Raw genomic sequence first — 57,671 nt, forward strand, 5'->3', positions numbered from 1 at the left:
AACACTTATTGAACGTGAATCAACATCGGCCCCGCGTGCTTAACTTAATGAACGGATGTTTTCGTTCGTGCGAACATGCCGCGTTTGAATTGGCTGACACCCCAGGCCAAGAGAAACGCGGCTGATTTTATTTTGTCATCCAAAAAATCTGTAACAAAAAATAAATTATATTTTGTTACAATTAAACTGGACAAATCAGACTGATCGCGCTAATCTTATTGTAAGAAATTATCAGATAAGAGGAAGAAGGGACTTTGCGTTGTTAGAATTAACGATAGACGAGCCCGATCGTCTCGTAAAGGTCGCGCATGCTCTCAGTACACATACAAGAATCGGCATCATTAAGCTGCTGCTTGCCAAACCGAATTTGAACATTATCGAAATTGCCGAAGCGCTTAATATTCCGGTCTCCACAGCGGCGACCAATGTGAAAGTGCTGGAGGAAGCGGAGCTGATCTTAACCGAGCTGCAGCCGGCTTCACGCGGAGCGATGAAGGTTTGCAGCCGCAATTTCGATGATGTGCGCATGATACTTAATCCAATTGCCTTTTACCAGAATACGAGCAAAGCCGTTGAAGTCGAAATGCCGATTGGCCATTTCATCAACTTTGATATCTTTCCGACCTGCGGAATGGCCAATACGACAGGCATGCTGTTTACGGAGGACGATCCGGACAACTTCTATCATCCGGACAGCCGGACGGCAGAGATTATCTGGTTCCGCAAGGGCTGGATTGAATACCGGTTTCCGAAGAAGGTACCGGCAGGTGCAAGGGTGAAATCGATCGAATTCTCGCTCGAATTATGCTCGGAAGCACCGAACTATAATAATGACTGGCCTTCGGAGATTACGGTCTGGGTGAATGATGTAGAGGTAGGCTCCTGGATTTCGCCGGGCGATTTCGGAGATCACCGGGGCAAGCTGAACCCCCCATGGTGGAATGATTCAAGCACCCAGCATGGCCTGCTCAAGACATGGGCAGTGGACGAAAGCCGCAGTACGGTCGACAACGAAAAAAGCTCAATGACAACGCTCCGTGATCTGCATCTGGATCAGAAGCCGTATATCACTTTCCGGATAGGGCTGAAGCAGGATGCGAAACATCATGGTGGTATGAATTTGTTTGGCAAATCATTTGGCGATTATGCGCAGGGCATTATCATGCGAATGCAATACGAATAAATGGAATAGATTGTCCAATTGTTTCAGATGTTTTGTGGGAACACAGGCATCTGGAACTTTTTTGTTGAATGATACAGTTTTATTGAAAGAAAGCGTTGACATTGTGGCTTATCGATTGTATATTTTGTTTATAAACAAATAAGTTGTAATAAATTAAAAAATATGTCGGTTTAATCGAGCCTGATTTAAGGAACGCTAGCGGGGGCCGGTCAGACTGTACATACGGATCAGAACTTATCTGTTTAGGGGTTACGAGGAATCGTTCATCGTTCATTCATTATGAAGGGGGAAATAACAAATGGCGACATGGAAAAGCGGTAAGGTATGGATGGCCGCAATGCTTTGCCTCATTATCGTGCTGGCAGGCTGCAGTTCCAATAACGGTGGCAGCAAGGAAAACACGAACAACAGTAAAAACAACAGCAATGCCGGAGCAGAGCAGGAATCTTCGAACACGGGTGCAACAAACGCAGCTACAGATACCGGTGCTGATGCGAAGTCCAGTATCGAATTTATGGGCTGGGGCGGCGATACGGAGAAAGCTGTATTCCAAAAGCTGATCGATGCTTATATGAAGAAATACCCGAACAAAAAGGTGAAGTACACGGTCGTACCACCAGGCGAGTACTACCAAAAACTTGATACGTTGATCGCAGCGAAGAAAACACCGGATGTATTCTACGCAGGCGGCGCTAACTTCAACAAGTTGGTAAGCAGCGGTGTTCTGAAGAACCTGCAGACGATGCTTGATTCGAGCAGCTTGGTTGATCAAACGAATGTATGGCCGGCGGCGCTGGATCGTTACCGCTATGACGGCACTGCATCGGGTCAAGGCGACATTTACGGCTTGCCGAAGGACGTTGGTCCGTGGGCATTTGCTTACAACAAAGATTTGTTCGACAAAGCTGGTCTTCCTTATCCAAGTGCCAAAGCAGGCGAGTACACTTGGGATGATATGATTGCCGATGCGAAGAAACTGACAGTTGCTAATGAACGCGGTAAAATCGATACCTTTGGTGTTGCTGGTTACTCCACTGAATCTGCCGTATGGGCAAATGGCGGCGACTGGACAGACGGTAAAGGAACGATCACCATCGACACTCCTGAATTTGCACAAGCAATGCAATTTGTTGCTGACCTTAGCCTTGTTAATAAAGTAAGTCCTTCCCCGGATGACGAGAAGGCGCAAAATGGCTATGCACGTTTCGTAGCTGGCAAAATCGCGATGTTCCCAATGGGACCATGGGATCAGCCAGGCTTCTGGGATCTGCCATTCAACTGGGATATCGCAGCATGGCCAGCTAGCCCGAACACAGGTAAAACAGCAACATGGCTTGGATCACTTGGTTTTGTTGTATCGGACAAAACAGAGTTCCCAGATGATGCCTTCCGCCTTGCTGCATACCTCAGCCTTGATCAAGACTCGCAAAAACAAAACTATGAGCTTGGCCAAGCAGTACCAAACCTGATGGATATGGCAAAAGGCGAGTTCCTTCAAATGGACAAAAAACCAGAGAGCCGCCAAGTATTCCTTGATATTATCTCCGATTACGGCCGTCCTCCAATTGAGAACAGCTCGAAAAATACGAAATGGCTCGATACGTTCTGGCAGGATGCAAGCGTTGTCTGGAACGGCAAGCAGAGCGCAGCTGACTTTGTGAAAGCTGAGCAGCCAAAGCTTCAAAAGCTGTACGACGAAAGCAATAAGTAAAGCAGGTTGAACTTGCTGAGGCAGGGGGGCAAAGATGATCATTCATCGTCTTTGCCCCTCTCACCTTCGGCCAGGGAGGATTAATAATGAAGAATACAAAAGTCGGATACCGGCGCAAAGAAATCATCTGGTCTCTTATATTCGTTATGCCGCCCGTGCTCGGGTTTCTGATCTTTGGGCTGGCGCCGCTGCTCACCTCGTTTGGTCTCAGCTTTATGTCCTGGGATATGCTGACGCCTTCGAAGTTTGTTGGAGCGGATAATTTCAACTATATGTTTAATGACGAGAAGTTTTATAAGTCACTGTACAATACGTTCTTCCTGCTTCTTGGTATTCCGATTGGCATGGTCATTTCGATGATTCTTGCTATCATGATGAACCGCAAGCTTTCAGGGATCTCGATTTTCAGGACGATCTATTATATCCCTGTCATCTCACCTATTATTGCCGTTTCACTCTTGTGGCAGTGGATGCTGAACTATGATTACGGCTTGGTTAACGAGTTTATTTGGAAAATCTTTGGAACACAGGGGCCGAACTGGCTAGGCGATCCAAATTGGGTAAAACCATCCTTCATTATTATGGGATTATGGGGCGGTGTAGGCGGTACGATGGTGCTGTATCTGGCCGGTCTCCAGGGCATTTCTTCTACCTATTACGAGGCAGCAGAAGTTGACGGGGCTACCCGTTGGCATCAATTCAAGCATATTACGCTTCCACTTTTGTCGCCGATTCATTTCTACGTTGTTGTTATGGGTATTATCGGCACCTTCCAATCGTTTAGTCAGATGTACATACTGGCTGCTGATGGAGGTCCGGAATACAGCGGTGCGACAATTGTGTATTACATTTTCCAAGAAGCGTTCAAATATTTCAACATGGGTTATGCAAGCTCGGTAGCCTGGGTGCTTGGCATCCTTATATTTATCATTACTTTGGTACAATTCCGCTTGTCCAAGCGGTGGGTGTATCAGGATTAGGAGGCCCTTACGCAATGGCCAATCAACGCCGTCTTATAGATACAATTATTTTCGTGCTGCTGCTTGCGGGATCCGTTATTATGCTGGGCCCTCTTGCATGGACAGTATCGACTTCGCTTAAAACACAGAAGCATGTGTTTGATGTTCCGCCGCAATGGATTCCTAATCCGTCGACTTGGCTCAACTATAAGGATGTTTGGTCGAAGGCACCTCTCTTATATGGGTTTATGAACAGTGCCATCGTCGTTGTGTGCGTACTGACTGTCGGCTTGTTTGTAGCAGCAATGGCGGCATATGCGTTCTCCAAGTTTGAATTTCCATTCAAGGAATGGATCTTTATGGCTCTGCTTGGAACAATGATGATCCCGTACTCAGTCGTTATGATACCGCAGTATATCGGCTTTTCCGAGCTGGGCTGGGTCGATACGCTTGCCCCTCTGATCGTACCGGGCTTATTCGGTAATATCGTAACGATCTTCTTCTTCCGGCAGTTTATGCAGGGGGCTATCCCGAACGATCTGATTGATGCAGCAAAAATCGACGGATGCGGATATTTCCGTACCTTTACAACGGTTGCCCTGCCAATCGCCAAGCCCGCAATTGCCGCACAGGCAGCGCTTGGTTTTATGGGTATCTGGAATGACTTTATGGGTCCGCTTATTTACTTGCATACGCCAGAGCGTCAAACGATTCAGGTGCTTATCGCAAGCATGCAGTCCAACTACATCTCCACCTCAAACTACCCATCTCTGATGGCGGCATCCGTTGTTGCTCTTGTGCCGGTTGTTATCGTGTTCTTTATGGCACAGCGCTACTTTATTGAATCGATGGCAATCAGCGGCATTAAGGGGTAATCACATGAGCGCATCGCAAATGAAACGATCCTTGATCGGCATTGGCATCGCGGTTGTACTGGCGGCAGGAGGAGGGGGGATATGGATGATGACGCAGAAGCAGGATCAAGATCAAGTGAAGGCAAGAGAGATCGTAACAGTGGACCACTCCTATCAGAATCCAATGACACTCGACCAGGAATGGGAGGATTACGGTATTGGTGATCCTTATGTGCTCCGGTACAATGGCAAATATTATCTATACTGCAGCACCAAAGATTGGCGGGTTGGCATAAAAGCCTGGAGCTCCGATGACTTGGTTAATTGGAGCTACGAAGGGCTTGTAACGGAAGATCCGCTCACAGAAGGTGCGTATGCACCAGAGGTAGTCTATTGGAACGGTGCCTTCTATATGTACACCTCACCTGCGGGGAAAGGGCATTATGTACTGCGCAGCGACAGTCCGACAGGACCGTTCACTGTGGAGACCGAGAATCTCGGCCTGACCATCGACGGCTCCGTCTTCATCGATGATGATGCCAAATGGTATTTTACACATGCGGAATCCGGCGGGATTATGGCCAGCAGTATGAGTGACCCCTACACGATTGATGCGGGTGAAAAGCTGAATACTTCGCTTGGGCATTGGACGGAAGGCTCGATGATTATTAAGCGAAACGGTACTTATTTTATGACTTATACCGGCAATCATGTATTCTCCAAGGGTTACCGTGTGAACTACGCGGTGGGGCATGAGTCGCCGAACGGCCTTTATACGATACCTGACAATAATCCTATCATTATCTCAACAGACAAAGATTTTAACGGCCTCGGCCACAGCGCGACTGTACTTGGCCCTGATATGGATTCTTATTACATCGTTTATCACAATTTGGTAGGCAAGTCGGCCGAAGGGCCGCCAGTCAGAAAACTCAATATGGATCGGCTGACGTTCAACGGCGATAAAATGTCGGTGCTTGGTCCAACGCATGGCATGCCTACTCCGGCTCCAGCTCTTCCGGCATTTAGGGATCCACTTGGCGATATCCCGGATACAGAGCAGTGGGAATCGGTGACCGTTTCCGGAACAGATGCAGCTTGGTTGACTAAGATGACGACGGAAGACCGATTTACTGCGGAGTACAACGTAGTCTTGGACAACGGGCAGACTTCAAAGGCAGCTGGTGAATTAGAAACGATCTTCTCCTATACCGATGAAGACAATTACCGCAGTGTACGTATTGAACCGGCCAATCGTACGATTGCCTTGCAGGATTCGGCAGCAGATGAGGCGTTGCAGCAGACAACATTGCCTGAAGGCATGGACTTTGCCAAGCTGCATACGGTTCGGGTAGAAGCGGATCAGAACGGTACGAGAGTGTATTGGGATGGAATATTGCTCATCGACAATAAGCAATTGACCGCGAAGGCCGGACGGATCGGTTATGCCTGGAAAGACGGACTTACGCCGGTGCTTCATTACACAGCGTTCGCAAATGAAGCAGGCGGCAGCAGCGACAATAAAGCCATTAAGCAAGTGCCAGGTACGATGGAGGCTGTTCATGCCGCATCGATTGGTGAGGAAGGCATTACGATTCATCAAGAAGGAACACCAGACGGCAGCTATTCGGCTGAGCTCACTAGCACGGAGGCTGAGCTTTCTTTCCCGGTATATGTACGCGCGGATGGTGACTATACAATCGCTGCGATGGTATCGGATACTTCAGTCGGCTCGACGCTTGAAGTCGAGGCTGGTGGTGTGAAACGATCCTTCAAGCTGAAGGCAGAGGCATTCGTAACGGAGGATGATTCTTCGGAATGGATGAAGGTTCCGCTTGGTAAATTCTCATTAAAGCAAGGACTGCAGTGGCTGACCGTGACGAAGGGGAAAGGCAGCCCGAACATCCGGTTCATTGAAACGAGTGAAGCAGCTGTATCCGAAGGAAAGCAGAAGGTCAGCTTTGACCCGGATTCGACCTTTGGAGATTGGCAGGAAGACAACGGGACGACTGGACTAATGCTGGACGGTAATAATGCCATGATCTTCGGCGGAGATACCCACTGGACGGACATGGAGGTTGGCATCGACGTTACGCAGACCGACACAGCGGAAGGTGAAGCTTCGATCCTGCTGCGGACAACGATGGAATCTTCATTCCGTGATCAGGTAGCTGATTCTTTCATCGGTTATGAGCTGGCTCTGCGCAACGGCAGAATCATCCTGCGGAAAATCAGCTATGAAGTGAATCAGGAGCTGACTTCAGGTGTGCTTGAGCTGGAGAACGGCAAAGCCAGAGCACTTAGAATCAAGCTGGACGGCGCCAAGATCAGCGTGTATGACGGTAAGCAGAAGGAACCACTGCTGGAATGGACGGACCGGAATGCGTTTCTGCATGGCAGGGTAGGTCTAAGAACAAGCTCGTCAGGCTGGCTGTTCAGCAATATGACAGTAACAACTGATAACTGAATTTTTTTCATAAATAATTTCATAAATACAACGCAGCAATATAAAAGCGTGACAGGGAGCAGGGAAGCTGTATGACAACAAAAATGTATATCAAAAATTACCCCCGGCCGCAATTCGTTCGCGAGCAATGGGTTGATCTAAACGGGGAATGGAGTTTTGCCTTTGATGACGCGAATACAGGCGAGACTCATTTGCCCGCTGCATTCACTGGTGATTTGAAAATCAATGTACCTTTTACTTACGAAACGCAGGCTAGCGGGATTGGTGACGAAAGTCATCACCCTTATGTGTGGTACAACCGTACCTTAGAAATTCCGGCAGATGTGGAAGGCTCAAGCGTGCTGCTGCATTTCCAGGCCGTTGACTACATCGCGAAAATATGGATTAACGATTCCTACGTTGGCTCCCATCAAGGCGGCTATGCGGCATTTTCCTTTGATATTACGCCGTATATCACAGTTGGAGAAGCGAACCAGCTCACGGTAAAAGTAGAAGACAGCATGGATGCTACACAGCCACGAGGCAAGCAGCGCTGGGTGAAGGATAACTTTGAATGCTTCTATGTACAGACAACGGGAATCTGGCAGTCGGTATGGATGGAATTTGTAGCGCCTGTCCGTGTGGATTCTGTTAAGATGACACCGGATATTGATGCTCGTACGGTTCGTTTTGAATATCAGGTAGAAGGTGATCTTTCGCAATCTGATATTCGACTTGAGACGATCATCAGCCTGAAGGGCAAGCCAGTAAAGCGGATGAGCCTAAGCATCGACCGCCCTTGGCTGCAGTTGGATGCCGATCTTGTTCATGAAATGAACGGACCTTGGATGCATAGCCACTGGTCGCCGCAGCATCCGAATTTGTACGATGTTGAATTTATATTGTACAAGGATGACACCAAGCTGGACCATGTCTATTCGTACTTTGGCATGAGAAAGATTTCGATCGATAAAGGACGTATTTTGCTTAATAATGCGCCTTTGTATCAGCGTCTTATTCTGGACCAGGGTTATTGGCCGGAAAGCCATCTGACGCCTCCATCGGAGGAAGCGCTGATTGAGGATATTGATCTAATTATGGCGATGGGCTACAACGGTGTCCGTAAGCATATGAAGGTAGAAGATGCACGGTTCCTGTATTGGTGCGACGTTAAAGGCCTGCTTGTCTGGTCGGAGATGGCTGCGACCTTTGAATTTAATGACAACGCCGTTCATAAGTTCACCAATGAGTGGATGGAGGTTGTGCGTCAGCAGTACAATCATCCCTCCATCATCACTTGGGTACCGTTTAATGAATCCTGGGGTGTCATGAATATTAAGAAGGATAAGAGGCAGCAAAAGTTTACCGAAGCTATTTATCATCTGACCAAAAGCTTTGATCCATACCGTCCGGTTATTACGAATGACGGCTGGGAGCATACCGTTTCGGATATTCTAACGCTCCATGATTATGTGGAGACCGGGGAAGAATTCGAGAAGCGGTACAGCAACAAGGATGAAATCTTGAACAATGAACGCTCGTTCAACCATTGGAAGTATGCTTTTGCAGAAGGTTATGAGTATAAGGGACAGCCGGTTATCGTCAGCGAGTTCGGCGGTATCGCCTTCCAGACAGAAGCAGGCTGGGGATATGGCAATCAAGTCGCCTCAGATGATGCATTCCTGAACCGGTTCCGTAATATCCATCAGGCGATTAAGGACCAGGATTACATCGTAGGCTATTGCTATACCCAAGTAACCGATGTTCAGCAGGAGGTTAACGGTCTCTTGACTGCAGATCGCAAACCAAAAATCCCGCTCGAGAAAATCCGGGAAGTTAATATGATGTAGTTTGATACAAAAACCAAAAGGCCTTGCAGGTACAATACCCGCAAGGCCTTTTTTTGTTTAACTATTATTTGCTTGATGCAACCTGCTTACCTTCGTCCTGCGATTTAACTACTTTCTTATCCCATTCCGGAAGTGAAGCGACATATTCGTCAGACATACTGATCAGTCTGTGTGCTCTCGTATAAGTGTCCTCTGTATCCTGCGGAGTTGTTACAGGGCCGCCTGCTAGTGGATAAGTGATTCCATCCGCATAGCCGGAGCCTGGTACAAATGCGCCTAGATCCGAGATAAACGAACCGGAAGGCAGATAATAACGTTGAGGCAAGATGTTGCTTGTATGGTTCAGCAGATCCTGTCCGAAGTGGACTTGATCCTTAATGGAAACGCCCATCAGGTTAGATACGGTCGGGAAGATATCCGATTGTCCGCCGACTTGATTTAACACTTGATGCTGCTCATTAGGTATAGACATAATAAGCGGAATGTTCATCATATCGGGCAGTGTATAATCACGGCCGTAGATTTCTTTCATCAGCTTTTTCTCATCGTTGTTGAGCGAGTAGATTGGCAAGCCTTGATGATCGCCGTACAAGACGATAACGCTGTTATCCCATACTCCGTTTTTCTTCAGCTCGTCAATAAATTGGCCAAGCGCGTAGTCAGCGTAGTTTTGGGATTCGATATAATCGCCAACAAGTGTATCTTTATAACGTTCCGGCAGCTCCATTTTATATTTGCTTTCAGGAATACGGAATGGATGATGGCCGGACATCGAGATGAGCTGCACATAGAACGGCTGACCGGTTTGCTGCATACGAGCGAGCTCATCGGCTGATTTGGCATAAAGCACTTCATCAGAAGGGCCAAAAGCAACAGGATCTTCTTTGCCAAAGAAGGTGTCATCATAATATTTGTCCCAGCCGATCGCCTTATACAGCTGATCGCGATTCCAGAACATAATATTATTTGTATGGAAGGATGCAGTCTGATAGCCGTTAGCGGAGAAAGCCTTCGGCATGCTTGGCAGTTCTTTATCCGCATAGACCTCAGAGGCAGCTCCATTCGGCGGAACATAAAGCGATGTATTCACGACGAACTCGGCATCTGCCGTATTGCCTTGGCCAACCTGCTGGAAGAAATGCGGGAAGTAGAAATGGTCAGCAGCCAGCTTATTCATATTCGGCGTAATTTCCTTGCCGTCGATTTTCAGGTTGATCAAGAAATTTTGAAAGGCCTCAAGCTGAATGATAATCACATTTTTCCCTTTGGCAGCTTCCCAATAGGCAGGTTGTGCGGGCTGGGCGCTTCCTTTTTCCTGCTCGACCATCGCTGGTGTTACTTCTTCCACATTGATCGGCAAGTCTTTAGAAGGAGCGAAGGTCGCATAAATCTCGTAGTTCAGGATCCCCATGTTTTTCGCTTGCTGGAACTCATTCATATCTTGGCGGTAAGGAATAATAGCTGTTGCGCAGGCTGCAACCGCCAGCACTTGTCCAGCGACGAACCAGGTTCGTCTTCCTTTGACTGACAAGGTGCGGCTCCATGCACGGAAACGTTTTTTGCTGGCAAACAGGATGAACAAAGCGACAATATCGGCGAAGATAAACAGGAAATACGGATCCATCAGTGAGAATACGCTGCTGTTTACTTCCCCTACCTGATTGACTTGACGCAGTTCATGATAAGTTACAATAACGCCAAAATACTTGTAGTACATAATAACGGCAAAATAAATAGCAGTTAGAATGAGGTCACTTATTAAATAGGTCATGAATTTCTTCCGATAAGCGAAGGACTCGATTAAACAGAAAATAAATCCAATAGATGAAATGCCGGTGAGCAGCATTTTGATAATATCTCCGGTCCCGCCATCAAATACGATGATCCAGACGATAAGCATTTTTAAAATCATGATGATGGAAAAGACCATAAACGGCTTATTAAGAAGCGCCTTCCATCCTGTCTCGTTACTCAAAACCAATCGTCTCCCTTTTCCTTAATATAATAACTAAGGGTAAGCTTTATAACATAAACGGCTGCATCCGTTATGTATCGTAAGCAGCACGCAACTTGCTTCTTAATATAGATAGCTTTGTTCATTTTCTAACTTACATACATCGCAACAGACGAAAAAGTGCTGCGGGGTGTTTGATGGTAAAGCATCAACCTCCGAGCACGGTGTAGAAAATCTTTAATATGACAAATGAATTCAGCTAGTATTTATTCCTTTACTACTATAATTCATTGCTATAATGAAAAGCAAGATGACGAAAAGCCACTCCAGCAATTACATTGGAAGGCTATATTATTCTATCAATTATTTAACAACGAAATCTTATCTTGCCATCGTTCAAATTAGCGTTATGATGAAGGTAGATATAACATTTATATAAATTTTAGGTACTGCTGTGTTTAACACAAACGGGAATCGCATAAAATGGAGTAATACACTAATATTCCCGCAAACGGGAGGTACCTATGCGAAAAACAGGTTGGAAAATTACGGCAGTAGCAGCGCTTCTAGCTGCTTCCATTGGTTTGAACATGAAATCCGATCTGTTCTCTGTATTTGCGTCAGCCTCAGGAAGAGGCGGCACGATTGATCAGCTGGAAGAGGAGCTGGCATCGCAATTTCAAAGCAGATCCGAACATTTTACACTTCAATATAAAGGAGACAAGCACAAGCTTTCTGACGGCTTGCAAAATACGATAAATTTGGCGCTGGCACAGGATGATTACACAGCGTACATTCTTGACTCCTATTTGTATACAATCCGCAGCTGGGGGAATCTGTCGACGATTAAGCTCGAAGCCAGATATCGCGAGACAACGGAGCAAACGGCCATTGTTGACGAGATGGTGAAGAAAGCACTCGCGCAGATCATTACCCCGCAAATGAATGAGCATCAGAAAGTTAAAGCCATTCATGACTGGATCATCGAAAAACTGCAGTATGATGAAACGCTGAAGCATTACACCGCCTATGATGCTTTAACGACGGGAACAGCTGTATGTCAAGGTTATTCACTACTGGCTTACAAAATGCTAAAAGCTGTCGGAATTCCGGTCCTGATTGCAGAAGGCAAAGTGAAAACAGGTGACCACGCTTGGAATATGGTGCAGTTGAATGGTAATTGGTATCATCTGGATCTAACATGGGATGATCCTATTGTGAAACAGGCTGGTACAGAGACGCAGGTCGAATCCCATATCAGCTACAATTATTATTTGAAGACAGATGATGAAATGCATGTTGATCATCAATGGGTGAAAACTTATCCAACGGCGAATCATTCGTATAGTGAAGAGCTGAATAAGCTTAAGAGCACAGACAGCGCTAAAGCCGCGGTGTATGAGAAGCTCAAAACCGGAATTGGTCTTCAATGGACGGAGCCTGAGCATACGGTAGCAAGCCTTGTTGAGCTCGAACAAGACATCCGTGAGGCGGTAATGGAGCAGCAGACAGGTATGCATTTCCGCTATCTCCATGGCTCACAGCTGGCCGCTGATCTGACGGCTGCCTTCAAGGCAGCGCATGTATCGGTACGATACTCGGCTCGTTATGAGCCATACAGCAATGACGGCTCGATGCTTGTGCAGGTTCAGTTGGATTATCAATAGTTAGAAAAGAGCCTTATCCCCAGCATGTTTGCTTTGGGATAAGGCTCTTTTTCGTTAAGCTTATTGCTGCTCGCGGTTCCGGGCTGCGGTCATTTGCTGCCAGACCGATCCAGCAGCTTCCTCGCCGCGTTCAATGCGCTCCAGCGCAATCTGCGCTTGAAGCTGAATCTCGAATTCGGCGTCCTTCGCCGCCTTGCGCAGAGCCTCCACGGCGCTTTCATCGCCGGCTTCGTACAAGAAGCGTGCGGCGCGCCAACGGACAAGCTTGTTTGGATCACGAAGTGCTTCAATCATCGGGCCGGTAGCAGCCGGGTCGCCCCAGTCGGACAGCGTGTCTCCTGCTGTACGGCGCACAGATACGGATTTGTCACGCAGCGCTTCGAACAAATATGGCATCGCCTCTGGTGTGCGAAGATCGCCAAGGTAGACGACAGCTAGTCGGCGGATCGACATATTCTCGTCATGCAGTGCTCTTGCAATCAGCGGCAGCAGCTCTGGCTCCGGCGACATCCGCTCAAGCGCGGCGTAGCGGATTTGCCATTCCGGCGACTCCAGCCTCGCTGAGATTTCCTCTGCGGACAGTGGCGCCGGTCTTGCTGGAGCAGCTGCTTCTTCGCCAGGACCTTGCGCCTGAGCCGCTGCTATCAATTCCTGCAGCCGCTCAGGCGTGTAAGCTGCTTCGAGCTCTTTGACGATCTCGGCAGCGATCTCTTCCAGCTCGCCATAACGGACACCAAACTCCTCGAGCTTCCGTTCTCGGATCATGGATGCGCCAGCCGCTTCTGTTACAGCGTCGGTGAACTTCTGCGGCAGCGCGGAGCGTGCTTCACGCTCGCCTGTCTTCACGCGCACCTGCATCGGGATTCCCCGATACATTTGCACGAGCACATGCGCCTCGCCGTAGCTCTCGGCGGCAAGAGCGGCTCCTCCTGCGGTGTCGCCGTCAGCCCCGCCGAGCAGAAGGGCTCTTGCATCGGCGAGAATACGCGCCCAGTCCGCATTCGATACGCGGTCGAGGGCAATGAAATCAGCTGTGCGGAAGATGCTGCGCACGCCATCTATGGCAAGAAGTGAGCGGAGCGGCTCAGGGGCGGACTCCGCTTCTTTTTTCGTAAAGGACTGTCTAACACCACGCGGCAGCGACTCGTCCATATTCAGCTTCATGGAATTTGGACTTGGTGTTGGCTCTATAGAAATAAGTTTCATCTTAATTATGCCCTCCTGTTCACTAACTCGATATTATAATCATAGTGTACATGAAAAAAACCGCTTGTGCGAATAGGCCTAATCAGAAAGTAGTCAGCCTTGAGGCAGTTGCCTCGGCATCCTCAACTTGGTATCTTTAAGGTACAGGACATGACAAACGGGAGGGATGAACGGTTGAGGCAGCAGAAATTTACGAATAGCGAGCCAGTTCGGCAGCATAATTCCATGAAGCAATTGCAACGTTGGCGGCTAGAGCGGCAAGAACGTCTTCGTAAAGTGAAAACGAAAGATTATTCCTATTCCGTTCCTAACGTAAAGCCGGATTTGGAATTCCTGCATCATAATAAAAAAGAGCCTGCCTTAACGTGGGTGGGGCATTCTTCTTTCCTTATTCAGTTAGCTGGCAAAAACATCATGACCGACCCGGTCTGGGCGGGACAGATGGCTTTTCAGCGAAGATTAACACCGCCGGGCATACCGATTGATGATGTGCCTCCTGTTGATCTCATTCTTATTTCTCATTCCCATTATGATCATCTTCATATCCAATCGCTGCGCCGGCTTCAAGGCCGCAAGCAGCTGCTTGTTCCTGCCGGGCTTCGTTCGAAGCTTAGGCTGAAAGGTTTTACAAACGTAAGAGAACTTCATTGGTGGGAATCCGTAGAGGTAAATGGGATTCGTATTACTTTTGTACCTTCCCAGCACTGGACCCGTCGTAATCTCTGGGACACGAACAGCTCTCATTGGGGAGGCTGGATACTTGAACCGGTGGAGAAGGGATCTTCTGATCCAACGATCTATTTTGCCGGGGACAGCGGTTATTTTCCAGGCTTCAAGGAGATTGGCCGACGATTCCAGATAGACATCGCACTGATGCCGATTGGTGCTTATGATCCGGAGTGGTTCATGGGGGATCAGCACGTAACGCCGGAGGAAGCGCTGCAAGCATTCGAAGATACCGGAGCCGAGTGGTTCGTGCCGATGCATTACGGTGCCTTCAAGCTTGCCGATGATACACCTCGCGAGGCGCTTGACCGACTGGAGCGGGACCGGGTAAGACGAGAAATCGATGAGAAGCGGGTTAAGGTGCTGCCGCATGGGGAAACATGGCGCTGCCCAAATCGGACTGAAAAATAACAAACGAGAACAAGAGTAAGCCAAATAAGCGCAATGACGGACAAAGTCCCTCAAGCTATAATTAATTTATACATGGATATGATTGATGGCCTCATAGGTAATCATTCATTTTAGGAGGAACTAGAGAACATGAGTCAACCAATCCGTCTTGGCATTATTGGTGCAGGAGCTATAGGTAAAGTTCATCTGGAAACATTCGCAAAGGTAGGAGCAGAGTCGGTATATGTAGCTGCGATTACAGACGCGTATTTGCCGCTTGCGGTACAAAGAGCAGAGGAGTTTGGGATTAAGACCGTTCATGTGAATCCGCAGGCACTGCTTGAGGATCCGGCTATCGATGCAGTTGTTATCGGCGTTCCGAACCAATTCCATGCCCCGCTCGCAATCGAAGCACTGAAGCAGGGCAAGCATGTCTTGCTCGAGAAACCGATGGCCATTGATGCAGAAGCTGCTCGTACGATCTACGAAGCTCAGAAGGCTTCGGGCAAAGTACTGATGATGGCACAACAAATGCGCTGGACCGGTATTAACCGTGCGATTAAAGAGCGGGTTGCGAATGGCGATCTCGGTCATGTCTATAATGTTAAAACCGGCTGGATTCGTAAAAAAGGCATTCCAGGCTGGGGCTCCTGGTTCACCCGCAAAGATATGGCTGGCGGCGGTCCGCTTATTGATATTGGTGTTCATATGCTAGACCTTTCGTTGTACCTGATGGGCAATCCAAAGCCAGTATCCGTATACGGCTCCACTTATGCTGAGTTTGGTCCGGAGCGCCGTGGGATTGGCACTTGGGGTACGCCTAACTGGGATGGCTACTACGATGTAGAAGACCTTGCAACAGCACTTATTAAGCTGGACAATGGCGCGACGCTGTCGCTTGATGTGAGCTGGGCTGCTCATGCGGCAGGTATGAGCCAAGACCCTTACATCCATTTGATGGGCAAAGAGGGCGGCGCTGCACTAGTTGGCAATGACGGCAAATTTGTAACCCATGAAGGCGACGAGGTTGTTGAGAGCACTATCGAGCCGCTGGAAGGTGAAGAGGATCGCGTATTATTGAGCAAGCACTTCATCGAATGTATCAACGAAGGCAAGGAGCCAATCTCTTCTGCGCTTTCGGGCTATACAAACAGTCGTATTCTGGATGCGATCTATGAATCATCCCGTACAGGCAATGAAGTAAAGCTGAACTGGGATTAATAAGGAGACAGGCTGTCATGTCATCATGGCAGCCTGTTTTTTTGCCTTCAACCTGATCTATCTTAGAGAGTTGACGCCAAACTTTCAAAAATGTTCCAATAGAGTCAAGAAGGATAGATCGTAGAGGCTAAACACGCATCTTTTTCCCCTGCTGGGTGCAATTGAACGTTCGTTTCCGATGGAGACTGTGGTATAATGGTTCGAGATAATTGAGTATGGTAAAGAAGGACGGGATTAAATAAATGATTAGTACTAGCGGCATAACACTTCGCTTCGGGAAGAAGCCTCTGTTCGAAGATGTAAATATTAAATTCACGCCTGGCAACTGCTATGGCCTCATTGGTGCAAATGGCGCCGGTAAATCGACGTTTCTGAAAATTTTGTCCGGCGAGGTTGAACAATCCAGCGGGGAAGTTCATATCACACCAGGCGAACGACTTGCAGTATTGAAGCAGAACCATTTCGAATACGATGAGTTCGCTGTACTCGAAACGGTTATTATGGGTCACAAAAAGCTGTATGACGTTATGAAAGAGAAAGATGCTCTCTACGCGAAAGCGGACTTCACTGACGAAGACGGCATGCGCGCAGGCGAGCTTGAAGCTGAATTTGCTGACATGAATGGCTGGGAAGCTGAGTCGCAAGCAGCTGAGATGCTGAACGGTCTGGGTATCACTCCTGATCTGCATGACAAGAAAATGGCTGAGCTTGGCGGCAACGAGAAAGTCCGCGTCTTACTGGCACAAGCATTGTTCGGCGAACCGAACATCCTGCTGCTCGATGAGCCTACCAACCATTTGGACATCGAGTCCATTCGTTGGCTGGAAGATTTCCTGTCCGGCTACGAAGGCACTGTTGTCGTAGTCAGCCATGATCGTCACTTCCTGAATACGGTATGTACGCACATCGCGGACATCGACTTTGCTAAAATCCAAATGTATGTGGGTAACTACGACTTCTGGTATGAGTCGAGCCAGCTGGCTCTCGCACTTCAACGCGGCGAGAACAAGAAGAAAGAAGATAAAATCAAAGAGCTGCAAGCGTTCATTCAACGTTTCAGTGCGAATAAATCGAAGTCCAAGCAAGCGACTTCACGTAAGAAATTGCTGGATAAAATTTCGCTCGACGATATTCGTCCATCGAACCGTAAATATCCGTTCATCAACTTCAAAGGCGATCGTGAAGCGGGCAAATCGCTTCTGCTTGTTGAAGGTCTGACGAAGACGATCGACGGGGAGAAAATCATTGATAACTTAACGATTGCTGTAAACAAAGGCGACAAAATCGCATTTGTTGGTCCTAATGGCCTTCCGAAAACGGTTCTCTTCCAACTGCTCATGGGCGAGCTGGAAGCCGATTCGGGTACGTACCAATGGGGCGTTACAACAACTCAGGGCTACTTCCCGAAAGATAATGCGAGTTACTTCGATGGGGTTGAGCTGAACCTCGTGGAATGGCTGCGTCAATATTCGAAGGATCCAGATGAAACGTTCATTCGCGGCTTCCTGGGACGTATGTTGTTCTCTGGCGACGATGCGATGAAGAAAGCAACAGTCTTGTCTGGTGGCGAGAAAGTACGCTGTATGTTGTCGAAGATCATGCTGAGCGGTGCGAACGTGCTTGTTTTGGATGAGCCAACGAACCACTTGGACCTTGAGTCCATTACAGCGCTCAATAATGGTCTGACGGATACGGACTGTACAGTTCTGTTCACCTCACATGACCATCAGTTCGTTCAAACCATCGCTAACCGTATCATGGAGATCACTCCAAACGGCTTGATCGACAGAATGATGACGTATGATGAGTACCTGGAGAGCGATGAAGTTAAGGCGCTTCGCGAGCGTATGTACGCAGTATAAATAAATGAGAAATTGGCCGTACGAGTTCATAACTCGGTACGGCCTTTTTTGTTTGTATATCTTATTGTGGAGGAATTGCAACCGAATTTGTGCGGAGTAAAAGGTTTGAGCCGGAGAAGCAGGCATATGCTTACGAAGCAGCTTTCTTTCAGAAAGCTTTTAGTGCGCATTTGTTCCCGGATTTCAACCGCTTAAGCGAATTGATTAAAGAAATCTGGGAACAACAGCGATCGGAGGTCCAAACCTTTTGCGCAGCACGCAGTTGCCTCCGTGCATAAAAGTACGTATATGGTAAACACTGTTTCTCTAGACCCACTTGTATTCGTTCGGGTATGATACTCCATATTGCATTCATGGATTAACAGTGAAATGAGGTTAGGGGACATAGTGAATCAGTATGAAGAGATCAGGCAGGGCGAGAAGGGAGCTTTGGTCAGCATTGGCGCGTATATCGGGCTGTCTGCGATCAAGCTTGGCGCCGGCTATTGGTTCGCCTCAGGCGCACTCGTTGCGGACGGATTTAACAACTTAACGGATATCGTTGCATCAGTAGCTGTCTTAATCGGTTTGCGAATTTCACAGAAGCCGCCTGACAGGGATCATCCGTATGGGCATTTCCGGGCGGAGACCATTGCAGCCCTGATCGCCTCGTTTATTATGGCGACTGTAGGCCTGCAGGTTATTATCAACACAGTACGCTCCTTATTCTCCGGTGTGCAGACGATACCTTCTCTGAATTCGGCATGGGTAGCTTTATTTGCGGCAGTCTGCATGGGAGCCGTTTATATTTATAACCGTAGACTTGCTAATCGAATTAATAATCAGGCACTACACGCAGCGGCGAAGGATAACTTATCTGATGCGCTGGTCAGTATCGGAGCTGCTATCGGCATCATAGGCGCTCAATTTGGCCTGCCGTGGCTTGATCCAGTTGCTGCGCTAGTAGTAGGCGGGATTATCTGCAAGACAGCTTGGGAGATTTTTTATAGCTCCACGCATGCTCTTACAGATGGCTTTGATGCGAATGAGCTGATGACGCTTCGCTCGACGATCGAGCGTACGACGGGTGTGAGGTCGATTAAAGACATTAAAGCACGTGTACATGGCAGTAATGTTCTTATTGACGTTATTGTACAAGTTGATCCCGGTTTGTCGCTTATCGAGAGCCATCGGATCAGTGATGAGATTGAGCAGCGGATGGAGAAGAAGCATAATATTATGAGTATTCATGTGCATGTAGAGCCTCATGAAGCGTCCGCATTAGATACTCAATAAAAAAAACCTTAGCCACTTGGCTAAGGTTTTTTCGAATCACTATCTTCCATATTTCTTCATCATATCGAGGAATTTGTTGGCTGAAAGTACCGGTGTTCCTGCATTCAGGCGGAATACTTCATCCGATCCTGATCGGTTAATACCTGGGCGGGTGGTGAAAAATAAGTTAACGCCTGCGTTTTTCTCAAGCTGCTTAACGCTGGAGGTGTAGGAGCCAAATGGGAAAGCAATCATTTGATAGGAGTTGTTCAATTCTTCCTTCAAACGTTTTTCCATCAACTGTGCATCTGCTTCCACACGAGCCATGTATTCTTTCTTCGTTTCTACTCGGCCCTTGTCAGGCAGATAGATCGGATTGCTTAGCACAGGCCCTTTTTTATTTCCTTTTTTATCGAGTGCAGCATATTCATGCAGATTATAAGTATGGCTGTAGAAGCTGTTGCCTTCACCTTTAAGCTTACGCATCGTATCCCAAGTCAGATGCTTGGTATGTACATTTTGTTTGTCACTGCTTGCCCCAATTATGAAGTGAGTGCCAACAAAATTGTACTTTTTCATAATAGGAACCGCATACTGATCAAAGCTCTCGTAGCCGTCGTCGAACGTAATGACAACTGCATTGTCAGGAACGGTGCCTTTCTTCTTCATGAAATCTGCAAACTGCTCAACGCTGATCACGTTATAGCCGTTCTCCTTCAGAAGCTTCATATGCGTGCCGAACCGGCTTGGAGAGATCGTTGCTCCGCTTTCCTTCTCATCGATATGATGATACATGAGAACGATAACTTTGTTCTTATAATGTGCAGGCTTATTAGTAGCAGCGTTCAGCTGATACTGGGACACCGGCCAAGTGATCGCGATGGCGATGACGAGGAGTGCAGCAATCACTTTCATTCTCACGACTTATTCCTCCTACGGATGAATTACGCGTCCAGCTGTCTTTCTGGAACGACTGGCCCGGAAGGGCGTTTCTTTGGCTTCGGCAGATTGCCGAAGGCGATCCAGTTAAATGGAACGTAACGGGCAAAGAAAGAAACAACGATCCAGGATCCGACCAGGGCAAGCGCAAAGCCGCCGAGATACCAGAGATGTAGCTTCCAGGCTGTACCTGTATGGAGCGGATATTGCCGGTAGACGAGCAGGAAGAATGGATGGATCAAGTAGACGCCAAAGGACAGAGCACCTAATCTTCCAATAAGCTGGGTTAGGACCTTTGGCAGCTTACGAGATAAAATAAAGGCAATTTGCATTAAAACAAGTGCCGTTAGTACCCCATGAATATTCCACACGAGATCGAACAATGTAGTATTGAATGAATCAAGGTGAAGTCTAGTCTCGTAATACAAATACACATGCGCTAACCCAGCCGCAAGCCAAAGGGCCCACAAGGCGATCCAGGTGACCACGCGAAGGGTAGTTGCATGGTTTCTGGCGATTATAATCCATTCTTTTATTTTCGGATAATAGATTCCTAGAGCCGCGCCCATCAAATAATACGAGAAATAAGAGAATGACCAGCTTCCGCGGTTGGGAACAGGTGTCTCCAGGCCGTATTTATTAAGCATGAAGAAGCCCCACTGGAGTGCAAAGCCGACAGGAATAGCCCATTTGACCGTACGCGGATACTTTTTCATCAGCCACAGGAATAGTGGGAACATCAGATAAAACTGAATATTGATGTAGACGAAATAAAGATGCGTGTAAGCCTTGCCGGTTAGCACTTTATCAATAAAATTATGAAACTCGGTTGATAGAGTCCGGTCCGGATAATAATAGAAATGCAAAATGGCGAAATAGAATAAGGAAAAGACCAGGTAAGGAATTATAATGTACAACAGTCTTTTCTTATAAAAGCTGCCTAGCAACTTCTTGTCCAAAGGCCGGTTGTAATAGTTGTAGAAGAGGACAAAGCTGCTTAGGAAGATAAAGGTCGTCGTACCGATTTTCATAAAAATATTGAAGAAGTTATACATGAAAAAGTAATTCGAGTTCACCATATCAACGGTGGCGAACGAAGTCGAGTGGACGGACAAGACACCGATGATAGCCATTGCCCGAACGAGTAGCAGTTCAGGAATATTATCCCGTTTCTGCAGTGATGGAGAAGCCGTAGCCATTCGTTATTCATCCTTCCAACTGTCTATACTATTAACCTAGTTATTATAGTATAAACGGATAGGCATACACAACAATTTGTCTTTATCTCCCAAGAGGGAGACGAAGACAAATTGTTGGTTTTCTTTATTCTCTAGGCTTTCTTCGCGCTGTTCCACTGTCCTGCGCCGCTTGAACGACACGCTTGCGAACTTCCTCTACAACTCTTGTATTAAACACACTTGGAATAATATACAATCTGCTCAATTCATCTTCACTGATGACAGATGCAATCGCTTCGGCTGCTGCGAGCTTCATCTCTTCTGTAATGTTGCTTGCCCGGCTGTCGAGTGCTCCGCGGAATATGCCGGGGAAGCAGAGGACATTGTTAATCTGATTCGGATAATCGCTTCTTCCTGTGGCCATGACGGCAACAATATCTTCGGCTAGTTCTGGTCGGATTTCTGGTTCGGGATTAGCCATTGCGAACACAATGGGATCAGGTGCCATAGACAAGATATGTTCTCTGGTAAGAATGCCGCCTGCTGATACCCCTATAAATACATCGGCATCTTCGAGCGATTCTTTTAGTCCTCCGCTGATTCTAGCCTCATTTGTATGTTCTGCATACCACTGCCACATCGGATTGTTATAAGTACGATCAGCTGTTAGGATCCCTTCACGATCTACGCCAATGATATGCTTTGCACCGCCGGCGAGCAGCATTTTGGTGCAAGCTGTACCGGCAGCGCCGATTCCGCATACAACAAAACGTGTATCCTCTATTTTGCGTTTCGTTAATTTTAGTGCATTTAGCAGCCCGGCATATAGTACGACGGCTGTTCCATGCTGGTCGTCATGGAAGACGGGGATATCGAGATCCTCGCGTAGTCTGCGTTCGATCTCGAAGCAGCGCGGCGCCGATATATCCTCTAGATTGATCCCCCCAAAAGCAGGAGCTATATGTTTAATAGAGGCGATAATCTCTTCAGTGTCCTGCGTATCCAAACAGATGGGGAAAGCATCCACATCTGCAAATTGCTTAAACAGCATGGCTTTACCTTCCATAACGGGCATTGCTGCGTAAGGGCCGATGTTGCCAAGGCCAAGAACGGCGCTTCCGTCGGAGACAACAGCCACTGTATTACGTTTGATAGTAAGAGTGTAAGCTTTCTTTGGGTCCGCCTCTATCGCTTGGCATACTCTGGCTACATCCGGTGTATAAACACGGGATAGATCGTCGCGGTTTTGAATTGGAGTTTTAGGCTGAATCGTAATTTTACCGCCTAGATGAAGGAGGAAGGTGCGATCGGATACATGCCGCAGACGAATGCCAGGTACACTTTGCAAGACAGATTGCAGCCGTTCAGCTGCCCCTGCTTCGGTAATTTTTACAGTTAAATCACGTATGCTAATCAATTTGTCGGTCTGGATAACGTCAATCGCGACTATATCTCCGCCTGCCGCTTCAATGGCTGTAACGGCTTTGCCAAATTGCGCCTGCTGGGTATCAATTTCGAGTCGTAATATGATTGTTTTTCCGTCCATGCTCCGTTCTTTCATCCTTATCCGCTCCCTTTGCTTTACAACTGCGACAAGTACATCCTCTCTATAACAATAACCGGAAACGGCTTGTACTATTCTCCTAAAATAAAAGGATGTACATAGTAAAAAGCCGTCATTGCAACAGCTGCAAGACGGCTTTTGGGCACGTAGTCGGATTATATTGTTCATTTCTTTTGTCGAGTAAGGTTTGGCGATAACGACTGGATTCATCTATCTGTTGGATGGCTGCCATCCATTTATCTACCGTTTCTGTTTTCTCCAGCATCTCGCCAAAGCCATTACGAATGAAATATTCGCAATTTTCTTCTTCCTGTCCCGGAATCGGCTCATAGAACAGCATTGGGATTCCTTTGCTCATGCCTTCGGTGCAGGTCATCCCTCCCGGCTTTGTTACAAGAACATCGGCTACATCCATCAGCTTGCTGACTTCCTTGGTGAATCCTAGGATCCGAATATTCTCATGCTGAAAATTAGAGTTGGAAAGCATCTTTTCTTTAACCTTATCATTGTTTCCTACGCAAAAAATAAATTGAATGTGCTCGCGCCATTTCGTCATATATTCCAGCAAACTGTCCTCGTACATAAGTCCCCATCCGCCGCCCATAATAAGAACGGTAGGCAATGATTTCAAACCAAAATGCTGACGAACCTCAGCCTTGTCATGAGCTTTCCAGAAATGTGGATGGACAGGAATACCGGTTACGTCAATGCGGCTTTCAGGAACGCCGTGATTGATCAGCTTGTCCTTCACAAGGGCGGATGAGACCAGGAATTTATTTACTTCCTGATTGACCCACGAGCCGTGTGCGTCATAATCGGTAATGAGGGTACAAAGCTTGATATGAAGGCCTAGCCGCTTGAGCCGGCTGACTACAGCATTTGGAACAGGATGGGTACAAATAACGAGATCCGGCTTAAGCTGTGCGATAACTTGCGAGGTATGTGTGTAAAATACGCGATGGAGCGCAAGCTGAGCGAATCGATTTAACGATTTTTTATAATTGCTGCGGTACATGAGACCAACCATCTTCGGCTGACTGCTGACCGTTTTGCGATAGGCGGAAATAATCAAAGGTCCTAGTACGGGATTAAGAAAATTACCCAGCTCCATAACGCGGGTCTGTATATCCGGACTGAGCTGACGCATGCCTGCCGCCAAAGCGTGCGCGGCTTGCGTGTGCCCTGATCCGAATCCTTCGGAGAGCAGGAGCACTCTTTTCTTACGCATAATGTCACCTACTTTTCTAGTTCCATATTACGACTCTGTTCGATTTAAAACAAGTCATCCTGCTATTGAAGTTGCAGGTGCGGTAGTCCTAGTGCGGACATGCCCGCTGCAGCCGAGAAAATCATGGGTTGATTTGCGTGAAAAAAATTTTATATGATAGGGGAATCATTCAAAATAGGAATGGACGCTAAGCGGTATTATAGCACATTGGAAAATAAGTAGCGCGCGTAAGAAATTCTTAACTTAAAGAATTGCTTTCACAATTCTTTTAAGCTAATGCTTACGAAGCAAGAATTGCTTCACAATTCTTTTGAGCTAATGCTTACTAAGCAAGAATTGCTTCACAATTCTTTTGAGGAGGACTACATAATGAAAGAGATAACTCCAGGCACGATTGCCCGGGCGGATGTAAGATCGGGGCAGTACATTGGTGAGATTATAGAGGTTAATGGACCACGGGCTGTATTCAAAGTGCTGGCGGTGCTGAAGCATCCTGAGCAAGGGGATCTGCATCATCCTTATGATCCGGATGTTGCGATGTTCCATGAACGTAGGGCATTGAGCTATACGGAGAAAACGAATGTTCTGCTTCGTGACTTGAAGCCCTATGATGGAGAAGTGCCGGATTACAATACTTCATTGCATGAGGCTGTGGCTTCGCAGATCGCCGCGCTGGACCGGCTAATGCGTTGGTCCGAGCGCGGGCTGGGGCTGCTGAAGGAATTGCGGAAGGATTATAAGTAAATAGAATGATTGCTACAATAGTATGCTGCCTTGCTGTCTGCTTAAATTACTTGTTGATGAAGGCGGTTTGCAGGGTGCTGCGATAAATGACCTGCAGGCCAAGGGCTTCCGAAAGGGAAGTCAGTGGCAGGTAGGTTTTTGTTTCATTACCGGATTTAAGAAGGAAAGCTGGCGGCGTGGACAGCTTAACCTTTTTATTGTCGATCGTTACATAAGCTGAACCAATGGTAAAGGCTACTATATGGCCATTATAGGTGACGGAAGCGCTTTGTGATGCGTTGCTCCAGCTAAGCTTTGCACCAAGAGCGTCCACTATGTCCCTCATCGCAACAAAGCTGCGATTACTTCGCAGAACAGGCGGGGCAGCTCCGGCTGAAAGCTCCTTGCCAGCGACTACGACAGACATTTGAACATTGGCCGGACGTGCCCGAACGGTGCGGTAGTCACCCCATATCGTATCGGAGAATGCGCGGCCCATGACTGCGTAACCGAGATGATTCGGATGGATGTCCTTATCGGCGATAGAGGTATACTCCAACTCATGCCCGACGAATAAGTCACTCACACTGGTGATTTGAAGCTTGATGTCGTCTTTCGCGAGTCTGCTGCTGATCAGATCAAGCTTGCTTCGGATTTTCTTAACACCGTCCAATAGGAGCAGGCGGTCTTCTTCTGGATAAAGAGGAATCGTAACGTTGCCAATCTTAATCGGCGCAGGAATCGGCAAGTACTGATCCGCAATAACGATTTGCGCTGCCCCATTAAGACCGGCGATTGTACGGATAGAGGCCTCGAGATCTTTTTCATACTGATCCAGCAGATCTTGGATATATTTAGTAACTTCCTCGTCTGAAGCACCGGATTCCAATTTGTTCATAACCGGGAGAAGGTCATTTCCTCCGATCGTTAAGACGATAAGGTCGGCAGAACGTATGGATTTGGCCATTTGAGCGGTTTGCCCAATGATTGCATCCTTGCGCGGATCCTGCAGCTGCTGCTGAATCTCATCGGGTTTAACCGATCGCCCTTCCGACGCAGCCTGCAGCAGCAGCTTAAGCCCCTCAGCTTTAAGGCCAATAATCCCGTAGTTGACATATTCTGCGCGAAGTCCATGGAACAAAGCTTGCTCGTACACCTGCTCTACATAACCGTAAGGAACGGATTTTTCCGTAAAACCATGCTCATAACCGGCAGTAAGGGAGTCGCCTAATGCGACGATTTGATAAGGCTTAGATTCTTGCTGGGCGGCTGATGCGTATGTACCTCCCCAAGCCGAGACGGCTAATATGATGACTGCAAGCATGACAAATGTGAATCGAATACTGTGTTTCCTTGATTTGCTATACAATTGTTCATCCTCCTTTTGATAAAATGTTAGGCATAGTATAAGAACACGAACAATGTGCTGTAAAGTAAAGTTTTATCACATTCATAAAAATATTAAATTGATTCCCTTTTGGGGTGATGTTAAAATAATATAATAACCGCAATGGCGGAACACGGCCCGGAACATGGTCAATCTTAAACGAAAGCTTCATTCAGCTAATAATTTTCTGCTAGATACGAACATTTTCCTCTCTAAGCTAAGGGAAAGTTTGTGTCCGCGGAAAATTGGCCATAAAGCCATCACGTTTAAGCTCGCAAGAACAGCAAGCAACTGGCCGATGTGTCACGTTTGCTGCCGTTCGATATACCGTTATTGAGCTGAGCTATGCTTGCCCAAAAATCTTCTGATAGAAAGGTTGCACACAATGAAAGAGAAAATTTTTGGATTACCGCCGAAACAAGGTCTATATGATCCGCGCTATGAAAAAGACGCATGCGGCATGGGATTTGTGGCAAACATCAAGGGAAGAAAATCGCATACTGTCATTCGTCAAGCGTTGACGCTGCTCGAGAACATGGAGCATCGCGGCGGTCAAGGCAGCGAGCCTAACACGGGGGACGGCGCAGGCATCCTGCTCCAAATCCCGCATGATTTCTTCTCGCGTGAATTAAGAAAGCTTGAGATTGACCTGCCGCAAGAAGGAGAATATGCAGTTGGCATGATGTTTATGCCGCAAGACGAAGCGATCCGCAGTTCGTTCGAGCGTGAGCTTGAGATCATTATCCGTGAAGAAGGCCAATCGCTGATCGGCTTCCGTACTGTTCCTACGGATGATTCGAAACTTGGTCAATCCGCTTTGTCGGTGAAGCCATTTGTTCGCCAAGTGTTTATTGCTAAGAACCCTGAGCTTAAGGACGAATTGTCCTTTGAGCGCAAGCTGTATGTGATTCGCAAACGCGCTGAGATTGCGATTCGTTTCGGAGGCAAAGAAGGCGGAGAAATGTTCTATTTCACAAGCCTTTCGAGCAAGAAGATCGTATACAAAGGGATGTTGACAACGGAGCAAGTACGCTCGTTCTACCTTGAGCTGAACGACGAGTCTGTCGTGTCGGCTATGGCACTTGTTCACTCCCGTTTCAGTACGAACACCTTCCCGAGCTGGGAGCGTGCGCATCCGTTCCATTACCTGATCCACAACGGCGAGATCAATACGCTGCGCGGCAACATCAACTGGATGCATGCCCGTCAGACGTTGTTCGAAACCGAGCTGTTCGGCAGCGATATGGAGAAAGTAAAACCGGTAATCAGCCCGGATGGTTCGGATACAGCGATGTTCGATAATGCACTTGAATTCCTGCATTTGTCCGGCCGATCCTTGCCGCATGTTGCTATGATGATGGTACCGGAACCTTGGTCGAACCATGAAAGCATGGACGACGAGAAAAAAGCATTCTACGAATACCACAGCACTTTGATGGAGCCGTGGGACGGACCTGCAGCAATGGCAATTACGAACGGTACGCAAATTTGCGCTTACCTTGACCGTAATGGCCTGCGTCCAGCCCGTTATTATGTAACGAAAGATGATCATATCATTCTCGGTTCTGAAGCCGGTACTGTTGAAATCGCTCCTGAAGAGATTTTGTACAAAGACCGTCTCCGTCCGGGCCGTATGCTCGTTGTAGATACGAAAGAAGGCCGCATCATTTCCGACGAGGAAGTGAAAGCACAAATCGCGGCTGAACAGCCTTATCGTGACTGGCTTGATGAGCATCTTGTAGACCTCGAAGCATTGCCTGACGCACCTGAGCTTCCTGAACTGGATCACGCTACGGTGCAACAGCGTCAGCAAGCATTCGGCTATACTTTCGAAGATGTACGTAAAGTGCTAGAGCCAATGGCAAGCAGCGGCCAAGAGCCAATCGCTTCCATGGGTTACGATGCGCCGCTTGCTGTATTGTCGGAGCGTCCGCAGCGCCTGTTCAACTACTTCAAGCAGCTATTCGCGCAAGTAACGAATCCGCCGATTGACGCGATTCGTGAAGAAATTGTTACAGCCGTTAGCACAACGATTGGGCCTGAGCGCAACCTGCTGAAGCCTGAACCGGAAAGCGCGCGCCATATCAAGCTGGATACGCCAATCCTGTCGAATGAGGAATTCGCGAAGCTTCGCCATGTACGCCGCCCAGGCTTCAAGTCGATTACACTTCCGATCTTCTTCCCGGCTGCTGAGGGCGAAGAAGGCCTCCGTTCCGCACTTAAGCTCATGCGCGAAGCGGCAGACCGTGTTATTGAAAAAGGCCATAATATTCTTATTTTGTCTGACCGCGGTCTGGATAAAGACAACGCTGCGATTCCTTCGCTGCTTGCTGTATCCGCCTTGCACCATCACCTGATCCGTCAAGGTACAAGAACGAAGGTTGCCATTCTGCTTGAATCCGGCGATCCGCGCGAAGTGCATCATTATGCTTTGCTGCTTGGTTACGGCGTCAATGCGGTTAACCCGTATCTGGCGTTCGAGACGCTTGACGATATGATCCGCCAAGGCATGCTGAGCAACATTAAGCATGAGAAGGCTGTTAAGAATTATATTAAAGCCGCAACGAAGGGCGTAACAAAAGTATTGTCCAAAATGGGTATCTCGACGATTCAGTCGTACCGCGGTGCACAAATCTTCGAAGCACTTGGTTTGCAGGAAGAGCTGATCAATGAGTACTTCACATGGACACCTTCGCGTATCGGCGGTATCGGTCTTGATATCATCGCTCAAGAAGCGCTGAAATGTCATAACAAAGCATACGCTGACCAAGAGGGTGGAGAGAAAGAACTCGACTCCGGCGGCGATTATCAATGGCGTAAAGACGGCGAAGACCATTTGTTCAGCCCGCAAACGATTCATACGCTGCAAATGGCATCCCGTAAGAACGACTATAAACTGTACAAGAAATTCTCGAGCATGGTGCAAGGCGAAGACAAGAAGCATCTGATGCTTCGTTCGCTGCTCCAGTTCAAGGATGGACGGCAATCGGTGCCAATCGACGAAGTCGAGCCGGTTGAATCCATCTTCAAACGTTTCAAAACAGGCGCAATGTCATTTGGTTCGATCAGTAAAGAAGCGCATGAAAGTCTTGCGATCGCAATGAACCGTATTGGCGGCAAATCCAATACAGGTGAGGGCGGCGAAGATCCTGCACGTTTCATTCCTGATGCAAATGGTGATTCCCGCCGCAGTGCAATCAAGCAGGTTGCATCGGGCCGCTTTGGCGTAACGAGCAACTATTTGGTTAATGCGGATGAGATTCAAATCAAGATGGCGCAAGGCGCGAAGCCAGGTGAAGGCGGTCAGCTTCCAGGACGTAAAGTTTACCCTTGGGTTGCTGAGGTTCGTGGCTCCACTCCTGGTGTAGGCCTGATTTCGCCGCCTCCGCATCATGATATTTATTCGATCGAGGACCTTGCTGAGCTGATTCATGATCTGAAAAATGCGAACCCTCGTGCTCGCATCAACGTGAAGCTTGTATCTGAGGTTGGCGTAGGCACAATTGCTGCCGGTGTTGCTAAAGCACGTGCAGACGTAATCATGGTCAGCGGCTATGACGGCGGTACTGGCGCATCTCCAATGAACTCGATTCGCCATGCGGGTCTGCCATGGGAGCTTGGGCTTGCTGAAACGCATCAAACACTGATGCTGAATAATCTTCGTGACCGTGTTGTTATCGAAACCGATGGTAAAATGATGAACGGCCGCGACGTTGCGATTGCAATCTTGCTGGGTGCTGAAGAATACGGCTTCTCAACTGCACCACTCGTCGTACTGGGCTGCGTTATGATGCGTGTATGTCAACTCGATACTTGTCCAGTTGGCGTTGCAACACAAAATCCAGAGCTTCGTGCTAAATTTATGGGCGATCCAAGCCATGTCGTGAACTACCTTCACTTCATTGCACAAGAGCTTCGTGAGATTATGGCTGAGCTTGGCTTCCGTACCATTCAAGAAATGGTTGGCCGTGTTGATATTCTTGAATCGAAGAATCTGGTTGACCATTATAAAGCAAAAGGTATTGATCTTAGCCTTCTGCTGCATTCCCCGGATGTACCGCAAGACGCAGCGCGTCATAACGTACAAGAGCAAAATCATGGTCTCGAGCTTTCGCTCGACATGCAAGAGCTTGTTCCAGGAGCAGCGGCAGCATTGGAAAGCGGCGAACGTGTTCGCGGCTCATTCCCGATCTGCAATACGAACCGTGTAGTTGGTACCATTCTCGGCAGCGAAGTAACTCGTCGTTACGGCGCGAAAGGCTTGCCTGAAGATACAATCTCCTACCACTTCGTTGGTACTGCTGGTCAAAGCTTTGGCGCATTCGTTCCGAAGGGCATTACCCTCTCGCTCGAAGGCGACTCCAATGACTATGTAGGTAAAGGTTTATCAGGTGGTAAAATTATCGTTGCTCCATCTCCGAAAGCTACATTCGTAGCAGAAGAGAACGTTATTATCGGCAACACAGCACTGTACGGTGCAACGGATGGTGAAGTTTATATCCGCGGTACCGCAGGCGAACGCTTCGCGGTTCGGAACTCCGGCGTGAAGGTAGTTGTTGAGGGTGTAGGCGACCACGGATGTGAATATATGACTGGCGGCCGAGTTGTTGTACTCGGAAGCACAGGCCGTAACTTTGCGGCAGGTATGTCCGGTGGTGTTGCTTACATTTACGATGAGCATGGTGACTTCTACAAAAACTGTAACATTGAGATGGTTCTGCTTGAGCGTCTCGAGACAGAAGAAGAGGTTGCTGAGCTTCGCGGCTTGGTTGAGCGCCATGTGGAATACACAGAAAGCGCGGTTGGTTCGCGTGTTCTGAATGATTGGGAAGCATCGCTTAACAAATTCGTGAAGGTTATTCCGAAGGACTACAAGAAAATGCTGGAGCATATCCGCAAAGCGGAAGATGCCGGCTTGACTGACGACAAAGCGCTTCTTGCAGCTTTTGAAGCAAGCATGAAAGAGCTGGCTCGTACCGGAGGATAAAGGGAAACAGGCTGGGCAGTTGCTCAGCCTGTTTTTATGTTTTTGCTGGTGGCGGAGGATTGCGCGGGAATGACGGGAATGTATCTCCTTCCGGTCGCTGTTGTCTACACTTTGCCTGAACAATATTACAAGGTTGCAAAGTGTAGACAAGGGCGAACGCTCCGCTCCTCCAGGAGTTACATACCCTCTATTCCCACGCACCTCCGCCGCAGCAGAACAGAAAAAAAGCAAGCTGCGCAAAGTGCCGCTCGCCTGGAGGAAGGGAAACAGGGGAGATAAGTAGGGCGATGCGATATCTCACCTTACCCTATTTTGATCACAAAACAATTAATATATATTGTAAAACGATAAATGACGGTTTATAATAGCACTGAATCTATACAGATGAGGTGTTATTTGTGAGTCGATTTACAATATTGTTTTTGAAGATGACAGTCATATTAATGGGGTTGCCAGCGATTGCTGTGTGCGTATTTGCGGTGTTTGCATTAATTCGAGATAACCCAGATCAGTTTCCAGGCAAAATGCAGGTATCGGATATCGGATTTTTTACAGCCGTCATTCCTTATTTCATTGCTTTGTATAAGGCATTTCAATTAATCAGTTATATTGATAAAAGGACCGCATTTTCCGAGCTGTCTGTTCGGGCATTAAAGAAAATCAAATACTGCGGTTTCAGTATCAGCCTTATTTTTGTGGCGATGGAGCCCGTTTTGTACGTCATGGCAAAACAAGAAGATGCGCCGGGGATTATTGTGCTTGGCTTAGTTGTCATCTTCGCTTCGTGTGTGATCGCCATATTCGGAGCCTTGCTTGAACGGTTATTGCAAAACGTTATTCATCTGAGGTCGGAAAATGAGTTAACAGTTTAAGCAGGAAGGAGGGAATTAATGATCTACATCGAGACGCCTAGATTACAATTACGTGACTGGGAAGAAACAGACTTGGAGCCTTTTAGCCGGATGAACGCAGATGAGAAGGTGATGGAGTATTTTCCTAAAACGTTATCGGCCGAAGAGACAAATGGTTTTTATAGAAATATTGCTGCAGAGTTTGAGGAGTGCGGGTTTGGATTATATGCCGTAGAGCTCCAGGAGAACAAAGAGTTTATCGGGTTTATTGGATTTCATCGGGCAACGTTTGAAGCCGATTTTACACCGTGCATAGAGATTGGGTGGCGGCTGAAACAAGAGGCATGGGGAAGGGGTTATGCAACGGAGGGAGCGAAGGCTTGTTTGCAATATGGGGTTAGCAAGCTTGGTTTCGCTGATATATATAGTTTCACAGCTGAGATTAACACCCCATCGAAAAACGTAATGAGCAAGATTGGTATGAACTACTTAAAATCGTTTGATCACCCAAAGGTTGAGAAAACGAGTCCCCTCAGCAAACATGTTCTTTTTCACATAAAATAACCGCCCATCTGGGCGGTTATTTTATGTTTTGGACTTGCATAGGATGTAAGCAGTAAGGAATGAAAGTTGAAGAGAGATATCTGTTGATAATATGGCTAGGTGGCTCGATTCTTATGTTCGTCCACTTTACAATACAATGGAAGATAAGTCGACTTCAGAAATGAAGAAAAGGTTAGGAGCAGAACCAATCTGCTTCTAACCTTTTGCTAACCAATGAATGGATTGCCAGTCTGAGAGGCATTATCTCAAAAAATAAATGGGCTGTTTTTCCTATTTTCGACAAAAAAAGAACTAAAGTTACCACAACTTCCGACATATTCCAGTTCAATTGTTAGGTATAATAACATTATTGTTTTGCTACATATTTATAGAGAGTAGGAATCGGATATGATGAGAGATGTAGAAACTCAGGTAACGAATGTAGAAGACACACGAACAGAATTAAATATTAGAGAAATACTTATGCAATTGGATATTCCGCCGGAAAAATGGCCTTCAGATCTCATCCAGCCCTAACAAATGTTACCGGACTAGTTCATCATACGTTCAGCACGAACGAAGGCAATAAACCGTTTGGTTTCATCAGCCGTAAGCTTACGGCCATCCACGCTTAAATTATACTTCTCCAGCAGCTCTTCGTCAGATAACTCCAGATGATCGACAAAGTTTCGAACATCATCGCTTAGCGCCGATTGTGAATTCATCGTTCTACCTACCAAATAATCTATAGATACTTGATACAGGTCAGCGAACTTTGCCAATGTCTCCGTATCAGGTTCTCTGCGGTTTTTCTCATAATGAGATAAAGCAGCCCTGGATATGCCGAGCTTCGCAGCGGTTTGCTCCTGTGTCCATTTTCTTTCTTCCCTCATGCCAGCAATTCGGTTCCCAATGTTCATTACATATCCTCCTAAATTTAACCGATTTCCGCTACACCTATATTAATACGGAAACGTTAAAAATGCATTTATTGCAACAAAACGTCGCAAAATTTTAACCGTATTTGTAATTTTTCTTGACATGCTACAAATCGTATCGTAAAGTGAGAAGAACAAGGGATACGAAACGTATCATTATGATTTCCAGTATTCACGCTAATCGTTGCCGTTATTCCTCCCTATGAAAATTAGGCAAGGAGTTGCATCATCATGGGTTCAGACCCTTATGTTCCACGGACCAACATTCGTATTCATCTGCATGAAGGAGTAACTGCTCAGGCAGGGCTGCTGGATGAGCAAGGCTTATTGCTGACCGCCTCAACATGCTCGGTTCTAATCATGAACATCAGTCGTGATGGGCTTAGTTTTATGTCTGGCTTACGTTTTCCTGTGAATAAAAGCTATATGCTGGATTTTCAGATGAACCTGGCTGGCGTTGCTATGAATCTTCGAGGTCATGTGGTTTGGAGGAATATCCGGGATAACCAATATGAATATGGCATTGTCTTTCATCCGCCAAACAGGCTTCGAGCTGTACTGATCCGTATGTTAAATCAAGAGCTTCTACGTCAAAGCCCGCAGCAGTACAAAATCCACGCTTTATATCGCGCTCTAAATCATAAGGTTTACCAATAATAGCTGGCAGGTGGTTAACTCATGCAACAATCCGCAATGGAAAAAAGCAATCTGATCACGACGCTTAATCCGGAGTCTCCCATTTCCGAAGCTTACCGTTCACTGCGCACGAACATTTTATTCTCTTCAATTGATGCCCCTGTAAAAACCTTAATGGTGACGTCCTGCCAATCAGGCGATGGGAAAACGACCACGATAGCCAATCTGGCTGTTGCTTTCTCACAGGAAGGTAAACGTGTGCTTCTAATTGATGCGGATTTGCGCAGACCAACGCTTCATACGTTATTTATACAATCTAATCAAAGCGGTCTAACGAATATTCTTGCTAACCAAATGGAATGGCAGGATGCTGTTCGTTCTACGTCAATAGATAATTTGTATTTCATAGGTTCTGGTCCTACTCCTCCTAATCCATCCGAAATGCTTGGCTCCAAAAAAATGAATCAGCTCATAGATGAACTGTCTGATCATTACGATATGATCCTGTTTGATGCGCCGCCTTCACTTATTGTGACTGATGGTTTAGTTCTTGCTTCCAAATGTGATGGAGTGGTTGCGGTCATTAGTGTAGGAATGACAAAGCGCCAACAAGCGAAAAAAATGTACGCCAGTCTAGAACATGTAAAGGCTAGGATACTTGGAGTTGTGCTTAACAACAAAAAGAAGAAAAGCAAAGACCAGCTGTACTACACCTATTACGGTACCAAAGGGAGGCAGTAATGGGAGAGCAGCAGGTCAGACTTGTATTGCTCGCAGGCGGCCAAGGCAAGCAGATGTGGCCGCTTTCTCATGCCAAGCGAGCGAAACAGCTTCTTCCTTTATTAACTGGTGAGGAAGGAGCGAGGCAATCTTTGTTGCAGCGGTTATGGAGCCAGTTAGGCAAAATTGGCATGCAACAAGATACGTTTATTGCGATTAGCCGTCATCAGGTGGAGACTGTTCGTAATCAAATGGAAGGCAGCCTGAATGTGATCCGTGAGCCTGAGGCTAGAGGGATGTATCCTGCCGTCGCACTTGCTGCTGCCTATTTATATTCTGTTGCATCCATCCCGCTTTATCAGACAGTGGCAGTGATGCCATCTGATTTGTACCTCGAAGACGAGGAATGGCTTGAAGCATTAAGGGAGCTGCCGGAGCAGTTTCGTAAGCATGGGCTATCCCTAGTACAGACTAGCGATGGAAGTGGGATTGTGGCATTTCAGCTTGGGACCGTTATTTCTTGCTTGCAGCAAGAAGGGCTGCCGCTTCAATATGAGCAGCTTTATCGGTGTTATGAAGAGCTGCATACTAGCCTAGCTGGGGTCATTGCCCAATTGGTTGAAGGCTGCCCTACCTTTAAAATGCCGGAGCTACCTTTTTATCACATCAACAGCTGGGGTGCGCTTCATACTGCATTGCCGGATAACAACCCTATTTATAATGATTCGGCAGTTCCCATCGTTTTGAAGGGGCTGAACGACATTACAGTTGCCATGTCTTCAGCAGGTATTCTCGTAGCAGCCAGAGGAGCAATCCAATCCGAGATGGAGCTTCAAGGATTTCGATCGGAAGAGCCTTTGTTTTTGTCTGGTTATGAGGAAGGCAGCTGGGGCTATGCGACCGTCATGAACAGTACAACAACAAGTGCTGAAGGGCAGCAAACCGTCACCCGAAAGCTTACTGTTACGGCGGGAAAAGAGCTGGCTTATGAGCTTTATTTGAAACGGAAAAAAATTTGGACCGTGCTGACTGGTGAGGGAGAAGCTGTTCTCAATGAGGAACGGCGAGTCATCCGGGCAGGCGATGTTATCGAGATCGCGCCAAGAGTGAAGCATACGATTCGGGCTTTTTCACATCTTTCAATAATTGAGGTCCAAATCGGTTCAGAACTAATGGAAAATGATCGAATTATTCTGGCAGACAATTGGGAGGACCTGCTTTTAGACTATGCTGCCATATAGAGAATAGGTCGCCGTAAGGAAGAAAGGGGAAGTTGCATGTGAAACGGGGCTGGAGAAGAGCACTTATCGGCATTGGAGCAGGAGTCGCTATCATTGGATTGGGTATAGCCGGTTATGCCTGGCATCTATACGGATCGGTGAAAGAAACAGCCGCGAAAATCTATGAGCCGATTGAGCCAACTGTATATGTGAGCAAAGATCCGGAAGTGACGGTAAAGCCACAGGCAGTTGCAGAAGCTTTAATAGAGAAGCGTCATCCTTTCTCGGTTGTCGTTATGGGCGTTGATGAGCGGGAAAATGATAAAGGCCGCTCTGATACGCTAATTGTGCTAGCCGTTAATCCAGCCAAGAAATCCATTCTTATGTTTAACATCCCACGCGATACAAGAACCGAAATTATCGGACATGGGACAACGGATAAAATTAATCATGCTTACGCGTTTGGCGGAGTAACGATGGCGAAAAATACGGTTGAGCATTTTCTTGATTATCCGATCGACTATTATGTCCGAATTAACATGGAAGGCTTCGCTCATTTGATTGATATACTCGGCGGAGTTGAAGTGAATAACCCGTTCTCGTTTTATTATGGTGAACATCAATTTGATGAAGGGCCTCTTAAGCTGAATGGTGATCTGGCACTCCTCTATTCCAGAATGCGTTATGAAGATCCGAGAGGTGATCTCGGCCGTAATGCAAGGCAGCGGGATATTTTAATGGAAGTGATGAAGAGCTCACTAAAGTTCAACAACATTACGCAAATTCAGAAAATATTAAAAGAGCTTGGAACCAGTGTGAAGACGAACATAACGTTCGACGAGATGAAAACCTTTATGACCGATTATCGGGAAGATGTCGGTAATATCAATATGGTTGAGATAAGCGGTTCTGGCAGTACAATTAACTCGATATGGTACTTAATTGTGAACAAAGAGGAACGGGAACGTATTCATGAGCTTATGAAAGAGCAGATGGAAGATAATGTGACTGTGGCGGCGCCTTAATGGGCGCTGTTTTTATCAACTAAACTGTAAACGCTTACAACGAGAAAAGACGACAAAACCTATACAAGTATTGACAACTTTCGCTAAATCCAATAAAGTAAAGATACGAATTGTAACAAATTTTATCAATTGATACAAAAAGTATAATTACATGAAAGTAGGGAAGTAATGATGGTACAACTCGAAGAACATTTCTATTGTGTGGGCTGTGGTAAAATGGTACGGCTGTATGAAGCAAAGTCGTTGTTTCGGACAGGCTTTTTCCGTGTAGTTCTACCGCTTGGCTGCTGCTCAGGCTGCTCGCAAGTCTAAATAATGACTCACATAACTTTCCCTCACACTTTTAATTCGCTATAATAGACGAACAATACATATAACTAGATTTTGGCAAAAGTGTATGCTTACGAAGCGATGAATCATCACAATGGCCTGGATTAGGCCATCTTGGTGATCATTCATTTAAGCTCATGCTTACGAAGCGATGAATCATCACAATGGCCTGGATTAGGCCATCTTGGTGATCATTCATTTAAGGAGGGTGTTATGGAACAACCGATTGTACAGTTACAGCAGGTTACAAAGCGAATCGGGAAGAAGACGATCATCAACAACCTGTCGCTTGATTTGCCGCTTGGTGAGGTATTTGGTTTCCTCGGACCAAACGGATCAGGCAAGACGACTACCATCCGTATGATGGTAGGGCTCATGGCGATGACTTCAGGTGAAATCAAAATTGGCGGATATAGTATTCGAAGTCAGTACCAACAGGCGATCCGCCATGTTGGGGCGATTGTAGAGAACCCGGAGATGTACAAGTATTTGACAGGATATCAGAATCTTGTTCACTTCGCCAGAATGATCGACGGCGTTACACCGCAGCGAATTCAGGAGGTTATCGATCTTGTTGGTCTGGAGTCTCGAATTCACGATAAGGTAAAAACGTATTCGTTAGGGATGCGTCAGCGGCTAGGTGTTGCACAAGCGATTCTGCACCGGCCGAAGCTGCTCATTCTGGATGAGCCTACAAACGGTTTAGATCCAGCAGGCATTCGTGAGCTGCGCGACTACCTTCGCCAGTTATCCAAGGAAGAAGGCATCGCCGTATTCGTCTCCAGCCATCTTCTCTCGGAGATGGAGCTAATGTGCGATCGTGTAGCCATTATTCAGAACGGCAAGTTGATCGACGTACGTACGATTCAACAAGGCGGCATTAATGCTGAAAGTAATGTGAATATTTTGTTTGAAGTAGACAAGCCGGCCGAAGCGCTTGCAGCGGCGGCGGAGCTTGGTAAAGAGGCGTTCAGGGAAGGCGATAGCATTGTATTGGAAGCGAATCGTGATTTCGTTGCGTCCTTTAATGCAAGACTTGTTGCAGAAGGAATCAAAGTATACGGAATACGAGTCCAAACCAAATCGCTTGAAGATCAATTCCTGGAAGTAACAGGAGGTGAACGCATTGTTTAATTTTATGAAGCTGGTTACTAATGAGAATATGAAAATTTACCGCCGTCCTCGTACCTATGTGATGCTGGGTCTAATGCTTGCGTTGATAGCGGCTATCTCGATTATTACTTATTTTGTAGACGATTCGCATAACACTCTAGCTTGGAGCATGATTTTTACCGAATCGATGATCTCCTATATGCTCATTACGGTATTCACGATCATTATCGCTTCCGGGAGTGTGGCGGATGAGTTCACAAGCGGTACGATTAAGCTGCTGCTGATTCGTCCATGGTCAAGATCGAAAGTGTTATTGTCCAAATATATAGCGGTGCTGCTGTATGCGCTTGGAATGGCTGTAGTCATGCTGCTGTTTAGTTTTATCCTGAATACCGTATTGTTCGGCTATCAGGACGTGACAGCTTCGGAGGTCGTTTCTCCTCTCGTATCGGGGTCCGTTGCAGCTTATTTGCTGAAATACAGTCTATTGAAATATGTATCCCTTGTAGTGACGACTACTCTTGCGTTTATGCTTGCTACGGTGTCCCGTAGTGGAGCCTTATCCATTGGACTGTCCTTGTTCCTCATTCTTGGCGTCAACTCCTTTGCACCATTGTTAGCAACGCTCAAATACAAGTGGGCTGATTATTTATTGTTCATCCACCTTGACCTTACGCAGTATTTGGACGCTGCTCCAATGCGAGATGGCATGACGTTAGGCTTCGCTTTCTTTGTATTAGCGATCTATTATGCGATCTTTGTAGGACTTGCTTGGTATGTTTTCAAGAAGAGAGATGTTGCGGCGTAATCACCAAAAAACTCCGATTCGAGCCCTGCTAACAGGAACTCGATCGGAGTTTTTTCATGTTGTTAAACGGCTTGGCGTGCTTTTTCTTTCTCGCGAGTCTGTTCCTTCGTGTTTGTAGTGGAGGTGCTCCCGCTGCCTGTTTCCGACAGTGGGCGTGTCCGTATATCATTTGCCATCTCCATATGACAGGTCCCGTTTAACATACCACCGTCTTGAACAATAATGGCTTGAGCCGAAATGCTGCCGGTCAATTGGCCTGCAGCTGTAATGGTCAGTCTGCCTTTTGCCGTCACCTCGCCGTATACTTTCCCGGCAATTGTAATATCTCTTGCAGTGATCGTAGACCGGGCCATGCCGGTTTCTCCGATGATGACATCACCAGCGCATTCAATATCTCCGCTATGCTCTCCTTCGATGCGGAGGTTTGCTTCGCAGATCAATTTGCCTTCAAAATGCGTACCTTGCCCGATTAACGTATCGGTCGCTGATGCGCGCTTATTGTCTTTGAACATAGATGTTGTGATCCTCCTTGCCTTCCGGCCGGTATTGGAACGTTCTATTGACTTTTATTCTCGCAAAGCTCGAAACATGCCAGAATTATATGACTCTGAAGGGAGAAAAATGGCGTATGCCTACGAGTCAGTACGAGCTTGTCGAATATATATAATATAGTGAAGTTTTGATATAACAGGATGGTGAAGCATGAAGGTGATGGAAACGAGGCTGCCAGGTGTCAAATTGCTGGAGCCTCCTGTATATGGCGATCACAGAGGTTTCTTCTCGGAGAGCTATAATGAGACAACTTTGCGGGAACAGGGGCTCCTCCATACTTTTGTACAGGATAATCATTCTCTTTCGGTTGAAGCGGGAGTGCTTAGGGGCATGCATTATCAGCTGCTTCCCAAAGCACAGACGAAGCTGGTAAGGGTAACGGCAGGGGCTATTTATGATGTTGTTGTTGATATGCGCAAAGGCTCACCAGCTTATGGGCAGTGGCAGGGATTTATTCTAAGTGCAGCGAATAAGAGACAGCTGCTTGTACCGCAAGGTTTTGCCCATGGCTTCTGCACCTTGGTGCCGAACTGTGAAGTACAGTATAAGGTCGATGCCCTATATTCGGCTGAGCATGATCGGGGTATCGCTTGGGACGATCCAGCGCTTGGCATTGATTGGCCGGTAACGAAGCCGATATTGTCGGATAAAGATGCAAAGCATCCTATGCTTGCTCAAGCGGAAAATAATTTTGTGTATGAGGGGTGAGCATGCCTAATGAAACTGTTAATTACAGGAGGGGCAGGATTTATCGGGAGCAACTTCGTTCACTATATGTTAAGCCGTTATCCCGATTATCAATTGATTAATGTAGATGCGTTGACGTACGCAGGCAATCTGGAAAATCTTAAATCTATTGAGGATCATCCCAATTATACGTTTGTCAAAGCGGATATTGCAGATCAAGCCGCTCTTACTCCATTGTTTGAGGGTGGAATAGATGCGGTACTCAACTTTGCGGCAGAGTCTCATGTAGATCGAAGTATCCTGCAGCCGGGGGTGTTTGTTCGCACGAATGTGCTGGGAACGCAGGTCCTGCTTGAGTTGTCCAAGATTTATAAAGTGTCAAAATATGTACAGGTATCAACGGATGAAGTATACGGTACGTTAGGATCAGAAGGGCTGTTTACCGAAACAACCCCCCTTGCACCAAATAGTCCGTATTCAGCCAGTAAAGCTGGTGCAGATCTGCTTGTTCGTGCTTATCACGAGACCTTTGGTCTGCCGGCACTGATTACACGCTGTTCGAATAATTACGGCCCTTATCAATTCCCAGAGAAGCTTATACCGCTGATGATTCATAATGCTCTGCAGGATAAGCCGCTGCCGGTATATGGCGATGGTCTCCAAGTGAGAGACTGGCTCTATGTGGAGGATCATTGCCATGCAATAGATCTGGTGCTCCATCAAGGAACAATCGGCGAAGTGTATAATGTTGGCGGAAGTAATGAACGGACGAATCTTCATGTGGTACAGACCATATTGAAAGAGCTGGGTAAACCGGAATCGCTCATTCATCATGTAGAGGACCGTCTAGGTCATGATCGCAGGTATGCGATTGATGCCAGCCAAATCCGTAATGAGCTTGGCTGGGAACCGAAGCGCTCCTATGAAGATGGGATCAAGACAACGATTGAATGGTATCTCCAGAATGAAGATTGGCTGAAAAAGCTGGAGGCGAGATGACCGGAGTAGATCAGAGGACGCTTAAGGTAGTCGTTACCGGAGCTAACGGACAGCTGGGGCGTGAGCTCGTCATGCTGGACTCGAAAGGCAGGTTTGCTATCAATGGCCTTGATCGTTCAGCCTTAGATATAACTAGTCTGGAACAATGCCGTGAGGTATTGTCCCAGCTTCGTCCGGATGTGGTAATCCATTGTGCAGCCTATACGGCAGTGGACAAAGCAGAAGCCGAGCCTGATGAGGCTTTTCGAATCAATGCGGCAGGGACACGCAATATTGCTCTAGCTGCAAGAGAGGTTGGTGCCAAGCTGTGTGCGATTAGTACCGACTATGTGTTTGACGGTGCAGGATCAGTCCCGTATAAGGAATATGATCGTACGAATCCGTTAACCGTATACGGACAATCCAAGCTGGCAGGCGAGCACCTCGTGCAGAGCCTTCATGACCGCTACTTTATTGTAAGAACATCTTGGGTTTATGGCGCGTACGGTAATAATTTCGTGAAGACGATGTTGAAGCTTGCGTCTGAGCGGGAACAGCTTAAGGTCGTGTCCGATCAATTTGGCTCACCGACTTATACCTATGACCTAGCGTTATTTCTGCTCGAGCTGGCATCAACCGATTATTACGGTATCTATCATGCTTCTAACAGCGGGGTCTGTTCCTGGTATGAATTTGCGGAGGCTATTATGGAGGAGAGTGGGAGTGGTACACAGATTGAACCGTGTACAACGGCGGAATTTCCCCGTCCAGCGCCACGTCCGCATTATTCCGTGATGGATCATAGCGCTATTCGCAGCAATGGCTTGGAGCCACTTCGGCCATGGCGGGAAGCGCTGCGGCATTATCTATTGAATACGAAAAAGATTTAAGCAGTCTATTCCGCCGCCATATCGTGGCTGGAACAGGCTGTTTTTTATTTCAAACCGTATACGTTGGAAGCTGCCCGACCAAACTAGTTGAATGGATTGGATTAATGGGGTGCAGGCATGATCGGTTTTCTTACTGCAATTATTTTACTACTACTGATATATAGTGCTCAGCCTGCTATCATCTTATTGCTTGAGAGGCGGGTACCTGCAAAAGCTATTGCATGGATCGCCTTATCATTGGCTGTTCCATTTCTAGGCTTCATCGGATATTGGATGATTGGGCGCTCGAAGCGGGTGAAAGCAGGCCAAGACATTTCAAGAGAATATGAACAAGCTGCTGAACGTCTGTCCAGCTCTGTTAACAGCATAGGCGAGCTCGATAATATCGGGATGCTGGTACAAGAGCAGTTACTCCAACTGTTGAACGAATGCTCCGGGAGACCAATTACGTTAGGCAATCAGGTGAAGGTACTGACAAACGGGAAGGAAACGTTTGCAGCCATTCTTCATGCGATCGAACAAGCCAGACATCATATCCATCTGGATTATTACACGATTCGGGATGATGGAATTGGTAAGCAATTTTTAACCCTTCTGATTGAAAAAGCAAATGCGGGTATCGAGGTTCGTGTCCTTTATGATGGTATTGGCAGTGTTCATTTGAGCAAGCGATACATTAAGGAACTAAAGCAGGCAGGAGTTCAAGTTAGCTGCTTTCTGCCCGCGAGAGTTGCTTTGTTCAAGAGACTGTTAAACAGCCGCAATCATAGTAAAATCGCCGTAATCGACGGGAGAGTCGGATTCGTAGGCGGTATCAATATCGGCGATGAGTATTTGGGCAAGGATGAAAGACTAGGCTTTTGGCGGGATACGCAGCTTCAGCTTAAAGGGGATTCGGTGTATTTCCTGCAGGAGCTGTTTATGAAGGATTGGGAGCTTGCGGCGAAGGAGCGTCTTCCTGTGCATGCCGGGTATATGCCGGAGCATGATCTGGAAGATACGGTGCAGGAGCCGGTCCTTATTGTATCCAGCGGACCTGACCGGAGTGGTGAGCCGATACTGGAGACAGCGTTCGCGGCTGTGAAAGCAGCAAAGTCGAGCGTTTATATATCTACGCCTTATTTTATTCCGGATGAAAGCTTGCTGTCCGCTCTTGGCAATGCAGCGAAGAGTGGGGTTGATGTCCGTCTCATTATACCGGGCATTGCGGATACACAGGTGGTACTATGGGCGACCCTTTCGTTTATTGAGCGGATGCTTGAAGCTGGTATTCGAGTCTATCGATACCAGAAAGGATTTATTCACGCGAAGGTGATGATTGTGGATAACCTTCTGGCCGTAGTTGGGACAGCGAATATGGATATGAGGAGCTTCCACAGTAACTTTGAGCAAAATGCCGTCCTGTTCAATCAGCAGACGATTGATCAGCTTCGACAAGATTATGAGCAGGATCTGTTGGATAGTCTTGAGCTGGATCTGCCTAGCTTCAGTATGAGGTCGAGACGGCAAAAGGCAGCGGAAGCCGCTGCCCATTTATTCTCACCGTTATTGTAAGTTGGTTCATTTCGAGCCGTCGATAAAGCTGAGCACATGCTCTAAATCCTGCGGCTGCGCAAGATTGATCAAGTCGCCATAACGCTGCAGCCGATCTGCGATATTTAGGAGATGGAAGTCAGCGGGTTTAATCCCTCCGGCGTACACCTCCTCCCACTTGAGTGGAGTAGATACTGGTGCGCCAAAGCGGGCTCTTGGCGTATAAGCTGCTGATATCGTTTTTCCCCGGTAATGCTGCAGATAGTCGACATAAATAAGGTCGCCGCGATTTTTGGTCAGCCTCTCTACAGTGAATAGCTGCGGATAGGCACGGGATAGATAATCTCCGACAAATTGGCCAAGCTTTCTTAGTTCATCAAACGTATAACGTGGCTGCAGGGGTACAATAATCTGCACGCCGGTTGCCCCGGAAGTTTTCGGAATAGACTGGATTTTCAGAGATTCCAGCAGCCTCCCCACCAGTGCAGCAGCTTCAATAATTCTTGGCTCATCTTCTCGTGAAGGATCCAGATCTAGAATCCATTCCGTCGGGTAATCCGGCTCATTAATCCTGTCAAAAGACGCATGGAATTCAAGACAAGCCAGATTACCAAGCCACAGTAAAGTTGGCAGGCTGTCGAGATGAACATAAGAGATACCTTCGATGTCAGCAGTATGAACGAAATCCGGTTTTGGGACGGGACAGTTTTTCTGATAAAACGATTTGCCGGCATACCCATGTGGATAACGAATGGTCGTCAAATAACGATCCTTGCAGTACTTCAGCAAAAAAGGCGACAGCACGGTAAGTTTTTCCAAATACATAAGCTTGGTAATTCCATGCTCCGGCCATAGTGGCTTCTCCGGATTTGTGACCGTAATTTCATGTCCTTCGACCGTGACAACTGCGGAGCGTTTCGATGAAGCTCGCGTCATATTCATGGGCGGCCTCCTGTGCCAAAGGATACAAGCTTCGGATGCCTCAGTAATCCGGCCGATGTCAGTTCCAGCCCTGTTACCCGGCATGGCATTGGCGAGGGCAGCCAAATGATGCTTTCGCCTTTCAGTTCTGAAGGTAAGGTATCGAAGGGCATCGGCCATGATGGCGCATCACTTCTCCTGAGCTGAAGCATTTCACCAAGCAGCTCGCGCATGGCATCATCAAGGCCAAGTGATACGCTCCCAATGAAGCTGCCCTGATCTGCCATGATTAGGCTGGCCGCACGGCCATCACGGCGTTTGACGCCTACGATGCCAACATCGAGCAGCAGCGCTCGCTTTTTTTTCAGCCAATCACGATGTGCCTTGCCTTCCTTATAAGGGCTGTCGAGTCTCTTGCTAACGATTCCTTCCCACTGGTGCTCATCTACCCATTTCCACAGTGAATCTGCATCCGTATAGAGATCAGCTGTAAGAAGCCGGTCAGAACGAACGGGCTTCAACTTCGCAATCATTCTTTCATGCCGCTCAGCGTAAGGGAGTAGACGAAGATCCTGCTCTCCATCATGCAGCAGATCAAACAAGACATACAGAACCCTCCCCTTGCCTGTAGAAGGGGAAGGTTCACTGCCGAAGCTTCGTTCACGGGTGAGCACCATTTGGAAATTTGGCCGTTCGCCATCCCAATAGACGATTTCACCGTCCAGCATGCATGGACCAAGAAGCGAAGCTTGCTCTTGAAGTGTCCTGTGGATTTCAGGATAGACGTTGTTTTTGTTTAGCAGCCTGCGCGAGTACAGGTCTACGTGACCATCCTCACTTATAGTGGACACAATGCGGACGCCATCCCATTTGATCTGATAGATCCAGCCAGGTTCCTCAGGAATACGATCATCCGCAATCGGAATCATCGGCTCGGAAGGGAGCACGAATGCGGCCATTAAGAGACGGTCTCCGTTGCCTTAGGTTTCTTCGTTCTTGGCTTACGAGGCTTCACTACTGGTTGATCGGTGCTTGCGGCAGCGCCGCCGTCGGTTTGAGCACCACTTTTAGCTGCCGTTTGTCCTGCGCCGGTATCAAGGCCAACTCCGCCAGGCGGCATTTTTGCTGCCTCAAGACTTGCCTGAAGAGCTGCCATCAGATCAAGCACATTGGTTTGCTCTTGCTGAGGCGCAACGCGGATTTCTTGGCCGGCAACTTTATTGTTAATAGCCTCGAGCATATTGATTCGGTAATCATCCGTATATTTGGACGGTTCGAATGGCGTTGATAGCTGCTCAATTAACAGCTTCGCCATCGTCAGCTCTTTTTCGTTTACATTAACGGATTCTGGAATCCCGGGTACATGTGAGATTGAGCGAATCTCATCCGGGAAAAAGATCGTCTCCATTGCCAGGCAATTATCAATGACACGGATAGCGGCTAGGCTGCTTTTGGAACGGATGGACACTTTGGCTACACCAATTTTGCCCGTATCGGACATGGCCTGCAGTAACAAACCATAAGCATTGCCTCCTGCCTGATCAGGGGACAGATAGTAAGTCTTCTGGAAGTAGATGGGATCAATCTCTTCGAGCGCCACAAAATCCAAAATCTGAATCGTATGTGATTTCTCTCCCGCCAGCTGCTCAAGTTCTTCTTTATCAAATAGCACATAGTGGCCTTTCTCATATTCATAGCCTTTAATAATGTCATTCCACTCTGCCTCTACATCGCAGCTTGGACAACGTCTTGTATAAGCGATCGGGCTGCCACAAGGCTCGTGAATCATACGGAGCGATATATCCTTATCTTCTGTTGCCGAGAACATTTTGACAGGTACATGAACAAGCCCAAAGCTGATTGCACCTTTCCACACAGTATGCATCTGGTATCTCCTCCTAAAATGAATGATCACCCTAATGGCCACATATAGGCCATTGTGATGATTCATTGCTTCGAAAGCATAAGCTTAAATGAATGATCACCCTAATGGCCACATATAGGCCATTGTGATGATTCATTGCTTCGAAAGCATAAGCTTAAATGAATGATCACCCAAATGGTCAGATTCGGGCCATTGTGATGATTCATTGCTTCAAAGCAGCTATATATAAGCTTTATTGTTCCCGCAATGCATGAGAATCAATCAATTCGGGTATATTTTGCTTGAACCAACAATGCTTGCAGCAGGGAGGAGTGAACCGACTATGATGGATCTTGATGATAACAATGAGAAGGCGCCGGCTGACAAATGGGATGAAGGCCGCGACAATTACTTTATGGATATTGACCGTATGGTAAATGAAGGCTTAGGCGGAGGCACTGTGTCCCCTCAAAACGGGTTAATCGACGAGTCAACAACCGATTATATCGTTCCGGAGACAAAAGACTGACCTGCAAAGGCAAGTTGAAGGAGGCAGCAATTTAATGGACGTGAACCGCGCCAAGCAAATTTACAGCTCGGATGCCACGATTGAAGTGCATCTGGATGACGGCGATTCCGTATGGATCGAGAATGTAGATGAGATCAGTGGGATGGCTACCGTACAAGTTGGAGGCAATCCGGTTAACACGAAGAAGGTATCTGTTGACCGTTTGCAGGAACGATAAATAAGAGTTGAGGAAAGCCGTTTGGGTCTAACCCGAACGGCTTTTTGATTTTTCAGATCGAGCAACTTTTTAATCGTCACTGCGTTTTATAGTTATTGCATTAATTTAGAAAAAATTCAAAATCATGATCAGGCTTTTGCAATTTTGGAACAGCGCTGATGTTTCCTTTATGCACGAATAATAAATAGAACATCATCAATTATTTGGGAAAAAAATGAAACTTTATAACCATAGTTTTCGTTAATAGATAGTTGTATGATTTTGGAAGTTGTTCAAATTTTAGAGAGAGGATTGTGAAAAACGAATGAAAAGATCTATGAAAGGCAAGATGCTTGCAACCGTTCTATCCCTTAGCTTGCTCCAGGTGCCTGTATTTGGTGGTCTTGCCCATGCAGCTTCGGATGCAAGTGCTACCGTATCGGCTATTGCAATTGCGTCAGGCGAAGGAACTGCAGCATCTTCAGGCGTTCTGGACGAGAGTCTTGCCAAGATTTCGAAGGATGAAGCTGTCGACAAGTTTAAAAAGCTGTTCCCGGAATTAAAGGATGCTGAAGCCGTTAGTGTTCAACTCGGGAACCCAAATCAGTATCCGCCAAGCAATGAGATGGTTTGGACAATTGAATGGAGTGTTGCTGTAGAGAACGGCACACATGGATTCAGTACCAGCATTGATGCGATAACGGGAGATATTCTTACATATTTTTATCCAATTGATCAGGAATCCTCTTATTATCCGGCAAAAGTAACGAAGGACGAGGCGGAGAAGATCGCTAAGCAATTCATCTCAGTCGTTGCACCGTCCATCAAGGCTGACAAGCTGCAGCTCTCGCCAACGGAAAGCAATTATCCACAAGCCTTGTTTGGCCCGGTACAATATACCTTCATTTATCAGATGCAAGTGAATGGCATTCCAACGTCGAACAGTCAAATTCAAATAACTGTTGACGGTAACGGTAAAATCACCAATTACTACGGCTCCAGCACGAATAAGAACTATCCTTCTCCAGACACGACAATGACGGTGGCACAGGCAGAAGAAAAAATGAAAGAGGGGATTAAGCTTCAATTAGCGTATATCCCGAATGCCGATTATTACAACTCTCCTCTCAAGGCTTCAGACTACCGCCTTGGCTATATTGCAATTAACGGAACTCGCTTAATTGATGCGAAATCAGGAAAGTACCTTGACGATAATGGTCAGTCTGTAGATTCTCTTCCAGGAGTCAGCTATTCCGCCATTTCTTCGACAGCAGCACCGTTCCAGCCGCATAAAGGGGGGGAGCTGACTAAGGAGGAGGCAGTAGCCGTTGTGGCGGCGGCTTTGGGCCGAGAGTTATCCGAAGAACAAGGTTCGATTAGCAGCGATCGGAATGGTCATAAAATTTGGAATATCTCATCTGGTAATCCATTTGGCGGCGAACAAATTCAAGCGGGAGTAGATGCTGCTACGGGGCAGCTTATTCAGTTCTTTACTTATGACTATTCCTCTGCTGGATCCTCTGAAGATGAAGCTCAAACAGCAGCACAGTCTTCTCTTACAGAAGCGCAAGCCAAAGCTAAAGCACAAGATCTGGTTACGAAGCTTTATCCGAACGCATCAGGCGATTTGAAGCTAATTGAGCGTCCGGGCAATTTTTCATACGGTCCTGATATTGCTTATACGTATTTGTTCCAACAGTTCTATAAAGATAAGCCAATTGAGCCATCAACCGTTCAGATCAACTTTGATGCAGAAGGCAATCTGAAGCAGTATTATGCTACGACAACTCCAAAGGAAACGCTGAGTAAGCTCGATTCCTTAACGGCGAAGATTACAGAGGAAGAAGCCCTCAAGCTGTATCGTAGTGCACTTAGTGCCGAGCTGCAGTACGCGACAGTTGGCGGTAATTATGTTGCTGGCAAGCTTCAGGAGCAGCAAGCGAAACTTGTTTATTCACCTGTATTAAAAGATTTTCAGAACAACCTAGGCATCTTCGTAAACGCGATTAGCGGCAAGCTGGAGCAGCAGTATAATTTCTTTGGCATGCCAGTGGAGAAGGGCGAGCTGCCAGCAGATGCGAATAAACACTGGGCTTCCAAATCGCTCGAGACTATGTTCAATTATGGCATTATCAAACCGGAATCCGATGGACTCATCCATCCGGACCAAACGGTTAATACGGGGGATTGGGTTAATATTCTGCTCGCCAGCTTTGTAGCAGGACAGTATTATAACACCCCAGCAATACAGCGCTTTGCCGATATTCCGCTCGACAGTGAATATGCGAATGCCGTAGATTATTTGGTGCAACGAGGTTTCCTGCAAGCTTCGCCAACTCAAAAGCTGCATCCTGAGCAGGCTTTGACCCGCGGTAATCTGGCAGTATGGCTCACAAAGCTGCTTAAATATGACAAGTTGTCAGAATTTATGGCAAGTGATACAGATGTGAATAAGCTGAAGGATGCCGCTCAAATTAAAAATAAAGGAGCAGCAACGATCGCTATAAAGCTTGGCTTGCTGACACCGGATAACGGTAAGTTTAATCCTGATGTACCAGTGACCAAAGCACAGATCAGCACGGTTCTTTTAAGACTTGCTACCTTGCAGAATAAAGTCGATTCACCAATCATGAACAACTATTATTAATCTATATCTTCAGAAGACAATTTGATCAAACAAAAAGCTGCCGACCGCTCGGCAGCTTTTTGTTCTGTTATTATCCGCCAAACGCATCTCTGAACGCTCTACGAAGCTGGGCGGGATCGACCTCCCACAGCTTGGCGATTTCTTCGCTGACGTTTTCGTCCCACCAATCGGACAGTACTTTGCGGTTTTTCTCATTCTCCGCAATATACAGCAGGTTTAGAATAACCTTTTTGTAGTACAAGGTCTCGGCCTGATCCATCTTCTCCTTAGGCACATATACCTTTAACCTTTTGACGGTTCGATATAATTCATTGCTGCAGGCGCGGCGGATTTTTCTTGCGGACGGCAGGCCGGTCGTATGTTTCTGGGCGGATGACTTCATGGTGAACCGACTCCTCTCTAACCCATAAATATGCGTCTGAGAATGAGACGGTCACAGAAGAAATACGTAATACCGTTTGTTAATGGACTTCGATATAGCCGACCATCGGTCCGCCATTATTCATATCGGTATGGACGAGGCATATAATGGGATAGGTGCCAGCCCGCTCGGGTGTAAACCGGACAACCGTAGTTTGTCCTTTTTTTACTTCTCCTTTAATGCCGAGGCCCTCGATGATGAAAGGATGACTGCTGCCATTCACGCCGCTGATCTGGAGCTCAACCGGTTCGCCTTTGCGCAGGCTGATCGTGCCTGGATCCCAGCGGTAGACTTCCAGCTTCTTGCCGTCAGCTGTCGTCGAGCTGAACTCGCCGGTTACAAGCTTAATAGTCTGCACCTCTGTTGGTAGACTGCTTGCAGTACGTGTTCGTTCCCAGCTTAGATAGACGGCAGCCATGAGAATAATAAGCGTAACGAAGACAAACAGCTGAACGTGCTTTTTATGAATGATGAACACACGAGACATAAGGATTCCTCCTCTTGTATATTTAGTGGGAGTAGATTCGAAGATGATGCTAGTGTATGCTCGGGCTTGTCCGTACATGACTGCTGGTCCTAATGCGCTTTCATGGATATGCCCGACTCCAGTCGGGTGGATGCTTATCCACTTCGTATGGTAGAATACAGTCAATTGCTATTATTTAGGATGGAAGGCGTGATGTTGTTGGGTTGGGTTTCGGATATGTTACACGAAATTCTGTTATGGATTGAAAGCCTTGGTTATTTCGGCATATTAATTGGATTAATGATAGAGGTTATTCCGAGTGAAATTGTATTGGGCTTTGGGGGGTATTTAGTATCGAAAGGCGAGATATCGTACTTCGGCGCTATAATATTCGGTGTGATCGGCGCAGTCGCACAAAACTGGATTTTGTATGGCATTGGACGCTTCGGCGGCCGTCCGCTTGTGGAGAAATACGGGAAGTATATTAAGATCAAGATGAAGCATGTGGATATTGCGGAAAACTGGTTTAAGAAATATGGAGCGGGTATCGTATTTACGGCTCGGTTTATACCGGTGATGCGTCAAGTTATTTCCGTTCCAGCGGGTATGGCGAAGATGTCGTTCTCCCTTTTTACACTGCTGACGGCGCTTGCGTCGATACCATGGACGATTTTATTTGTTCATTTGGGTAAAACATTAGGAGAGAATTGGGAAGATATCGATGATAAAGCAGCCCAATATGTACAGCCGGCTATCCTGATCGCTATTGCCCTGTTGATTGTGTACGTCGTTTACAAGCTTATTCGCTCCAAAGGTAAATCTGTATAACATAGAGAAAGAGGGATGAATATGAGCAGAAGCGTTGCTGATAAAGTAAACAAAGGCATTAGTCCGGAGAAATTTATTGAAGGTATGACGAAGAATAAGGAAGCCTTCCAAGGCTGGTATGATAAGTTTGAATGGGCTGATAACGGCGACCGTGAATTTTTCGAATCATTGAAAGACCGTAATGATTTGCGTGTCCTTATTCTGATGGCTGACTGGTGTGGCGACGTTGTGCGCAATATTCCGGTTGTATTCCGTGCACTTGAAGCGGGCGATATTCCAACAGAGGTTCTCATTATGGAAGAAAATCTCGACACGATGGATCAATTCCTTACGATGGGCGGTCGCTCCGTGCCGGTTGTCATTGTAGCAGATGCCGAAGGAAATGTGCATGGCACATGGGGGCCAAGACCTACATACATCCAAGAGCCGATGGTTAACTTCAAAAAGGCAAATCCTGATCGTGAAGCAGCGGATTATCAGGAGAATCTTACTGCAACAAGACAGGAAATTATGCGCCGTTACGGCGAAGGCACAGGTTATCAAGCTCTAGTTGTTCAAGAGCTGCGTGCCTTGATTGAATCGGTATAAATCATCAGATTGGGGTTTTACAAGAATGCGTATAGAGATGTTTACACTTGGTCCGATACAGACGAATGCTTATTTATTAACGGAGAAGAATGAACAGACAGGCGAGGAACGCGGAATTGTTATTGATCCGGGCATGAATCCGAAACGACTCCTCGATCGGATCGCCAATGTGAAGATTGAAGCGATTTTACTGACCCATGCTCATTTTGACCATATGGGCGGTGTGGAAGAAGTACGGACAGCAGCAGGATGTCCGGTGTACATTCATGATCTTGAAGCGGACTGGCTGACGGATGCGAAGAAGAACGGATCGCTCCGCTGGTCGGATGTAACACCGCCATTAACAACAAGTCCTGCTGAATATGCGCTGGATGAGGGCCAGACACTGAGCTTCATTGGTCAAACGTTTAAAGTGATGCATACACCAGGCCACTCGCCGGGCAGCGTAAGCTTCCTTTGCGGCACTGACTTGTTCTCTGGAGATGTCTTGTTTAAGCAATCCATCGGGCGGACCGATCTTCCCGGCGGACGTGAACGGGATTTGTTTGACTCGATCAAGACGAAGCTGTATAAGCTTCCGCCTGAGGTTACGGTATACTCGGGACATGGACCAAAGACAACAATCGGATTCGAAATGGCGAATAATCCATATGTAAGATAAGCGCTTCAAATCAGGACCGTTGGTGGTTATACCGACGGTTCTTTTTATTTCATCTCCACAAATATGGAAAAGCGGTTTCAAATCTGAGACAATATAGTTATGGTCTTTTTGCATATAAGAACTTGAAAGGACGTGCAGTTGTTTGGCGGATATCAAAGTGAAGCAAGTAGAAGAGGAAGCTGCAAGCACAGGCAAACGGACACCCGAGCAGATCGCTGCTGAGAACGAACAGATTATTAAAGGTATGGCATCGCAGCTGTCCATTCCTATTACGAAAGTGAAAGCAGCAGTTGCTTTACTTGATGAAGGGAACACCATTCCGTTTATTGCTCGGTATCGTAAAGAGATGACTGGTGAGCTTGATGAGAATGATCTCCGGGCTATCGAAGAGCGGCTGCAATATATGCGTAATTTGGAAGATCGTAAACGGGAAGTTATTCGTCTGATTGATGAACAGGGCAAATTGACGGACGAACTTCGCGCTTCAATCCAAACGGCAGGCAAGCTGCAGGAAATTGAAGATTTGTACCGCCCTTACCGGCAAAAACGGAAAACACGCGCTAGCGTGGCGAAGGAACGCGGGCTAGAACCGCTTGCTCTGTGGCTGTGGGCACAACCACGTCAAGGAGAGCCGCTTACAGAGGCCGCTAAATATATAGATGCAGATAAAGGAGTTGCTTCAGCAGAAGAAGCCCTTCAAGGTGCAATGGATATTCTAGCTGAAAATATTGCCGATGATGCAGCCATCCGTGCCTGGGTACGGAAGCATACCTTTGATCAAGCATTGCTTCGTACCGAAGTGAAGAATGCTGAGACGGAATCCGTATACGAAATGTATTACAACTACCAGGAGCCTGTACGTAAGCTGCCGCCTCATCGCGTATTGGCGATTAACCGCGGGGAGCGGGAGGATGTGCTTCGCGTCACATTTGATCTGACGTCAGATCGGATTCATGAGTTTATTCAGCGCAAGGTGCTTCGTCAGCAAACAGCTCCTGGTGTTCGTGATGTATTGGTTAATGTGATTGAGGATGCCTATAAAAGGCTGATCGCTCCATCAATTGAACGAGAAGTGCGTGGTGAGCTGACCGAGAAAGCGGAGGAGCACGCGATCTCGATTTTCTCTGAGAATCTGCGTAATCTGCTGCTTCAACCGCCTGTTCGCGGCAATGTTGTTCTTGGCGTCGATCCGGCTTATCGGACAGGCTGCAAGCTTGCAGTTATTGATGATACCGGCAAACTGATGGAAGTAGCGGTAACGTATCCGACACCTCCTAACAATAAAGTGGCGGAAGCTGAACGGACGATTAACGGCATGATTGACCGCTATAGCGTGACCCTGATCGTAATCGGTAACGGAACGGCCTCCCGTGAAACGGAGCAGTTTATCGCTGAATTAATCCGTAAACGTGCCGGAGCAGCCGAATTAAAATATATTATTGTAAGCGAAGCAGGAGCAAGTGTCTATTCTGCATCCAAGCTGGCTGCCGAGGAATTCCCGGATTTGGACGTGGCAGAGCGCAGCGCCGTCTCCATTGCACGCCGTCTGCAGGATCCGCTGGCTGAGCTGGTGAAGATTGAGCCTAAAGCTATCGGCGTTGGGCAGTATCAGCATGATGTCAGTCAGAAGCGTCTCGACGAAAGTCTTGGCGGTGTTGTCGAGTCGGCGGTTAACCATGTTGGTGTCGATGTGAATACGGCTTCTGCTTCTCTGCTGTCTTATGTAGCGGGGATCAATGCAACGATTGCGAAAAACATCGTCAAATATCGTGAAGAAAACGGTCGGTTCGCAAAGCGTGGCCAGCTGCAGAAGGTACCGCGGCTTGGTGCCAAATCTTATGAGCAATGCATAGGCTTCCTGCGAATTCCTGAAGCGGCGAATCAGTTGGATCGTACGCCAATTCACCCTGAATCGTATGATGTGGTAGATAAACTATTTGGTCAGCTGGGTCTCAAGCTGAACCAGATTGGGACCGATGAGCTGAAAGAAAAGCTGTCTGGTATTGATCCAGCCGAAATTGCAGCTGTGCTTGGCGTTGGCGTACCAACACTAAAGGATATTATCGACAGCCTGCTTCGCCCGGGTCGTGATCCACGCGAAGAGCTGCCGCCTCCGATTTTCCATACAGATGTATTGAATATTGAAGATCTTACGCCAGGAATGGAATTGCAAGGTACAGTTCGGAACGTTATCGACTTTGGCGCCTTCATCGATATTGGCATTAAGAATGACGGTCTTGTCCATATCTCGCAATTGAGCGACAAATTCGTGAAGCATCCGATGGATGTCGTTTCTGTAGGCGACAATGTCACCGTATGGGTGCTTGGCGTTGATCTGAAAAAGGGTAGAGTCTCCCTTACGATGCGCAAACAGGCATAATTTCGTGCTTGCTGGCCTTAAGGAGCAACACTATAATACAGATGAGCCTCTAAGATCCTACTTGGGAAGGAGAGGATGAACATCATCATTCAGCCTGATAATCAATCAGATAAACAGCCCGAGCGATGCAGCAGTGCGCCTAATCACAAATGGTTTGGTTTATCTCTGCAAGCACTTGTTGTGTTGTCACGCAAACCAAATGCCTGCACAAGTGCTGAGCTCGCCGGGCATTTGAAATCAGAAGCTACGATGCTTCGCCGTGTGCTTGCCAAGCTGGCACGTGAGCAATTGCTTGAGACAAGAGAAGGCCGAGATGGAGGCTATCGCTTAAAGCGTACTCCTGAGACGATTACGCTTGCTGACGTTTATTTGGCTTTGCGAGTAGGGGAGCCTTTATGCAACGGAATGCTGGATACAACCGGTATTCATGACTTCGGTCAGGAAATGCGGGTTGCTTTTATGGAGATAACCGATGAGGTGGAACGGAGAACGATCGAAGTGCTGGGGCAAGTTACCATTGCACAGCTTTCTGAACAGATCTGTACATTGAAACGAATGGATTTGAATAATTAACATTGACGGCGGAAAAATAGTCACACTGGCCCAGTTGACTTTCCGCCGTCTTGATTTTATACTGTTATCAAAACTGTTACAGATTCGAGCGTACTTGCAGAGGCGAATTTGGCATTTAAGTTTGTTTGTAACTGTGAATAATTATCCGCAGTTATTGTCTTATATGCCTTCTTTATGATTTTAACTGAGCAATCTGTAACACAGATAACCAAATTTGGAGGGAACCGACAATGGCTATTGAAACAAAAGTTGGAACGGAATTTACTGAAGTATTGACATCCCGTCGTTCTGTTCGTCATTATGATCCTTCGTTCAAAATCTCAGATGAAGAAATTAATGAAATTTTGGAACTGGCAACAAAAGCACCATCTTCTGCTAATACGCAATCCTGGCGTTTCCTCGTTGTAACCGATCAAAACTTGAAGGAGCAATTGCTGCCGATCTCCAATAACCAGCAGCAAGTTGTTGATGCTTCTGCAGTTGTAGTTATTCTTGGCGATCTGGAATTCTATACTAAACTTGGCGAGATTAACGAAGCAGCTGTTAAAGCTGGTTATATGACGGAAGAGATTGCTCAGCGTTTCACAGATCACTACACGAAGCTGTTCCCTACCATTCCGAAGGAACGTGTAACTGAAATCGTTGCGTTTGACGCTGGTCTTGTATCGATGCAAATCATGCTTGCTGCTAAATCTAAAGGTTATGACACTGTGCCAATGGGTGGATACGACCGTGATAAGCTGAGAGCTTTCTTCGAAATTCCAGAGCGTTACCTGCCGCTTCTCGTGCTGCCAATCGGTAAAGCAAAAGAAGAAGGCCGTCCAACCGTACGTCTTCCATTGGAAGAGATCACGTTTTGGAACGGCGTGAAATAATAAATGAATGCAAAAAACTCCCGCGGAGCTATTAGCTGCGGGAGTTTTTCGTTACTTAGTGAAGCGTTATTTCGGGACGGTCGCCGTCCTCTGTTTTCGTCGTTTGTTTGCTGCGATAAAAATACCAGCATTCATTCAGCAGCTTAATCTGCCTAAGGTCTTTCTTTTGAAACGCACGCATCATTTGATTGCAGAGCCATTGTGGCATTCGTATCTTCTCCTTCCGGCCATACCTGATGTACTAATACGATATGGGGAAGGGCAAATGTCCGTGCAGGTCCTATTTAGACTTCTTCTTCCTCGTACCACTGCTCAAGCTGAGCTTGCAGCGCACGGATCTCAGTAAGCAGGGCAATCAGTGGGTAAGCCGATTCCTTCACAGCTGCAAAATCACGTTCCAGTTCATTAATGTAGTCAAGTCCGGATGCGATCCGGATCGAGCTGTCGTGCAGCTCAACATTATCGCATTCTGCGACAGTGTACGGCAGTTGAGGTACATGATCAGCAGTCAGCTTGTCGATCTCTTTATGAAGGCGCAGGTTAAGCGCGCTGAGCTGATAAGCATGAGATTCCGGCATCTCAACAAAGAAGATGCTGCTGCCGCTGTTC

The 57,671-nt window shown here is 47.0% G+C and carries 52 protein-coding genes (2 of these 52 cut by a window edge); 36 read left to right on the forward strand and 16 right to left on the reverse strand.

Going from position 1 to position 57,671, the window contains the following annotated elements:
- The 7 genes from AB4Y93_RS07780 to AB4Y93_RS07810 all read left to right on the forward strand — a co-directional run.
- Nucleotides 1–43, forward strand: the 3' portion of a protein-coding gene (locus tag AB4Y93_RS07780; protein ID WP_441890627.1) for a substrate-binding domain-containing protein. Its footprint begins 206 nt before the window's first position; the window shows 43 of its 249 coding nt (coding positions 207–249); its start codon lies beyond the left edge, outside the window; its stop codon occupies nt 41–43.
- A gap of 216 nt (nt 44–259) precedes the next feature.
- Nucleotides 260–1,183, forward strand: a complete 924-nt coding sequence (locus tag AB4Y93_RS07785; protein WP_441890629.1) for an ArsR/SmtB family transcription factor — start codon at nt 260–262, stop codon at nt 1,181–1,183.
- A 298-nt stretch (nt 1,184–1,481) separates the two neighbouring features.
- Nucleotides 1,482–2,894 carry an ABC transporter substrate-binding protein gene (locus AB4Y93_RS07790; protein WP_441890632.1) on the forward strand — a complete coding sequence of 471 codons (1,413 nt, stop codon included), beginning with the start codon at nt 1,482–1,484 and terminating at the stop codon, nt 2,892–2,894.
- Nucleotides 2,895–2,980: 86 nt separating this feature from the next.
- Complete coding sequence (locus AB4Y93_RS07795; RefSeq protein ID WP_441890634.1) at nt 2,981–3,874, forward strand: carbohydrate ABC transporter permease; 894 nt, start codon at nt 2,981–2,983, stop codon at nt 3,872–3,874.
- Nucleotides 3,875–3,888: 14 nt separating this feature from the next.
- The gene (locus AB4Y93_RS07800; protein WP_167279411.1) at nt 3,889–4,728 is read left to right on the forward strand and encodes a carbohydrate ABC transporter permease; all 840 of its coding nucleotides are present in this window, start codon (nt 3,889–3,891) and stop codon (nt 4,726–4,728) included.
- A 4-nt stretch (nt 4,729–4,732) separates the two neighbouring features.
- A complete protein-coding gene (locus AB4Y93_RS07805) occupies nt 4,733–7,174 on the forward strand; it encodes a glycoside hydrolase family 43 protein (RefSeq protein WP_441890636.1) in 2,442 nt (813 codons plus the stop codon).
- Between the two features lie 71 nt (nt 7,175–7,245).
- A complete protein-coding gene (locus AB4Y93_RS07810; RefSeq protein ID WP_441890638.1) occupies nt 7,246–9,003 on the forward strand; it encodes a glycoside hydrolase family 2 protein in 1,758 nt (585 codons plus the stop codon).
- Between the two features lie 64 nt (nt 9,004–9,067).
- On the opposite strand, the gene AB4Y93_RS07815 is transcribed toward AB4Y93_RS07810, so the two are convergent.
- Nucleotides 9,068–10,933 (reverse strand): LTA synthase family protein, encoded by a 1,866-nt coding sequence (locus AB4Y93_RS07815; RefSeq protein WP_441891589.1) that lies wholly within the window; start codon nt 10,931–10,933, stop codon nt 9,068–9,070.
- Between the two features lie 548 nt (nt 10,934–11,481).
- Here AB4Y93_RS07815 and AB4Y93_RS07820 point away from each other — a divergent pair.
- Nucleotides 11,482–12,624: a transglutaminase domain-containing protein gene (locus AB4Y93_RS07820; RefSeq protein WP_441890640.1), complete on the forward strand. Its 1,143-nt coding sequence runs from the start codon at nt 11,482–11,484 to the stop codon at nt 12,622–12,624.
- A 60-nt stretch (nt 12,625–12,684) separates the two neighbouring features.
- Here AB4Y93_RS07820 and AB4Y93_RS07825 read toward each other — a convergent pair whose 3' ends face one another.
- Nucleotides 12,685–13,830: a virulence factor gene (locus AB4Y93_RS07825; RefSeq protein WP_441890642.1), complete on the reverse strand. Its 1,146-nt coding sequence runs from the start codon at nt 13,828–13,830 to the stop codon at nt 12,685–12,687.
- A gap of 174 nt (nt 13,831–14,004) precedes the next feature.
- On the opposite strand from AB4Y93_RS07825, the gene AB4Y93_RS07830 reads away from it, so the two are divergent.
- The 4 genes from AB4Y93_RS07830 to AB4Y93_RS07845 all read left to right on the forward strand — a co-directional run bounded on the left by AB4Y93_RS07830 (nt 14,005) and on the right by AB4Y93_RS07845 (nt 19,304).
- The gene (locus AB4Y93_RS07830; protein ID WP_441890644.1) at nt 14,005–14,967 is read left to right on the forward strand and encodes an MBL fold metallo-hydrolase; all 963 of its coding nucleotides are present in this window, start codon (nt 14,005–14,007) and stop codon (nt 14,965–14,967) included.
- A gap of 129 nt (nt 14,968–15,096) precedes the next feature.
- A complete protein-coding gene (locus AB4Y93_RS07835) occupies nt 15,097–16,167 on the forward strand; it encodes a Gfo/Idh/MocA family protein (RefSeq protein WP_441890646.1) in 1,071 nt (356 codons plus the stop codon).
- Between the two features lie 242 nt (nt 16,168–16,409).
- A complete protein-coding gene (locus AB4Y93_RS07840) occupies nt 16,410–18,029 on the forward strand; it encodes an ABC-F family ATP-binding cassette domain-containing protein (protein ID WP_441890648.1) in 1,620 nt (539 codons plus the stop codon).
- A gap of 384 nt (nt 18,030–18,413) precedes the next feature.
- On the forward strand, nt 18,414–19,304 hold the full coding sequence (locus AB4Y93_RS07845) for a cation diffusion facilitator family transporter (RefSeq protein ID WP_441891591.1): 891 nt from the start codon (nt 18,414–18,416) through the stop codon (nt 19,302–19,304).
- Between the two features lie 39 nt (nt 19,305–19,343).
- Here the strand turns inward: AB4Y93_RS07845 and AB4Y93_RS07850 are convergent, their stop codons facing one another.
- From AB4Y93_RS07850 to AB4Y93_RS07865, 4 genes are all read right to left on the reverse strand, one after another.
- On the reverse strand, nt 19,344–20,198 hold the full coding sequence (locus tag AB4Y93_RS07850) for a polysaccharide deacetylase family protein (protein WP_441891593.1): 855 nt from the start codon (nt 20,196–20,198) through the stop codon (nt 19,344–19,346).
- A gap of 29 nt (nt 20,199–20,227) precedes the next feature.
- Nucleotides 20,228–21,421 (reverse strand): acyltransferase, encoded by a 1,194-nt coding sequence (locus tag AB4Y93_RS07855; protein WP_441890650.1) that lies wholly within the window; start codon nt 21,419–21,421, stop codon nt 20,228–20,230.
- Between the two features lie 124 nt (nt 21,422–21,545).
- The gene (locus AB4Y93_RS07860; RefSeq protein WP_441890652.1) at nt 21,546–22,961 is read right to left on the reverse strand and encodes an NAD-dependent malic enzyme; all 1,416 of its coding nucleotides are present in this window, start codon (nt 22,959–22,961) and stop codon (nt 21,546–21,548) included.
- A gap of 115 nt (nt 22,962–23,076) precedes the next feature.
- Nucleotides 23,077–24,192: an MGDG synthase family glycosyltransferase gene (locus AB4Y93_RS07865; RefSeq protein WP_441890654.1), complete on the reverse strand. Its 1,116-nt coding sequence runs from the start codon at nt 24,190–24,192 to the stop codon at nt 23,077–23,079.
- A 369-nt stretch (nt 24,193–24,561) separates the two neighbouring features.
- Here AB4Y93_RS07865 and AB4Y93_RS07870 point away from each other — a divergent pair, with 369 nt between their 5' ends.
- Nucleotides 24,562–24,936: a kinase-associated lipoprotein B gene (locus tag AB4Y93_RS07870; protein WP_441890656.1), complete on the forward strand. Its 375-nt coding sequence runs from the start codon at nt 24,562–24,564 to the stop codon at nt 24,934–24,936.
- A 46-nt stretch (nt 24,937–24,982) separates the two neighbouring features.
- On the opposite strand, the gene AB4Y93_RS07875 is transcribed toward AB4Y93_RS07870, so the two are convergent.
- The gene (locus AB4Y93_RS07875; protein ID WP_441890658.1) at nt 24,983–26,284 is read right to left on the reverse strand and encodes a stalk domain-containing protein; all 1,302 of its coding nucleotides are present in this window, start codon (nt 26,282–26,284) and stop codon (nt 24,983–24,985) included.
- 403 nt (nt 26,285–26,687) lie between these two features.
- Between AB4Y93_RS07875 and gltB the strand changes: the two genes are divergently transcribed.
- From gltB to AB4Y93_RS07890, 3 genes are all read left to right on the forward strand, one after another.
- Nucleotides 26,688–31,289, forward strand: coding sequence for a glutamate synthase large subunit (gene gltB, locus AB4Y93_RS07880; RefSeq protein ID WP_441890660.1), 4,602 nt, complete (start codon nt 26,688–26,690; stop codon nt 31,287–31,289).
- Between the two features lie 398 nt (nt 31,290–31,687).
- Entirely contained in the window at nt 31,688–32,161 is a 474-nt protein-coding gene (locus AB4Y93_RS07885) for a DUF2975 domain-containing protein (protein WP_441890662.1), read from the forward strand.
- An 18-nt stretch (nt 32,162–32,179) separates the two neighbouring features.
- Nucleotides 32,180–32,704 carry a GNAT family N-acetyltransferase gene (locus tag AB4Y93_RS07890; RefSeq protein WP_441890664.1) on the forward strand — a complete coding sequence of 175 codons (525 nt, stop codon included), beginning with the start codon at nt 32,180–32,182 and terminating at the stop codon, nt 32,702–32,704.
- Nucleotides 32,705–33,234: 530 nt separating this feature from the next.
- Here AB4Y93_RS07890 and AB4Y93_RS07895 read toward each other — a convergent pair.
- Entirely contained in the window at nt 33,235–33,603 is a 369-nt protein-coding gene (locus tag AB4Y93_RS07895) for a helix-turn-helix domain-containing protein (RefSeq protein WP_441890666.1), read from the reverse strand.
- 249 nt (nt 33,604–33,852) lie between these two features.
- Here AB4Y93_RS07895 and AB4Y93_RS07900 point away from each other — a divergent pair, with 249 nt between their 5' ends.
- The 7 genes from AB4Y93_RS07900 (at nt 33,853) to AB4Y93_RS07930 (ending at nt 39,473) form a co-directional block, all read left to right on the forward strand.
- Complete coding sequence (locus tag AB4Y93_RS07900) at nt 33,853–34,278, forward strand: PilZ domain-containing protein (RefSeq protein ID WP_441890668.1); 426 nt, start codon at nt 33,853–33,855, stop codon at nt 34,276–34,278.
- Between the two features lie 21 nt (nt 34,279–34,299).
- Entirely contained in the window at nt 34,300–34,998 is a 699-nt protein-coding gene (locus tag AB4Y93_RS07905; RefSeq protein ID WP_441890670.1) for a CpsD/CapB family tyrosine-protein kinase, read from the forward strand.
- Complete coding sequence (locus AB4Y93_RS07910) at nt 34,998–36,218, forward strand: sugar phosphate nucleotidyltransferase (RefSeq protein ID WP_441890672.1); 1,221 nt, start codon at nt 34,998–35,000, stop codon at nt 36,216–36,218. The genes AB4Y93_RS07905 and AB4Y93_RS07910 overlap by 1 nt, the downstream gene beginning before the upstream one ends.
- Before the next feature lie 38 nt (nt 36,219–36,256).
- Nucleotides 36,257–37,222, forward strand: coding sequence for an LCP family glycopolymer transferase (locus AB4Y93_RS07915; protein ID WP_441890674.1), 966 nt, complete (start codon nt 36,257–36,259; stop codon nt 37,220–37,222).
- 168 nt (nt 37,223–37,390) lie between these two features.
- On the forward strand, nt 37,391–37,534 hold the full coding sequence (locus AB4Y93_RS07920; RefSeq protein WP_441890676.1) for a hypothetical protein: 144 nt from the start codon (nt 37,391–37,393) through the stop codon (nt 37,532–37,534).
- A 231-nt stretch (nt 37,535–37,765) separates the two neighbouring features.
- The gene (locus AB4Y93_RS07925; RefSeq protein ID WP_441890678.1) at nt 37,766–38,686 is read left to right on the forward strand and encodes an ABC transporter ATP-binding protein; all 921 of its coding nucleotides are present in this window, start codon (nt 37,766–37,768) and stop codon (nt 38,684–38,686) included.
- A complete protein-coding gene (locus tag AB4Y93_RS07930; protein ID WP_441890680.1) occupies nt 38,679–39,473 on the forward strand; it encodes an ABC transporter permease in 795 nt (264 codons plus the stop codon). Before AB4Y93_RS07925 ends, AB4Y93_RS07930 begins: the two co-directional genes overlap by 8 nt.
- Nucleotides 39,474–39,535: 62 nt before the next feature.
- Here AB4Y93_RS07930 and AB4Y93_RS07935 read toward each other — a convergent pair whose 3' ends face one another.
- Complete coding sequence (locus tag AB4Y93_RS07935; protein WP_441890682.1) at nt 39,536–39,985, reverse strand: bactofilin family protein; 450 nt, start codon at nt 39,983–39,985, stop codon at nt 39,536–39,538.
- Nucleotides 39,986–40,175: 190 nt separating this feature from the next.
- Here AB4Y93_RS07935 and rfbC point away from each other — a divergent pair, with 190 nt between their 5' ends.
- The 4 genes from rfbC (at nt 40,176) to cls (ending at nt 44,134) form a co-directional block, all read left to right on the forward strand.
- Nucleotides 40,176–40,733, forward strand: coding sequence for a dTDP-4-dehydrorhamnose 3,5-epimerase (gene rfbC / locus AB4Y93_RS07940; protein WP_441890684.1), 558 nt, complete (start codon nt 40,176–40,178; stop codon nt 40,731–40,733).
- A 9-nt stretch (nt 40,734–40,742) separates the two neighbouring features.
- A complete protein-coding gene (rfbB, locus tag AB4Y93_RS07945; RefSeq protein WP_441890686.1) occupies nt 40,743–41,711 on the forward strand; it encodes a dTDP-glucose 4,6-dehydratase in 969 nt (322 codons plus the stop codon).
- On the forward strand, nt 41,708–42,580 hold the full coding sequence (rfbD, locus tag AB4Y93_RS07950; protein ID WP_441890688.1) for a dTDP-4-dehydrorhamnose reductase: 873 nt from the start codon (nt 41,708–41,710) through the stop codon (nt 42,578–42,580). The genes rfbB and rfbD overlap by 4 nt, the downstream gene beginning before the upstream one ends.
- A gap of 117 nt (nt 42,581–42,697) precedes the next feature.
- Nucleotides 42,698–44,134 carry a cardiolipin synthase gene (cls, locus tag AB4Y93_RS07955; protein WP_441890690.1) on the forward strand — a complete coding sequence of 479 codons (1,437 nt, stop codon included), beginning with the start codon at nt 42,698–42,700 and terminating at the stop codon, nt 44,132–44,134.
- Between the two features lie 6 nt (nt 44,135–44,140).
- Here the strand turns inward: cls and ligD are convergent, their stop codons facing one another.
- From ligD to ku, 3 genes are read right to left on the reverse strand one after another with little or no spacing between them, the layout of a single operon-like run.
- Nucleotides 44,141–45,055, reverse strand: a complete 915-nt coding sequence (ligD, locus tag AB4Y93_RS07960; protein WP_441890692.1) for a non-homologous end-joining DNA ligase — start codon at nt 45,053–45,055, stop codon at nt 44,141–44,143.
- On the reverse strand, nt 45,052–45,993 hold the full coding sequence (locus AB4Y93_RS07965) for an ATP-dependent DNA ligase (protein WP_441890694.1): 942 nt from the start codon (nt 45,991–45,993) through the stop codon (nt 45,052–45,054). The genes ligD and AB4Y93_RS07965 overlap by 4 nt, the downstream gene beginning before the upstream one ends.
- A complete protein-coding gene (gene ku / locus AB4Y93_RS07970; protein ID WP_441890696.1) occupies nt 45,993–46,919 on the reverse strand; it encodes a non-homologous end joining protein Ku in 927 nt (308 codons plus the stop codon). Before ku ends, AB4Y93_RS07965 begins: the two co-directional genes overlap by 1 nt.
- Before the next feature lie 322 nt (nt 46,920–47,241).
- Here ku and AB4Y93_RS07975 point away from each other — a divergent pair, with 322 nt between their 5' ends.
- The 3 genes from AB4Y93_RS07975 (at nt 47,242) to AB4Y93_RS07985 (ending at nt 50,270) form a co-directional block, all read left to right on the forward strand.
- Complete coding sequence (locus AB4Y93_RS07975) at nt 47,242–47,427, forward strand: hypothetical protein (RefSeq protein WP_441890698.1); 186 nt, start codon at nt 47,242–47,244, stop codon at nt 47,425–47,427.
- Between the two features lie 34 nt (nt 47,428–47,461).
- Nucleotides 47,462–47,644 carry an H-type small acid-soluble spore protein gene (locus tag AB4Y93_RS07980; protein ID WP_441890700.1) on the forward strand — a complete coding sequence of 61 codons (183 nt, stop codon included), beginning with the start codon at nt 47,462–47,464 and terminating at the stop codon, nt 47,642–47,644.
- Between the two features lie 304 nt (nt 47,645–47,948).
- A complete protein-coding gene (locus tag AB4Y93_RS07985; protein ID WP_441890702.1) occupies nt 47,949–50,270 on the forward strand; it encodes a YcdB/YcdC domain-containing protein in 2,322 nt (773 codons plus the stop codon).
- 70 nt (nt 50,271–50,340) lie between these two features.
- On the opposite strand, the gene AB4Y93_RS07990 is transcribed toward AB4Y93_RS07985, so the two are convergent.
- Nucleotides 50,341–50,652 (reverse strand): dehydrogenase, encoded by a 312-nt coding sequence (locus AB4Y93_RS07990; protein WP_441890704.1) that lies wholly within the window; start codon nt 50,650–50,652, stop codon nt 50,341–50,343.
- Between the two features lie 79 nt (nt 50,653–50,731).
- Nucleotides 50,732–51,178: a cupredoxin domain-containing protein gene (locus AB4Y93_RS07995; protein ID WP_441890706.1), complete on the reverse strand. Its 447-nt coding sequence runs from the start codon at nt 51,176–51,178 to the stop codon at nt 50,732–50,734.
- A 192-nt stretch (nt 51,179–51,370) separates the two neighbouring features.
- Here AB4Y93_RS07995 and AB4Y93_RS08000 point away from each other — a divergent pair, with 192 nt between their 5' ends.
- The 6 genes from AB4Y93_RS08000 (at nt 51,371) to AB4Y93_RS08025 (ending at nt 57,062) form a co-directional block, all read left to right on the forward strand.
- Entirely contained in the window at nt 51,371–51,985 is a 615-nt protein-coding gene (locus AB4Y93_RS08000; RefSeq protein WP_441890708.1) for a DedA family protein, read from the forward strand.
- A 21-nt stretch (nt 51,986–52,006) separates the two neighbouring features.
- Nucleotides 52,007–52,573: a thioredoxin family protein gene (locus AB4Y93_RS08005; RefSeq protein ID WP_441890710.1), complete on the forward strand. Its 567-nt coding sequence runs from the start codon at nt 52,007–52,009 to the stop codon at nt 52,571–52,573.
- Between the two features lie 25 nt (nt 52,574–52,598).
- A complete protein-coding gene (locus AB4Y93_RS08010; RefSeq protein ID WP_167279454.1) occupies nt 52,599–53,234 on the forward strand; it encodes an MBL fold metallo-hydrolase in 636 nt (211 codons plus the stop codon).
- A gap of 142 nt (nt 53,235–53,376) precedes the next feature.
- Nucleotides 53,377–55,614: a Tex family protein gene (locus AB4Y93_RS08015; protein WP_441890713.1), complete on the forward strand. Its 2,238-nt coding sequence runs from the start codon at nt 53,377–53,379 to the stop codon at nt 55,612–55,614.
- 75 nt (nt 55,615–55,689) lie between these two features.
- On the forward strand, nt 55,690–56,187 hold the full coding sequence (locus AB4Y93_RS08020; RefSeq protein WP_441890715.1) for an Rrf2 family transcriptional regulator: 498 nt from the start codon (nt 55,690–55,692) through the stop codon (nt 56,185–56,187).
- A 230-nt stretch (nt 56,188–56,417) separates the two neighbouring features.
- The gene (locus tag AB4Y93_RS08025) at nt 56,418–57,062 is read left to right on the forward strand and encodes a nitroreductase family protein (RefSeq protein WP_441890717.1); all 645 of its coding nucleotides are present in this window, start codon (nt 56,418–56,420) and stop codon (nt 57,060–57,062) included.
- 55 nt (nt 57,063–57,117) lie between these two features.
- Here AB4Y93_RS08025 and cmpA read toward each other — a convergent pair whose 3' ends face one another.
- A complete protein-coding gene (cmpA, locus tag AB4Y93_RS08030) occupies nt 57,118–57,270 on the reverse strand; it encodes a cortex morphogenetic protein CmpA (protein WP_167279456.1) in 153 nt (50 codons plus the stop codon).
- A gap of 76 nt (nt 57,271–57,346) precedes the next feature.
- A protein-coding gene (locus AB4Y93_RS08035; protein ID WP_441890719.1) for a hydrolase/acyltransferase crosses the window boundary here: on the reverse strand, nt 57,347–57,671 show its 3' portion. Its footprint extends 26 nt past the window's final position; the window shows 325 of its 351 coding nt (coding positions 27–351); its start codon lies off the right edge, out of view; its stop codon occupies nt 57,347–57,349.

Origin of the sequence: Paenibacillus sp. YAF4_2, assembly GCF_052113225.1 — a bacterium.
Lineage (GTDB): Bacteria > Bacillota > Bacilli > Paenibacillales > Paenibacillaceae > Pristimantibacillus.

What these genes read in the sequence shown, in the direction of transcription:
- AB4Y93_RS07790 (WP_441890632.1), top strand. Translation starts at nt 1,482, where the DNA reads ATGGCGACATGGAAAAGCGGTAAGGTATGGATGGCCGCAATGCTTTGC.
- AB4Y93_RS07795 (WP_441890634.1), top strand. Translation starts at nt 2,981, where the DNA reads ATGAAGAATACAAAAGTCGGATACCGGCGCAAAGAAATCATCTGGTCT.
- AB4Y93_RS07800 (WP_167279411.1), top strand. Translation starts at nt 3,889, where the DNA reads ATGGCCAATCAACGCCGTCTTATAGATACAATTATTTTCGTGCTGCTG.
- AB4Y93_RS07805 (WP_441890636.1), top strand. Translation starts at nt 4,733, where the DNA reads ATGAGCGCATCGCAAATGAAACGATCCTTGATCGGCATTGGCATCGCG.
- AB4Y93_RS07810 (WP_441890638.1), top strand. Translation starts at nt 7,246, where the DNA reads ATGACAACAAAAATGTATATCAAAAATTACCCCCGGCCGCAATTCGTT.
- AB4Y93_RS07815 (WP_441891589.1), bottom strand. Translation starts at nt 10,933, where the DNA reads ATGGTCTTTTCCATCATCATGATTTTAAAAATGCTTATCGTCTGGATC.
- AB4Y93_RS07820 (WP_441890640.1), top strand. Translation starts at nt 11,482, where the DNA reads ATGCGAAAAACAGGTTGGAAAATTACGGCAGTAGCAGCGCTTCTAGCT.
- AB4Y93_RS07825 (WP_441890642.1), bottom strand. Translation starts at nt 13,830, where the DNA reads ATGAAACTTATTTCTATAGAGCCAACACCAAGTCCAAATTCCATGAAG.
- AB4Y93_RS07835 (WP_441890646.1), top strand. Translation starts at nt 15,097, where the DNA reads ATGAGTCAACCAATCCGTCTTGGCATTATTGGTGCAGGAGCTATAGGT.
- AB4Y93_RS07840 (WP_441890648.1), top strand. Translation starts at nt 16,410, where the DNA reads ATGATTAGTACTAGCGGCATAACACTTCGCTTCGGGAAGAAGCCTCTG.
- AB4Y93_RS07850 (WP_441891593.1), bottom strand. Translation starts at nt 20,198, where the DNA reads ATGAAAGTGATTGCTGCACTCCTCGTCATCGCCATCGCGATCACTTGG.
- AB4Y93_RS07855 (WP_441890650.1), bottom strand. Translation starts at nt 21,421, where the DNA reads ATGGCTACGGCTTCTCCATCACTGCAGAAACGGGATAATATTCCTGAA.
- AB4Y93_RS07860 (WP_441890652.1), bottom strand. Translation starts at nt 22,961, where the DNA reads ATGAAAGAACGGAGCATGGACGGAAAAACAATCATATTACGACTCGAA.
- AB4Y93_RS07865 (WP_441890654.1), bottom strand. Translation starts at nt 24,192, where the DNA reads ATGCGTAAGAAAAGAGTGCTCCTGCTCTCCGAAGGATTCGGATCAGGG.
- AB4Y93_RS07870 (WP_441890656.1), top strand. Translation starts at nt 24,562, where the DNA reads ATGAAAGAGATAACTCCAGGCACGATTGCCCGGGCGGATGTAAGATCG.
- gltB (WP_441890660.1), top strand. Translation starts at nt 26,688, where the DNA reads ATGAAAGAGAAAATTTTTGGATTACCGCCGAAACAAGGTCTATATGAT.
- AB4Y93_RS07890 (WP_441890664.1), top strand. Translation starts at nt 32,180, where the DNA reads ATGATCTACATCGAGACGCCTAGATTACAATTACGTGACTGGGAAGAA.
- AB4Y93_RS07895 (WP_441890666.1), bottom strand. Translation starts at nt 33,603, where the DNA reads ATGAACATTGGGAACCGAATTGCTGGCATGAGGGAAGAAAGAAAATGG.
- AB4Y93_RS07900 (WP_441890668.1), top strand. Translation starts at nt 33,853, where the DNA reads ATGGGTTCAGACCCTTATGTTCCACGGACCAACATTCGTATTCATCTG.
- AB4Y93_RS07905 (WP_441890670.1), top strand. Translation starts at nt 34,300, where the DNA reads ATGCAACAATCCGCAATGGAAAAAAGCAATCTGATCACGACGCTTAAT.
- AB4Y93_RS07910 (WP_441890672.1), top strand. Translation starts at nt 34,998, where the DNA reads ATGGGAGAGCAGCAGGTCAGACTTGTATTGCTCGCAGGCGGCCAAGGC.
- AB4Y93_RS07920 (WP_441890676.1), top strand. Translation starts at nt 37,391, where the DNA reads ATGATGGTACAACTCGAAGAACATTTCTATTGTGTGGGCTGTGGTAAA.
- AB4Y93_RS07925 (WP_441890678.1), top strand. Translation starts at nt 37,766, where the DNA reads ATGGAACAACCGATTGTACAGTTACAGCAGGTTACAAAGCGAATCGGG.
- AB4Y93_RS07935 (WP_441890682.1), bottom strand. Translation starts at nt 39,985, where the DNA reads ATGTTCAAAGACAATAAGCGCGCATCAGCGACCGATACGTTAATCGGG.
- rfbC (WP_441890684.1), top strand. Translation starts at nt 40,176, where the DNA reads ATGAAGGTGATGGAAACGAGGCTGCCAGGTGTCAAATTGCTGGAGCCT.
- rfbB (WP_441890686.1), top strand. Translation starts at nt 40,743, where the DNA reads ATGAAACTGTTAATTACAGGAGGGGCAGGATTTATCGGGAGCAACTTC.
- rfbD (WP_441890688.1), top strand. Translation starts at nt 41,708, where the DNA reads ATGACCGGAGTAGATCAGAGGACGCTTAAGGTAGTCGTTACCGGAGCT.
- cls (WP_441890690.1), top strand. Translation starts at nt 42,698, where the DNA reads ATGATCGGTTTTCTTACTGCAATTATTTTACTACTACTGATATATAGT.
- ligD (WP_441890692.1), bottom strand. Translation starts at nt 45,055, where the DNA reads ATGAATATGACGCGAGCTTCATCGAAACGCTCCGCAGTTGTCACGGTC.
- AB4Y93_RS07965 (WP_441890694.1), bottom strand. Translation starts at nt 45,993, where the DNA reads ATGGCCGCATTCGTGCTCCCTTCCGAGCCGATGATTCCGATTGCGGAT.
- ku (WP_441890696.1), bottom strand. Translation starts at nt 46,919, where the DNA reads ATGCATACTGTGTGGAAAGGTGCAATCAGCTTTGGGCTTGTTCATGTA.
- AB4Y93_RS07975 (WP_441890698.1), top strand. Translation starts at nt 47,242, where the DNA reads ATGATGGATCTTGATGATAACAATGAGAAGGCGCCGGCTGACAAATGG.
- AB4Y93_RS07980 (WP_441890700.1), top strand. Translation starts at nt 47,462, where the DNA reads ATGGACGTGAACCGCGCCAAGCAAATTTACAGCTCGGATGCCACGATT.
- AB4Y93_RS07985 (WP_441890702.1), top strand. Translation starts at nt 47,949, where the DNA reads ATGAAAAGATCTATGAAAGGCAAGATGCTTGCAACCGTTCTATCCCTT.
- AB4Y93_RS07990 (WP_441890704.1), bottom strand. Translation starts at nt 50,652, where the DNA reads ATGAAGTCATCCGCCCAGAAACATACGACCGGCCTGCCGTCCGCAAGA.
- AB4Y93_RS07995 (WP_441890706.1), bottom strand. Translation starts at nt 51,178, where the DNA reads ATGTCTCGTGTGTTCATCATTCATAAAAAGCACGTTCAGCTGTTTGTC.
- AB4Y93_RS08000 (WP_441890708.1), top strand. Translation starts at nt 51,371, where the DNA reads ATGTTGTTGGGTTGGGTTTCGGATATGTTACACGAAATTCTGTTATGG.
- AB4Y93_RS08005 (WP_441890710.1), top strand. Translation starts at nt 52,007, where the DNA reads ATGAGCAGAAGCGTTGCTGATAAAGTAAACAAAGGCATTAGTCCGGAG.
- AB4Y93_RS08010 (WP_167279454.1), top strand. Translation starts at nt 52,599, where the DNA reads ATGCGTATAGAGATGTTTACACTTGGTCCGATACAGACGAATGCTTAT.
- AB4Y93_RS08020 (WP_441890715.1), top strand. Translation starts at nt 55,690, where the DNA reads ATGAACATCATCATTCAGCCTGATAATCAATCAGATAAACAGCCCGAG.
- AB4Y93_RS08025 (WP_441890717.1), top strand. Translation starts at nt 56,418, where the DNA reads ATGGCTATTGAAACAAAAGTTGGAACGGAATTTACTGAAGTATTGACA.
- cmpA (WP_167279456.1), bottom strand. Translation starts at nt 57,270, where the DNA reads ATGCCACAATGGCTCTGCAATCAAATGATGCGTGCGTTTCAAAAGAAA.